We start from the raw sequence: 57280 nt of genomic DNA on the forward strand, positions 1-57280 counted from the left end.
CCGGCGGCGACTACGCCGCGACCGTGGAGAACATCGACATCGGCGGCCCGGCCATGGTGCGTGCCTCGGCCAAGAACCACGCCTATGTCGGCATCGTCACCGATCCGAGCGACTATCCGCTCGTGCTGGAGGCACTGGACGAGAACGCCGGCAGCCTGTCCTACCAGTTCCGCCAGAAGCTCGCCGCCAAGGCCTTTGCCCGCATCGCCGCCTATGACGCGGCCATCTCCGGCTGGTTCGCCGAAACGCTCGCCATCGAGCATCCCGTCTGGCGCGCCTTCGGCGGCAGGCTGGAACAGGTGATGCGCTACGGCGAAAATCCGCACCAGGACGCCGCCTTCTACGTCAACGGCGACTCGCGCCCCGGCGTCGCCACCGCCCGCCAGGTGCAGGGCAAGCAGCTGTCCTACAACAACATCAACGACACGGACGCCGCCTACGAACTCGTCTCCGAGTTCGACCCGGCCCGCACCGCGGCCGTCGCGATCATCAAGCATGCGAACCCCTGCGGCGTCGCCGAGGGCGCGACGCTGAAGGACGCCTATCTCAAGGCGCTCGCCTGCGACCCGGTCTCGGCCTTCGGCGGCATCGTCGCACTCAACCGCACGCTGGATGCGGAGGCCGCCGAAGAGATCGTCAAGATCTTCACCGAGGTGATCATCGCGCCGGACGCCACCGACGAGGCGGTTGCGATCGTCGCGGCCAAGAAGAACCTGCGCCTGCTCATTGCCGGCTCGCTGCCCGATCCGCGCGCGGCCGGCCTGACCGTGAAGTCCGTTTCAGGCGGCCTGCTCGTCCAGTCGCGCGACAATGGGGCCGTCGACGATCTCGACCTCAAGGTGGTGACGAAGCGCGCGCCGACCGAGCGCGAGCTGGCCGACCTGAAGTTCGCCTTCCGCATCGCCAAGCACGTCAAGTCCAACGCCATCGTCTATGTCCGCGACGGCGCGACGGTGGGCATTGGCGCCGGCCAGATGAGCCGGGTCGATTCCTCCCGCATCGCTGCGCGCAAGGCGGCGGACGCGGCCGAGGCGGCAGGCCTGAAGGAGCCGATGACCAAGGGCTCGGTCGTCGCCTCTGACGCCTTCTTCCCCTTCGCCGACGGCCTGCTGTCGGCGGTCGAGGCGGGTGCCACGGCGGTCATCCAGCCGGGCGGCTCGATGCGCGACGACGAGGTCATCGCCGCCGCCGACGCAGCCGGCATCGCGATGGTGTTCACCGGGATGCGGCATTTCAGGCACTGAGGGCAGGCCATTGACTATCCTTTGGCTCAGGTCTCGTATGGAGAATTGGCGGCACCAAAGAGCAATGCCTTCCGCAAAGAGGATGTATGAATTTCTACGAGAATGTGGTGATCGACTATCTGCGTGCAGATCGAACCCTGTTTATCAACACACAGTGCTGCATCCAGATCAATGATGCTTCGAACCCGGACGCGAGTGGTCCGCATTGGTATTCCGATGCGATCGGTGTCGACTTCGGAAGCAATTCAATCTTCTTATGCGAAATTTCTTATGGTGCTCAGCTAGCGGATCTAACTAAGCGGTTGCGCGCTTGGAACGAAAATTGGGATGGGGTCAAGGCAGCCCTCGTTCGAGATTGTAAGGTGCCCGTCTCCTGGCCCGTGCGTCCTTGGCTTTTCATACCTGAAGGGGCAATTCCTGTTCTCCTCAAGCGATTGGATCAAATCGACAAGCAATCCGGATTGAGGTTTGCTCCCAAGGTAACGCCCTTGGAAATGGTCCAGCCATGGAAGTATCGTTCTTGGAACCGCATCGGTGAGGCGGAGAAGCCCGATTTGCTACCACTTCATTTGCAATAACCGTCAGAGAACTCCCTCAATTCGAATGAGATGGGAAGGTTCATGCTTCTCACCCGCGACTTCAAGGAGACGCTGAAGGCCCGAGCCGATAGCGACCCGGCCCTTCGAGCGGCTCTTCTGTCCGACGCAGTCGAGCTTCTCCTGTCGGGAGAGGTGGACACGTGGAAGCTCGTTCTTCGCAACTATATCAATGCGACAGTGGGCTTCGAGGCCGTCGCGGCTGCGACCGGAAGACCCGCGAAGAGCCTGATGCAGATGTTCGGACCGAAGGGAAACCCGACGGCGAGCAGCCTGTTCGCAGTGATATCCCACCTTCAAACTGCGACCGGCGTGCACCTGAAGTGACCCCGGCGGCAGCGTGAACCGATCTCGTTACGCCGCCGCCAGCTTGTAATCCCTGCTCTTCACCCACGGCAGCAGCAGGAGCCCGATCACGAACAGCGCCACGATCGGGGTGACGCCGAGCCGCTGGGCGTCCTGGGTCGACAGGTTGAAGGCCTCCGAGGCGAACCAGGCGGTGGCGAAGGCGATGGCGAACGGGGCGAGGAACGAGGTCGCCCGGCCCGAGAGAGCATAGAGCCCGAAGGCTTCCGTTACCTTGTCGCCCTCGACCTGGTCGACCAGCAGCGTGCGCGAGGCGGCCTGGATCGAGCCGCCGGCCGCGCCGATGAAGGCGCCGGCGATATAGAAGACGATGTCCGGAAGGCTCGACTGCGTGCCCTCCGGCGCGACCGTCATGAACAGCACCTGTGTCGGAGTGGTCGAGATGACCGTCACGCAGCAGAGGATCAGGATCAGGATGGAAACGCTGATCACCGGCTTCGGGCCGAAGCGCTGGTCGGCGCGGCCGCCGATCCAGGCGCCCACCGCGCCGGTCAGGTTGGCGAGGATGCCGAAGATGCCGATCTTGATGATCGGCCAGCCGAGCACGCCCGCCGCATAGATGCCGCCGAACGAATAGAGTGCGTTGAGCGCGTCGCGGTAGAACATCGACGACAGCAGGAAGGAGAAGTAGCTGCGCTGCGAGGGCAGGGTGCGCAGCGTCTCCCACAGTTCCGCAAGGCCGCGCCGCACCGCGCCGGTCGCGGAGCCCCGCCGGCTGACGTCCGGCGTCCAGAGGAACATCGGCAGCACGAAGATCAGATACCACAGCGAGGTGAGCGGCCCCGAAGCCCGGTCGCCCTCATGCGTCGCCGGGTCGAGGCCGAACAGCGGCGACACGCCGAGCAGGGTCTTGCCCGTCTCGGGACTGGCCGACAGGAAGCCGAGCACGATCACCAGCGAGATCAGCCCGCCGACATAGCCGAGGCCCCAGGCGGAGCCGGAGAGGCGGCCGAGCTCGGAGCGCGGCACCAGCGTCGGCATCATCGCATTGTTGAACACGGCGGCATATTCCATGCCGACGAGCGCGATAACGATCGCGAGCACGGCAAAGCCGAGATTGCCCATGCCGGGCGTCGCATACCAGAGCATCCAGCAGCCGATGAAGCCGAGTATGGAGAACAGCAGGATCCACGGCTTGCGCGGGCCGCTGGCATCGGCGATCGCGCCGAGGATGGGTGATGTCAGCGCAATGATCGCGCCGCCGATGCCGGCCGCATAGCCCCAGTATTCCTGGCCCTCGGCCGGGTTCGATGCCACCTGCGCCGCGAAATAGGGCGCGAAGACGAAGGTGATGACAAGGGTATGGAAGGGTTGCTGCGCGAAGTCGAACAGCATCCAGCCCCAGATACCGCGCTTCGGGGCGCGTTGCACGACCTGTTCCGACATCGTCCCATCCTCTCCGGTCAGACGCCGGCCAGATCGTTCATCAGTCCCGCCGCCACCGATAGGCGTGACAAGGTGATGTCGCCGCCTTCGGTGAGCGCCTGCAGCCTCTCCCGGGCGCGCCGGATGCGTTCCCCGCCGGCTTCCACCCAGGCCGCCACCGGACCGTCGGCCGACGCGTGGTTGCGCAGCGCCGCCACGGCCATGCCCCGCCGGGCGATGCCGATCATGTCATGCGCCCGCGAAAGGGCAAGGCCGTCGTAATAGTCGGTGGTGACGATCGACCGGGCCGCGTCCTCGATCCTGCCGATCCGGAACTGGGCGTTGAGCGACAGGATCGCCCGGGCGGCGGCGTCGGCGGGAACGCCGGCGATGCGGCCGACCAGCGCCATCTCCGGCACCAGCTCCGCGTCCGCAAGCGCAGCGAGCCGCTCGGCGAGCTTCGGCGGCGCGCCTGACTGCGACAGCGCCTCGACGCGGGCAATGTGCCGCGCCTTCATGTCGGGCGCCAGCCATTGCGTGAGCTTCGGCTCGATCGATCGGCGGGCGGCGGCGAGCGCGGCGATGCGCTCCGCGAGCGTCGCCGCTTCCGGATTGCGCACGAACCACGAGGTCTGGCCGTGCACCAGCCGGCCGACGCTCTGGTAGAGCTGCAACTGGACCTGTCCGTCGATCTTCGTGTCGAGCGCGTCGATCTCGGCATAGAGCGCCGGCAGGCCGAACCCGTCGCGCACCAGCACATAGGCCTCGACGATCTCCTGCGGCGCTCCGCCCGTGGCATCCTGCAGCCGGCTGACGAAGGTCGGCCCGCCGCGGTTGATCGCGTCGTTGGCGAGCTGTGTGGCGATGATCTCGCGGCGCAGCCTGTGGCTCGCGATCTCGGCGGCGTATTTCTTCTCCATCCGGTCGGGGAAGTAGGCGAGCAGGTCCCGCTCCAGGTAGGGATCGTCCGGCAGTGTGCTCGCCACGAGGTCGTCCAGCAGCACCATCTTGGCATAGGCGAGCAGCACGCCGAGCTCGGCCCGCGTCAGCGGCTCGCCGCGCGCCGCGCGTTCGGTAAGCGCCGCGTCGGAGGGCAGCATCTCGACCTTGCGGTCGAGCAGCCTGCGCGCCTCCAGCCCGGCCATGAAGCGCTGCTGGTGCGGGATGTCGGCCGTGCCGCGCAACTGGGCGAGCGAGATCGCCAGCGTCTGGTGATAGTTGTTGGCGAGCACGAGGCCGGCCACCTCCTCGGTCATGGAGGCGAGCAGCTTGTTGCGCGCGGGACGCGTGAGGCTGCCCTGGCGCATCGCGGTTGCGAAGGCGATCTTGATGTTCACCTCGACGTCGGACGAATTCACGCCGCCGGAATTGTCGATCGCATCCGAGTTGCAGCGCCCGCCGGCGAGCCCGTATTCGATGCGGCCGCGCTGGGTGACGCCGAGATTGGCGCCTTCGCCGATCACCTTGGCGCGCACTTCGGATCCGGTCACGCGGATCGCGTCGTTGGCGCGGTCGCCGACCTCCTGATTGCTCTCCGCGGTTGCCTTCACATAGGTGCCGATGCCGCCGAACCAGAGCAGGTCCGCCGGCGCCTTCAGGATCGCGTTGATGATCTCGGCTGGCGACGCGGTGGTCTTGCCGAGCCCGATCGCGTCGGCCGCTGCCTGGCTCAGCGTGACCGACTTCTGCGAGCGCGGGAAGATGCCGCCACCGGCGGACAGCTTGCCCTTGTCGTAGTCCTGCCACGACGAGCGCGGCAGCGCGAACAGCCGCTCGCGCTCGGCGAAGGAAGAAGCGGCGTCCGGGTCGGGATCGATGAAGATGTCGCGATGGTCGAAGGCCGCGATCAGCCGGGTCTGTCGCGACAGAAGCATGCCGTTGCCGAACACGTCGCCCGACATGTCGCCCACGCCGACGACGGTGAAGGGCTCGTTCTGGATGTCGCGGTTCATCTCGCGGAAATGCCGCTTCACCGCCTCCCAGGCGCCGCGCGCCGTGATGCCCATCTTCTTGTGGTCGTAGCCGGCCGAGCCGCCCGAGGCGAAGGCGTCGTCCAGCCAGAAGTCGTAGGCCTGGCTGATCGCATTGGCCGTGTCGGAAAACGTCGCGGTGCCCTTGTCGGCGGCGACGACGAAATAGGGGTCGTCGCCGTCGCGCCGCACGACGTCCTTCGGCGGCACGACGCCCGTCGAATCGAGGTTGTCGGTGATCGACAGAAGCGAGGAGACGAAGTTGACATAGGCCTTCGTTCCCGCGGCGAACACCGCGTCGCGGCTGCCGCCGGCCGGCAGCTGCTTGGGAAAGAAGCCGCCTTTCGCGCCGACCGGCACGATCACGGCGTTCTTCACCTGCTGCGCCTTGACGAGGCCGAGCACCTCTGTGCGGTAGTCCTGCGCCCGGTCCGACCACCTCAAGCCGCCGCGCGCCACCGGGCCGAAGCGCAGATGCACGCCCTCGACCTCCGCGCCGTAGACGAAGATCTCGCGCCACGGCTTCGGTTCCGGCAGGCCGCCGATATTCTTCGAATCGAGCTTGATCGCGAGCGAGACGCCGGGCCTCGCGGGTGCGAAATGATTGGTCCTGAGCGAGGATTCGATCAGGTTGAGATAGCGGCGGATGATCGTGTCGTCGTCGAGGTTTGGCACCTCGGCCAGCGCGTCGCGGATCGCGGACTTCAGATGCTTGCTCTCGACCTCCCAGTCGTCGGCACGCGCCGGGTCGAAGCGGGCGACGAAAAGCGAGTGGAGCGCGCGCGCGATCTGCGGATAGCGGTTCAGCACCCCGGCGATGAATTCCTGGCTCTGCGGGATGCCGGCCTGCTGCAGGTAGCGGCCATAGGCGCGCAGGATGAGGATCGCGCGAGGATCGAGCCCGGCGGTCTGCGCCAGCGTGTTGAACCCGTCATTGTCCGCCTCGCCGTTCCACACGGACAGGAACACGCTTTCCAAAAGCGCTCCGCCGTCCTTCAGGTCGATCGGCCTGCCGAAGGCGTTCTCGATCTCCATGTCGTGCAGGAAGATCGTGTCGCCTTCGCCGTCGGCGATCTCGAACGTGCGCTCGCTGATGACGCGGAAGCCCATGTTCTCCAAGAGCGGCACGCGCCGCGACAGCGATACCGGCTCGCCGAAATGATGGATCTTCAACGCCGCCTGCTCAGGCGGCTGGTCGCCCTTACGGTAGTAGTCGATCGCGATGGGGTTATCCCTGTCGACGCTGGCAGCCTGCTTTGCGTCGTGCAGCGCCTCCGCCGGATCGAAGCTGCCGCGATAGCTTTCCGGGAAACGCGAGGCGATGACAGCGAACTCGTCCTCGATCGAGAGCGTCTCCGCCGTTTCAGCGACCGCGTCCTCCCAGGTGCGCACGATGTCGCGCACGGCGGCTTCCAGGGTACCGGTCTCGACCTTCGGCGTCTTGCCGCCGGAGCGTCCGATGATGAAATGGACGCGCGCGAGATTGTTGTCCGGGAAGGCCGGATAGTAGGCCGAGAGGCGGCCTTCGAAGACCGTCTTGAGATAGGTGCCGATCCGCTCGCGCACCTGGCTGTCGTAGCGGTCGCGCGGCACGAACACGATCACCGAGACAAAGCGGTCGAACCGGTCGACGCGCGTCAGGACGCGCACGCGCGGCCGTTCGCCGAGCGCCAGGATGGTCGATGCATGCTTGCGCAAAAGCGGCACGTCGATCTGGAAGAGCTCGTCGCGCGGATAAGATTCCAGCACGTTGATCAGCGCCTTGCCGGAATGGTCCGTCGCCTCGAACCCCGACTTGGCGATCACCTGCTGCGCCTTTGAGCGCAGATAGGGGATGGTCATCACCGAGCGCGTATAGGCCGTGGATGTGAACAGGCCGACGATGCGCAGCTCGCCGATCAGCCGGCCCCTCGCATCGAAGGTCTTCACGCCGATATAGTCGAGATAGATGCGCCGGTGCACGATCGACTTGGTGTTGGCCTTGGTCACGATCAGCGGATCGGGGCCGTTCAGGAAGGCGCGGATCTCGGGCGTCGTCGTCACCGCCTCGGTGCCGCTGCGCAGCACCAGCGTGTTCGGATCCTCGAGAATGCCCAGGCCCGGCTGGTCGCTGCGTTCCAGCTTCCCGGTCTTCTCCCCGCCGCGATAGCTGTAGTCGCGCATGCCGAGGAAGGTGAAGTTGTCGTCCCGCAGCCATTCGAGGAAGGCGACGGCTTCGGCCACGGCATCCTTTCTCAGCGGCAGGTCGGCATAGCGGAAGTTCGAGATCGCCTGTTCAAGGCGGGCAAGCATCGGCTTCCAACTGCCGACCGCCGAGCGGACGCTGTCCAGCACGCGCTTCAACGCAGCTTCGAGCGCTTCCGCCCTGGCTTCGGACATCAGCGGCAGGTGGATATGGATCAGGCTGACCTTGTCGGTGCCGGCATCGCCGCGGCCCGGCCCAGCATCGGCGATCGAGCTGACACCGGATTTGCCGTGCGAGACATGCAGCACCGGATGCATCACCAGCAGCGGCTCCGCCCAGGCTTCGCCGATCTCGGCGATGACGGAATCGAACAGGAACGGCATGTTGTCGTTGACGAGCGTGACGGCGGTCACCTTGCGCCCCTGCCGCGCGATGCCCGGATCGCGGTCGATGGCGATCACGCTGTCGCCCTTGCGGTGGCGCTTCAGGGCGGAATAGGCGAGCTGGACCGTCCTGCGGAAGGCGTCGTCGTCATAGGCTGCGACGTCTTCGCTCGGCGCGTGCGAAAGCAGATGTTCGGCCAGGCTCTCCGCATTGGCCTCCCGGGACGTCTCGCCTCTCGCGAGCGCTTTTTTCGCCGTCGGCATGCCGAATCCCCTCCCGTTTCCGCTTTTTGGACTATGCTAACAGAGAAAGATGCGTCGCGGCCGCTCAAATCGCGCGCAATCTGCGAAAAGCATGTGAATGGAGGATGACGTGACGGGCGAAAGAGTTACCGCGCTGGACCTGAAGCAGGCCGAGCTGAGCGAGCCGACCAGGGCCTATTTCGCCAAGGCGAAGGAGAAGCTGGGCCTGATCCCGAACGTGCTCCTCGCCTACGCCTTCGACGAGAAGAAGCTGCGCGCCTTCACCGACATGTACAACGACCTCATGCTCGGCGAGTCGGGCCTGAGCAAGCTGGAGCGCGAGATGATCGCGGTCGTCGTCTCGTCGGTGAACCACTGCTACTACTGCCTGACCGCGCACGGCGCGGCGGTGCGGCAGCTCTCGGGCGACCCGGCGCTCGGCGAGATGATGGTGATGAACTACCGCGCCGCCGACCTGACGCCGAAGCAGAAGGCCATGCTGGATTTCGCGGTCAAGCTGACCGAGACCCCGGCCAAGGTTGAGGAGGCGGACCGCGAAGCCCTTCGGACCGTGGGCTTCTCCGACCGCGACATCTGGGACATAGCCTCGACGATCGCCTTCTTCAACATGTCGAACCGCGTCGCGGCCGCAACGGATATGCGGCCGAACCAGGAATATCATGCGATGGCGAGGTAGTTCGGTGGCTCGACGTCGTTCGGCTATCCTTGCGTGGACCTTACTCACAACAAGCCTCGCCGGCGCCCAAGAAGCCGGCCAGACAATAGCGCTTCCATATCAACCTGCGATTGGCACCGACTATTCAGTCGTTATCGTCAGAACGAAGACCGTAACAAAGAACGAGATCTCCAATAGGATCGAGGCAAAAATAGTTGCCCGGCTCCAAATCCAGGAAGAAACAACGGACGGCTACCTTGCAGAGTGGGAAACGAAGTCGATTGAGGTTGGTTCTGTGTCGATCGTCGAGCAACCTGACCTGTTCGTTGGGGTGCCAATTCAGGTGGAGCTGGCTGCAGACGGCACGCCAATTTCGATTCCCGGTTGGTCCGGTGTTCGCCAGCGTATCGCTACGACCCTGCGACAACGACAGGCGACTGATGATGCGACGCTAAAGTTGGTGGAAGCGTTGATGCAGAATTGGTCCGAAGACATGGCAGCGAGCGCGCTACTGCCAGAACTGGCAATCGCGGCCTTGTGCCAAGGCACTGAACTCTCGCTCGGCCAGCCAATAAGTTCGACCTATGAGTTGCCGAACATGTTGGGCGGAATGCCCTTCGAGGCCAAGGGCACCTATTCGTTGGCGTCAATTGATGAGGCGGCCGACTTAGCTCATATCAGTTGGCGGCAGGACGTGGACGAAAGCCAATTCACCGACATAATCCGACAATCCATGAACTCGATCAGACAACAGAAAGGCCTTGCTGACGACAATTCCGACTTCGCGGCCAAAAGGCGCGATGCCGCCGATTGCAAGGTCCGCATGAGTTCGGGCATGGTGGAGGAGATTCACCATGTTGCTGCAGTCGAGACGACCAGCGCCGAAACAACAGAGACGCGAACTGACGAGCGACGAGTAGAGATAAGCCTTTCGAATCCGTAACCGCTCGTGACAGGTTCCATCGATAGCAGTCCGTCGAATTAGAAGTTACGTCCCCTGATAGAGAGAACTGCTCGCCAAAAGCTCGTAGTGGCTTGTCGCATAGGCAAAACGACGTCGACTGCGTGCTGGCCGGCCGGACCCTGCGATCGACTATTCGATCCTGTCGGCGAATAGCAATGCCGAAGCGGCGGAGATGGCCAAGGGCTGTCCGCATCTAGGCGACGGGGGCACGATCGAGATCGCGCCGATCATGGAAGTGTAGATTCAGCCTCGCGTCGCGATCGCCGCCGCGGCGCCCGCCATCGTGCCGGCGCTGACGCGGTTAGCGATCCTGACAGCGCGGGGGCTCTTAAGCAGCTTGCGTGCCTGGGCGGCGGCGAACGCCCAGCCGAGATCGACTGCGACCAGCACGGCGAGCATGGTCAGCGTCAGCTCCGCCCAGCCGGTGACCGTCACCGTGGCGAGGTCGACGATCGTCGGCAACAGCGCTAGGTAGAACATCATGATCTTCGGATTGCCCAGCGTCACCGCCATCCCCGCGAAGAACATCCGCATCGGCGCGTCGGCCTTGGGGAGGTTTCCCTCGCCGACCTCGGCGGGGGCGGTCCACATCTTCCAGGCGAGCCACGCCAGGTAGGCGACGCCAGCCCATTTCAGGATCACGAAGGCAAGATGGAAGGTCTGCGCCACATAGGCGAGGCCGAACACGGCGAGCGACAGCCAGATCGCCTCGCCCACCCACATGGCGATCAGGAACGGCAGCACGCCCGACATGCCGCGCGTGATCACGCGCGAGACGAGCGCGGCGATGGACGGCCCGGGCGAGCCGGACGCGACCAGAAGCGTGCCGGCGAAGATGAGCAGCGATGTGATATCCATGGCGATCCTCCGCCTGCCAGTATAGCGCAGCTCCGTGGACGCCGGAAGGCGGCGCTCTCGCGGACTACACCGTCGCCTCGATCGGCTCCGCCAGCTTCGGATTGCTCCGCGCAGCCACGAGGCAGCCGGCGATGATAAGGACGGATCCGGCCAGCGTCGTCCAGGATACGACCTCGCCGAACACCAACCAGCCGAGCCCGATCGCCCAGACGAAGGCGCGTACTCCATCGGGATCAGATACTGCGCCTCAGCCCTCCCGTAAGCCCAGTTCATCATCAGGCTGGCGCTGAGGGAAAGCGCGGCGACTCCGGCGATCGGCAGCAGCAGATCGGCGGTCGGCGCGAGGGCCATCCAGGGGGCGCCGAGCGCAAGGATGATGACGAGGATCAGGTTCTGGAAGAAGGAGATCTCCAGCGGCGGCGCAATGAGCGCCTGCCGGCGCATCAGGACGAGGTTGAGCGCGTAGAAGACAGTCGAAAACAGCACGGCTGCCGTGCCGGCCAGGGCATCCGGAGTGTAGGTGGAATGGCCAAACTGTCCGGCCATGATGATCACGACGCCGCCCATGCCGGCGAGCGATCCCCAGATCGCCTGCTTGCGGATCCGCTCGCCGAGCAGCAGCGCGGCGAAGAACAGCGCGATCAGCGGCGCGATGAAGCTGAGCGCGATCGCCTCGGCCAGAGGCAGCTTCGCCAGACCCCAGAAGAAGGAAATCAGCGTGATGCCAATGACGACGGCGCGCAGCGCGTGAAGTTTCAGCGCTGTCGCCCTTGGGGCCGTCGGCCGCAGGAGCGACCACGCGCTGCCGGCGGCCGCCGTCACGACCACGCTACGCCAGAGGATGGTGTTGTAGACGCCGATCGCGATGACGAGGCCTTTCATGGCCGCATCCATCACCGACAGAAGGAAGATCGCAAAGGCGCACGCCGCCAGGGCAATCAGCGGCGAGGCGGTGGCCGCCGTCTTCAGCTTCGTCACGGGTTCCTCCTCCGGCGTTGGGGAGGCGGTAGCCGCACGCGGCGTAAGGCGCCAGATGGCACGCGGGGCGAGACGGCAGTCCAGCCGTCTCGCCTGCCGGTATGGGCGGGCTTTACGCCGCGCCGGCGATCTTCTGCTTTTCGAAGCGCTTGCGGTCGTTCGGGTCGAGATGCATCTTGCGCAGCCGGATTGACTTCGGCGTCACCTCGACCAGCTCGTCGTCCTGGATCCAGGCGAGCGCGCGTTCCAGCGTCATGCGGATCGGCGGCGTGAGCTTCACCGCCTCGTCCTTGCCGGCTGCACGGATGTTGGTGAGCTTCTTGCCCTTGAGCACGTTCACTTCAAGGTCGTTGTCGCGGCTGTGGATGCCGATGATCATGCCCTGATAGACCTTGACGCCCGCATCGATGACCATGGGGCCGCGGTCCTCCAGGTTCCACATCGCATAGGCGACCGACTCGCCCTGCTCGTTGGAGATCAGCACGCCGTTGGTGCGGCCCGGCAGCTCGCCCTTGTAGGGTTCGTAGGCGTGGAACAGCCGGTTCATCACCGCCGTGCCGCGCGTATCCGTCAACAGTTCCGACTGATAGCCGATCAGGCCGCGCGTCGGCGCGTGGAACACGAGGCGCTGGCGGTTGCCGCCGGAGGGGCGCAGCTCGACCATCTCGGCCTTGCGCTCGCTCATCTTCTGCACGACCACGCCGGCATGCTCCTCGTCGACGTCGATGACGACCTCTTCGACCGGCTCAAGCGTCTGGCCGTTCTCGTCCGTCTGCATCACGACGCGTGGACGCGACACGGCGAGCTCGAAGCCCTCGCGGCGCATGGTCTCGATCAGCACCGCGAGCTGCAGTTCGCCGCGACCGGAGACGAAGAACGAATCCTTGTCCGCCGATTCCTCGATTTTCAGCGCCACATTGCCTTCCGCCTCGCGCATCAGCCTGTCGCGGATGACGCGGCTCGTGACCTTGTCGCCCTCGGTGCCGGCGAGCGGGCTATCGTTGACGAGGAAGGACATGGTGACGGTCGGCGGGTCGATCGGCTGCGCCTGCAGCGGCTCGGTGACGGCCGGGTCGCAGAACGTGTCGGCAACAGTGCCCTTGGTCAGGCCCGCGATCGCGACAATGTCGCCCGCCTGCGCTTCCTCGATCGGCTGGCGCTCCAGGCCGCGAAAGGCAAGGATCTTCGACACGCGGCCGGTCTCGACCAGCGAGCCGTCGCGCGCCAGCACCTTGACCGCCTGGTTGGGCTTCAGCGAGCCGGACTCGATGCGGCCTGTGATGATGCGGCCGAGGAAGTTGTTGGCTTCCAGGAGCGTGCCGATCATGCGGAACGGGCCGGGATGCACTGTCGGCGCCGGCACGTGCTTGACGATCAGGTCGAACAGGGGCGCGAGCTTCTGGTCCTTCGGGCCCTCCGGGTTCTCGGAGACCCAGCCGTCGCGGCCGGAGCCGTAGAGGATCGGGAAGTCGAGCTGCTCGTCGGTGGCATCGAGCGCAGCGAAGAGGTCGAACACCTCGTTGACGACCTCGACGTGGCGCGCGTCGGGACGGTCGATCTTGTTGATGACGACGATCGGGCGCAGGCCGACCTTGAGCGCCTTGCCGACGACGAACTTGGTCTGCGGCATTGGGCCTTCGGCCGCGTCGACCAGCACGATGGCCGAGTCGACCATCGACAGGATGCGCTCCACCTCGCCGCCGAAGTCGGCGTGGCCGGGCGTGTCGACGATGTTGATGCGGGTGTCCTTCCACTCGACCGAGGTCGCCTTGGCGAGGATGGTGATGCCGCGTTCCTTTTCCAGATCGTTCGAGTCCATCGCGCGCTCGGCGACGCGCTGGTTCTCGCGGAAAGAGCCGGCCTGTTTGAGAAGTTCGTCGACCAGCGTGGTCTTGCCATGGTCGACGTGTGCGATGATCGCGATGTTACGCAGGTTCATATGGAGTCCAGGGAATCGAGGGCGGCCCGACGCTGCGGCCGGCCGATGTTCGGCGCGCTCATACAGGTTTTTTCGCAGATGCGAAAGGGGCGCGCGCCAATCGCATGGCGGCTGTGCTGCAGGGTCAGCCCTGATCGATCTCGATGCCGTGCCGGGCAACAATCTCCGGCTGGATCATGCGGGCATGGTGCGACAGGAGCACGATGTCGGCGTCGATGCCTGAGCCGTGGGCGAGGGCTGCGTCAACCCGGCGGCCGGCATCCGCAAGCGCCTCGTCGCCGTTTGCGTGCGCGAAGGCGCCGCCGCCGAGCACGCAATAGGCAAACAACGCCGCGACGGGCGGATAGGCCTGTGGCGGCGGCTCGTTCTCGCCGTGGCGGTCCTTCAAGAGGTTCACCAGCGCGAGCTTGACGCCTTCGGGCACCAGCGAAGGATGCAGGTCGAAGGTCCTCAGCGCCGCGTCGAGGCTGCGCAGGTCTTCCGACCGGCCGAACCGGCCGAGGAACCCGAACGACGATCCGCGTCTTGCCATGCATCCTCCCGGGCGCCTGCCGCCCTTTCGTCACGGATATGGATACTCTAACCTCCGCCGCCAAATCACGGGGGAAGCATTTCTTGATCACCGTCATCGGCTCCATCAACCTCGACCTCATCGCGACGGTCGGCCGTCTGCCGTCTCCGGGCGAAACTGTGCCTGGCACAGGCTTCCGTTCCGCGCCCGGCGGTAAGGGCGCGAACCAGGCGCTGGCCGCGCGGCGGGCGGGGTCGGAAGTGCGGGTGGTCGGCGCGGTCGGAAAGGATGCGTTCGCCGGCGAGGCGCTGGCGCTGCTCAAGGAGGGAGGCGTCGATCTCTCCCTCGTCGCCGAGACGGACGCGCCAACCGGTACGGCGCTCATCCTGGTCGGCTCCGACGGCGAGAACATGATCGCGGTGGTGCCCGGCGCGAACGGCGAGGTCGCGACGGCCGCGCTCGCGGGTCTTTCGCTTGCCGCAGGCGAGCACGTCCTCTTGCAGCACGAGATACCTCTCGACACGGTTTCGGCCGCGCTTGGGGCCGCGAAGGCGGCGGGAGCGGTCTCGATTCTCAACACCGCCCCGTTCCGCGCGGAAGCAGCCGCCTTTGTCGCGGCGGCGGACTATCTCGTCGCCAACGAAACCGAATTCGACCTTTATGCCAAGGAACTGGCCCTTTCCGGCGCCTCGCGAGAGGCGAAGATGGAAGCTTATGTGGGCAAGACCGGGCGCACGGTGATCGTCACGCTCGGGGGCGACGGCGTCGTCGCGGCAGGCCCCGGCGGAACGCTGTCGGTCCCCGCCATGAAGATCACGCCGGTCGACACGGTTGGAGCCGGCGACACCTTCTGCGGCTATCTCGGCGACGGGCTCGCGCGGGGGCTCGCCCTCGAGGCCGCGATCCGCCGCGCCTCGGTCGCGGGCTCGCTCGCCTGCCTCAAGCCGGGCGCCCAGCCGTCGATCCCGCTCGAAGCGGAAGTCGCCGCGTGTCTGTGACGCCGGGCGTCCGCTTCGTCCGCCGCTTCTCCGGCCTTTTGCCGCTGGTGATCGTCGCGGCGCTGTTCGCGGCACCCGTCATCATCTGGCTGGTCAAGGACGACGGGCCGGCCATCGTCACCGAACGGCTCAAGGGCCGCATCGTCGCCCTGGGGCCGGCCGCGGAAAAGGAGCGGCGCATCGTCGTCAGCCTGGAGGACGGCATGAGCGTCGTCATCCGCACCGACAAGGTCCCACCCGACGCGAAGCCCGGCGACGACATCGACATTCTTCGCTCCAGGCAGCCGACGGGCGAGATCGATTACGACCTGGACAGCTGAGGCGGCCTCAAAGCCTCCCCAGCCGCTCCACCAGCAGCGCGAAGAAACCGTCGTGATCGATGTCGCGCATCACCAGCGCGTTCTTCGGCCGCTTGGTGACGCCCCACCAGTCGATGACGGTCATGCCCATCGTCAGTTCCGAGGCGGTCTCGACCGTCACGTTGCAGTCGCGGCCTGAGAACAGCTCCGGCTTCAGGAGGTAGGCGATCACGCAGGGGTCGTGCAGCGGGCCGCCGTCGGAGCCGTATTTCTGCTCGTCGAAGCGCTCGAAGAATTCCAGCATCTCCGCGGTTGCGATGCCGACGCGGGTTCCCAGATCCCGGAACCGCTTCACCCGCACGGCCTTGGTCAGCGCCTTGTGGGTCACGTCGAGCGGCATCATCACGATCGGCACGCCCGAGCGGAACACCACGTCGGCCGCCTGCGGGTCGACATAGATGTTGAACTCGGCCGCCGGGGTGACGTTGCCGCCCTCGAAGAAGCCGCCGCCCATCAGCACGATCTTTTTGATTCGCTTCGCGATCTTCGGTTCGCGGATCAACGCCAGCGCGATGTTGGTGAGCGGCCCGAGCGGGCACAGCGTCACCGTGCCGGGCTCCTCGGCCATCAGCGTCTCGACGATGAAGTCGACGGCATACTGCTCCTGCAGCTTCATCGTCGGCTCGGGCAGCACCGGCCCGTTGAGGCCCGTCTGGCCATGCACCTCTTCCGCGGTCACCAGCGTGCGCGCCAGCGGTCGAATGGCGCCGGCGAACACCTTCGTCTCGGGCCTTCCTGCCAGTTCGCAGATCTTGCGGGCGTTCTTCTCGGTCAGCTTCAACGGCACGTTTCCGGCGACCGCCGTGATGCCGAGCACGTCGAGCTCGGGGCTCGCCAGCGCCAGCAGGATGGCGACGGCGTCGTCCTGTCCCGGATCGGTGTCGATGATGATCTTCTGCGTGTCTGCCATGTTTCCCTTCTCGGCCTTCCGCAGCGTCTTTCTGGCGCCTTGAACTGGAGGGCGGCGCGGACCATATCAGAGGCACGCGCCGGAATGCCATCCGGGTTCGGGCGCTTTTCAGGTCGCTCTCGAAGAGGACATGACATGTCGCGTGTGACGCCCTTCTCGAACCCGCTGATGCTGGGTTTCGAGGCCATGGAAAAGACGCTGGAGCGCGTCGCCAAATCCGGCGACGGCTATCCGCCCTACAACATCGAGCGGATCAGGAGCGAAGGTGCAGCCGAAAGGCTGCGCATCACTCTTGCGGTCGCAGGCTTCTCCGAATCGGACCTCGATGTCTCGATCGAGGAGAACCAGCTCTGGGTGAGAGGCAGGCAGCAGGACGAGGAGCCGCGGGAATTCCTCCACCGAGGAATCGCGTCGCGCCAGTTCCAGCGCACCTTCCTTCTTGCGGACGGAATGCGCGTGGTCGGAGCGGAGCTCAAGAACGGGCTTCTCGCGATCGACCTCGACCGGCCGGAACCCGAGCGGCTGGTACGAAAAATAAACATCTCGGTGAAAGACTGACCGGGTCGTGCACCCTGGTGCGGAACCGGAAGCTCTGGTGCGGGTTGGTCCGATGAAGGACGCCCGCCTTTAGGAGGCTGACATGACGAACGAAAAGATCAACATCACGCAGGCCGAACTGGCCCATGTGGGCGAGGGCGCCCTTGCCTATCTCCGCGAGATCGGCAGCGACGAGCTCACCGCTCGCTTCCCCGGCATGCCCGAACTGGAATCCGGGCTGAAGCTGTGGGCGCTGTTCGCGGCCAACGGCCAGCCGATCCTGCTGAGCGATGCCCGCGATACGGCGCTGGCCGGTGCGTTCCAGAACGACCTTACGCCGGTCAGTCTCCACTGACCGGGAACGGCCTTTCACGCTGCGTGAGAGGCCGGGGTCTCCGACAGGAATGAATGGATGGCGGCCGGATCCGCGGTCGCGCGGATTTTCGCAACCGTATCGCCATCCCGCAGCACCCGCGCAATACGCGACAATGCCTTGAGATGATCCGCTCCGGCGCCTTCGGGGGCCAGGAGGAGGAAGACAAGGTCGACAGGCTGATCGTCCAGCGCCTCGAATTCCACCGGCTGCTCAAGCCGGGCGAACAGCCCGGTGATCTTCTTCACGCCGGCGAGCTTGCCGTGCGGGATCGCGATGCCGTTGCCGACGCCGGTCGAGCCGAGACGCTCCCGCTGGAGGATCGTGTCGAAGACTTCCCGCTCGGGAATGCCGGTCATTTCGGCGGCCTTCTCGGAAAGGAGCTGCAGAAGCTGCTTCTTCGAGTTTGCTCGCAGCGAGGGCATGATCGCCTTCTGGTCGATCAGGTCGCTCAGGTCCATTGTTCTTCCCCTGCTTCTGCTTCGGGCCGCCGCGCGAATCGCACGACTGCGCCCTGGAGAGCGCGTGGATTAGGTGCCGCGGGTCTGCAGCGACGGGTCGATCCAGCCGATGTTTCCGTCGGGCCGGCGGTAGACGATGTTCAACTGGTCGCTTCCCGAATTGCGGAAGACGAACACCGGGCTGTCCTTCGCGTCCAGCTCGATGACGGCTGAGGCGACAGACATGGAACGCAGGGACAGAACGCTTTCCGCCACGATGGCCGGGGCGTAGTCGGCAGGTATCTCCTCGTCATCGTCGGGGAGGGCTTCCATCACGCGATACGACATGTCGGTCGCATTGCCGTTGGAATTGCTGGAATTGTAGGATTTCAGCCTGCGATTGTAGCGCCGTAGACGCTTTTCGATTCGTTCCGCGGCGGCTTCGAAGGCCGGAACCGGATCCTGTCCCTGGCCGGTGGCCTGCAGGGTCAGTCCGGTGTCGAGATGCACGATGCAGTCGGCGGTGAAGCGCGACCCCTGTTTCTCGACCGTCACATGCCCTGAGAACCCACCGTCGAAATATTTGGCAACCGCGTCGGTGATGCGTTCCTCGATGCGTCCGCGAAACGCATCGCCGATCTCCATCTGTTTGCCCGAAATTCGCAGGTTCATTTGAGAATTGACCTCTTTAGACCGGTTTCGAACTGGACGAATCTTATACCTGTGACAGCGGTGCACAAGGTTTGTGTCGGCTCTTTCAGCCGGAGTTCGGTTCAAGGTCCTGCATTGGCCGCATCGCATCCTGCTCTGTCGGCAGTGCTGGCAACCGGCGCCCGTTCCATGCGGCGGGGCTTCTAGAGACTCCGTTTCTGGATGTCAACGAAGGCAGGGCGGACGCAGCGGCCGCCTGAGCGTCATAACGCCGCTCAGGCGTTGGCGAAGGCCATTGCGCGCTTTTCCCGGCGGCGCTGCACGGAGGACGGAATATTCATGCCCTCCCGGTATTTGGCGACCGTCCGGCGTGCGATGTCGATGCCGGTTTTCCGCAGGATATCCACAATCGCATCGTCGGAGAGCACGTCCGCCGACTGTTCCTGTTCGATCAGGCTGCGGATGCGGTGCCGGACCGCCTCGGACGAATGCGCGTCGCCCCCCCTCGGCCGACGCGATCGAGGCGGTGAAGAAGTAGCGCAGTTCGAACACGCCGCGCGGGGTCAGCATGTATTTGTTCGAGGTCACTCGAGACACGGTCGATTCGTGCATGCCGATGGCGTCGGCGACCGTGCGCAGGTTCAGCGGCCGCAGGTGGCTGACGCCATGCGCGAGGAACCCGTCCTGCTGGCGCACGATCTCGGCCGTGACCTTGAGGATGGTCTTGGCCCGCTGATCCAAGCTGCGGGTCAGCCAGTTGGCATTCTGCAGGCAATCGGCCAGAAAATCCTTCTCGCCGGCGTTGCGCGCCGTCGCGTTCACCCGTGTGTAATAGGCCTGGTCGACCAGCACGCGAGGCAGGGTTTCCGGGTTGAGCTCGATCGTCCAGCTGCCGTCGGGCGCTGCCTTCACGATCACGTCGGCGATGATGCTGGTGGTCGGCCCTGTGGAAAAGGCGAGCCCGGGTTTGGGATCGAGCGCCCGGATCTCCGCCAGCATGTCGATCAGGTCCTCCTCATCGACGCCGCAGATGCGGCGCAGCGCCTGGAAGTCGCGCCGGGCAAGGAGTTCGAGATGCGCCAGCAGCTTCGCCATGGCCGGATCGAGCCTGTCGCGCGCGCGCAGTTGCAGCGACAGGCATTCGGCGAGATCGCGGCCGAAGATGCCCACCGGATCGAAGGTCTGGCACACGCCGAGCACGCGCTCGACCACCCTGGCCGCGATGTCGAGCCGCTCGGCGGTTTCCGCAACGTCGCCGCGGAAGTAGCCCGCTTCATCGAGCGAATCGGCAAGATCTGCGGCGATCATCCGATCGACCGGATCGACGAAGGCGAAGGAAATCTGCTCCGCGATATGGTCCCTGAGTGTCACCGGGCGGGCGGCGACCGCGTCCAGGTCGAAACCCTCGCTCGGCGGCTGCTTGCCGCTGTTGTTGGACTTCCACTGTGCGGCGAGGTCGGGACCCAGGCGGTCGGTCGCGCCGGGCTCGTCGGGGAAGACGTTCTCCAGCGTGCTGTCGAGCTTGTCGGAAATGGCCTCGGCGCTCCATTCGAGCTCCGGCTCCAGCCAGTCGGGCGAAGGCTCGTCCGGACGGTGCGCGGCCTCCGGCCCATCCTCGCCGCCCGACGCCTCCTCCGTCACGCGTTCGAGCAAGGGATTGCGCTCGATCTCCTCGTCGATGAAGCGTTCCAGCTCGGTGTGGGTGTATTGCAGCAGACGGATCGACTGCATCAGCTGCGGCGTCATGACGAGCGCCTGCGACTGTCGCATCTGAAGCTTGGCTGCTAACGCCATCTACCGGACTCGATCCCACCCTCGTCCGGACCTCGACACTCCGCCCGGCCCGGATCTACCAGGCAATGAAACTGGCCCGGCTCTTGCTTGTCAAGGCTAACAGCCCGACCTTCCTAAAGGGTAAAGCTCTCGCCGAGGTAAAGTCGGCGCACATCCGGGTTGTTGATGATGTCGGAGGCACGGCCGTGGGTCAGCACTTCGCCCGCATGCAGGATGTAGGCGCGGTCGATGAGGCCCAGCGTCTCGCGGACATTGTGGTCGGTGATCAGCACGCCGATGCCCCGGCTGGTCAGGTGCCGCACGAGCTGCTGGATGTCCGCCACCGCGATCGGGTCGATGCCCGCGAAGGGCTCGTCGAGCAGCATGAAGGTCGGCCGGCTGGCGAGCGCCCGCGCGATCTCGAGCCGCCGCCTCTCGCCGCCTGACAGCGCGATGGAGGGCGACTTGCGCAGATGCGAGATGTGGAACTCCTCGAGCAGGGCGTCGAGCGACCGCTCGCGCTCCGCCTTGTTCTTCTCGACGACTTCCAGCACGGCGCGGATGTTGTTCTCGACGCTCAGGCCGCGGAAGATCGACGCTTCCTGCGGCAGGTAGCCGATGCCGAGCCTTGCACGGCGATACATCGGCATACTCGTGACGTCGAAACCGTCCAGCTCGATCGTGCCCTTGTCGACCGGCACCAGACCCGTGACCATGTAGAAGCAGGTCGTCTTGCCCGCGCCGTTGGGACCGAGAAGCCCTACCGCCTCGCCGGCACGCACGCCAATCGAGACGCCGCGCACCACGTCGCGGCCCTTGTAGCTCTTGGTCAGTCCGCGCGCGATGAGCGTGCCTTTGGCGTGCGCATTGTCGGAGGCGATCGTGGGCCGCGCCTCGGCTGCGGCCTTCACGCCCTTTTTCGGGTCCGGCATCGAATTCAAGCGCTACTGACCCTGCTTCTCGGGTGTGAGCAGCATCTTGACGCGTCCCGAGCCGCTGCCGCAGCCATCCAGCTTCGCCGCACCGGACTTCATCTCGACGGTCAGCTTGCAGCCGACGATCACGTTCTGCCCTTCGGTGAGGACGACCTCGCTGCCGGTAAGCGTCATGATCTCGGTGGCCATGTCGAACGTGCCGCGATCGCCGGTCGCGACCTGGGTCTTCGTCTTCACATAGACCTTGCCGTCGACTTCCATCCGCTCGATGTTGCTGCCGCCAGACATCGTGGTGGACGACGCCTCTGCGCCTTCCTTCTTCTTGTAATGCACGGTCATCTTGCCCGACTTCAGCAGCGTGTCGCCCTGCACGACGCTGACATTGCCGGTGAAGATGGCGATGCTCTCGGTGTCGCGCACCTCGAGCTTGTCGCTCTCGATCTGGATCGGCTTGTCGCCCTGGAGCTGGAGGCCGGAGAAGTTGCCCGTCCGCTCCTGCGCCAGCGCGCCGGTCGTCAAGAGCGCGAGGCCGGCGCAGAGGCCGGCCAGAAGCCTAGTTGTATGCATTGCTGCCCCCGCTCGCCGCCTCACCTGATTTCTTGCTGGGTTCGATGTCGACGCGCACGCGGTTCTCGAACACGATCACGCGGCCGTTGTCGGTCATGTTCATCGACAGCGCATTGATCTTCGACCCGTTCAGCAGGATCTCGACCGGATCAGCCGTCGACATCGTGCCGGCGTTCATGTCCAGATTAGCCGAATTCAGGTTGGCCGTCATGCCGTCGGTGGTCGTCACCGTCATCGGGCTGTCGATCACCAGCGTGTTGTTGCCGTTGTCGTAGACGCCGCTCTTCGCGACGACCTTGGCCGTGTTCTTCGGATCCACCGGCAGCTTCGCGTCGATGCCCTCGAGATGGATGACGCTGGTGTTGCCGAGGTCCTGCACCGCGCGCAGGGCCGTCATCGTGTAGGGCAGCTTGTCCCTGGTGAAGCCGTCGAGCTTCGGATTGGCCATCACGAGCTTGCCGTCGCTGATGGCGGCGCCCTCGATGTCGATCCCCGCCACGGTGGGAATCGACAGATAGGACCAGCCGATGAAGCCAACCACCCCGGCCACTGCGAGGCCGGGCAGCCAGACCTTCAACCACCGGACCAGGCGCGAATGACGCTGCGCGCGGGCGAACACCTCGTCCGTTCGCACGGTAGGCGTCAGCGCGCGCGTTTCGGCGCTTTCCATACCTGTTGCCTTGGCTGCCGTCATCCTGCGGTCAATACTCCGGCTTCGCTTGATTGTGCGCTGCCCCAACGCACATGGAAATAGGTCCGCTTTCCGACGGCGGAACTCTAACTGCCTCTTACATTCCAATATGGTTATTTTTGGATGAAATGACAGGGGTTATACTACCCTAACGCAGTTGCGAGAGGCAAATTGTGCGTTGCGTCAACACGATGCCTCCCCGGATCGGGGTGGCGACCCGCCGCGCGTTGTTCTAGAAACGCTCATCGACAGACGAGCGCAACCGCCCGGAGCGAGACTGACATGGCCCTGAGAGCCGACGAGATGATTGATCGCCGCCGCCTGCGGCGCAAGCTGACGTTCTGGCGCGTCGCGGCGATCCTGATCGCCGCCGCGGCCATCGCCGCTTCGACCGGCTGGGCGATGCGCGACAGCCTCGGCGGCGCCGCGGTCGCCCACATCGCCAAGGTCAAGATCGAGGGCACCATCACCGAGGACGAGGAACTGCTGAAGCGCCTGAAGGACGTTGCCGAGTCCGACAGCGTCAAGGGCGTGATCCTGTCGATCGACTCGCCCGGCGGCACGACCGCCGGCGGCGAGGCGATCTACGAGGCGGTCCGCAAGCTCGCCGCCGCCAAGCCCACCGTCGCCCAGGTGGGCACGCTGGCGGCCTCCGCCGGCTACATGATCGCCAGCGCATCCGACCACATCGTGGCCCGCCAGTCGTCCATCGTCGGTTCGATCGGCGTGCTGGTCCAGTTCCCCAACTTCACCGGCCTGATGGACAAGATCGGCATCACGCTCGACGAGGTGAAATCCTCGCCGCTCAAGGCCGAGCCCTCGCCCTTCAACGTCACGACGGACGAGGAGAGGGCGATGCTGCGCTCGATGATCATGGATTCCTACGACTGGTTCGTCGGCCTCGTGGACGAGCGCCGGCCGCTCTCGCGCGACGAGGTCCTGTCGCTTGCCGACGGCTCCATCTTCACCGGCCGCCAGGCGTTGGCGAACAAGCTGGTCGACGAGCTCGGCGGCGAGGAAAAGGCCAAGGACTGGCTGGTCACCAAGGGCGTCGATTCCGGGCTCGACATCGTCGAGTGGAAGCCGCGCAGGTCGACCACCGACTTCTTCCTGTCCAGCGCCCTCGGCCAGCGCATCGCCGCTTTGCTGGGCATTCCCAGTGTCGACGCGGATCTCCTGGAGAAGATCGGCGCCGACCGCATCTTTCTTGACGGTATGCTGTCGCTCTGGCACCCTAAATCAGCGGCCGTCTCGGACTAAGTGACGGATTTTCAAGCATCGTTCCTTTGCAGTCGTGAGTTTTCGAAGGGGGAAGCAGTCGCATGATCAAGTCCGAACTGGTCCAGCTCATCGCCAATCGCAACCCGCATCTCTTCCTCAGGGACGTCGAGAACATCGTGAATGCGATCTTCGAGGAGATCACCGATGCACTGGCGTCGGGCAGCCGGGTCGAGCTGCGCGGTTTCGGCGCGTTTTCGGTCAAGAACCGGCCCGCGCGCACCGGCCGTAACCCCCGCACCGGCGAATCCGTCGAGGTCGAGGAGAAGTGGGTGCCTTTCTTCAAGACCGGCAAGGAACTGCGCGAGCGCCTCAATATCGAGGATTGACGCCGGCATCCTCCCAGTTATGTCAGGCAGACCATGCTGAACCGCGTTATTCTCGTCGTCGTGCTCGTATCGCTTGCGGTTATCCTCATCGCGCTGGCGGTCGCCAACCGCATGTCGGTCGCCTTCACGCTCGACCCGTTCAATCCCGGCAATCCGGCTCTCACGCTCCAGCTTCCCCTGTTCGTGATGCTCTTCCTCGCGCTGGGCGTCGGCCTCGTCCTCGGCAGTTTCGCAACCTGGTGGAAGCAGGGCCGCTACCGCAAGGAGGCGCGCAACAAGACGCGCGAGGTCCAGTCGCTGATGCGGGAGATCAGCGACCGCAAGCCTGTGCCCCCGGCGCCCGTGGCTCCTTCCGCCGGCACGGTCCCGGCGACCCGGCACTGACCTTTTTCCGGAGAGTTCCCACGTGCGCATGATCTCGGCCGCAGATGTCGACCGCGCCCTCGATTTCGCCCCTCTGGTCGAGACGCTGCGCACCGCGTTTCGCGACGGCGCGGTGCAGCCCGTCCGCCACCACCATACGATCGAGCGTCCCGATGGGACAAACCCGACGCTGCTCTTGATGCCCGCCTGGAGCGACCTTGTCCGCGCGGGCACCTCGGATGGCGGCCACATCGGTGTGAAGATCGTCACCGTCTCGCCCGACAACAATGCCATCGGCAAGCCGGCCGTGATGGGGCTCTACCTGCTGCTCGACGCCAGGACTGGCGAACCGCAGGCGCTCATCGACGGCCAGCGGCTCACCCAGTGGCGCACCGCCTGCGCGTCGGCGCTGGCGGCGACCTATCTTGCCCGCGAGGATGCCTCGAAGCTGCTGATCGTCGGCGCCGGCGCCCTGTCGCGCTTCCTCGCCAGGGCACATTCGGCCGTCCGGCCGATCACCGACATCCGCATCTGGAACCGCACTGCCGCCAATGCCGAGGCGACCGCCGCCGATCTCGGAAAATCGGGGCTGAACGCCTCGGTCGCCCGCGACCTGGACGAGGCGCTCGGCTGGGCCGACATCGTCTCGGCGGCGACCATCTCCACGGAGCCCTTGATCAAAGGCGCGTTGCTGTCGCCCGGCGCGCATGTCGATCTCGTTGGCGGTTTCACGCCGACGATGCGCGAGGCGGACGACGACGCGATCCGCCGCGCGCGGGTCTATGTCGACACCCGTGCAGGCGCGACCAAGGAGGCGGGCGACATCGTCCAGCCGCTCGCATCCGGCGTTCTGGCGGAAGGTGGCATCGTCGCCGATCTGCACGAGCTCGCGCGCGGCGAGAAGGCGGGTCGCGGCGCGCCTGATGAGATCACGCTGTTCAAGTCCGTCGGCGCGGCGCTGGAAGATTTGGCGGCGGGGATCGCCGTCTACGAGAAGATCGGCCGGGCGTGACGCCGAGGCTCTGAGGCGGGCTTTCCGGGCGCGTGGTTGCAGCCTCCCCCCTTGCTGTGGCAGAAGCCGCGAACTCCACGGGACGATGGATCAGGTTTGAAACCGCCGCGCGACAAACGTCGGCCTTCGAAGGCAAGACCGGGACAGCCGGCGCAGACGCCGTTCCGGCCGCTGCCGGGCGGTGCTGCTCCGAGACCGAAATCCGGCCACGCCGAGGCCGCGCAGCCGAGGCAGGCTTCCGCCCAGGCGCCCGTCGCGCCGCGCCAGCCTGTGCCGCGTCGGCCGGGCGTGTTGCCGGCGGAAAACCTGCCGCTGATCCTCGAAGTTCTTCCCAATGCCGACTATGCGCTGCTCGATTCCGGCGACGGCGAGAAGCTGGAGCAATATGGTCCCTACCGGATCGTGCGCCCCGAGGGGCAGGCGATCTGGCGCCGCGCGCTGCCCGAGCGCGACTGGGCGAATGTCGACGCGGTCTTCACCGGTGACACCGACGAGGAGGGCATCGGTCGCTGGCGCTTCCCGAAGCAGCCGCTTGGCGAGACCTGGCCGATGACGCATGACGGCATCTCCTACCTCGGCCGTTTCACCTCCTTCCGCCATGTCGGCGTGTTCCCCGAGCAGGCTCCGCACTGGAGCCACATGGAGGGGCTGATCCGCGGCGCGAACCGGCCGGTGAAGGTGCTGAACCTGTTCGGCTATACGGGGCTCGCCTCCCTCGTCGCCGCGCGAGCCGGCGCCGAGGTCACCCATGTCGACGCGTCGAAGAAGGCGATCGGCTGGGCGCGTGAGAATCAGGAGATCGCGCGGCTGTCGGACAGGCCGATCCGCTGGATCTGCGACGACGCGATGAAGTTCGTCGAGCGCGAGGCCCGTCGCGACAGCCGCTACGACATCATCCTGTTCGATCCGCCGGCCTATGGCCGCGGCCCCAAGGGCGAGGTCTGGCAACTGTTCGAGGACCTGCCCGCGATGGCCGACCTCTGCCGACAGATCCTGACGCCAAAGCCGTTGGCCGTCGTGCTGACCGCCTATTCGATCCGCGCCTCGTTCTTCGCCATCCACGCGCTGATGCGCGATATTTTCGCAGGCATGGGCGGCACGGTCGAATCCGGCGAACTGATCATACGGGAGAAGTCCGCCGGCCGGGCGCTCTCCACCTCCCTCTTCTCGCGATGGGTAGCCAAATGACCGAAAGGCGCGCCGTCGGGCAGGTGAAGGAGGTCACCAGCCTCGCCAACCCGATCGTCAAGGACATCAAGTCGCTCGCGTTGAAGAAATTCCGCGACCAGCGCAACGTCTTCATGGCCGAGGGGCTGAAGCTCGTCATCGACGCGCTCGACCTCGGCTGGACCATCGAGACGCTGGTCTTCGCCAAGTCCGCCAAGGGCAATCCGGCCGTCGAGAAGGTCGCCGCGCGCACCGTCGCGGCCGGCGGGCTGGTGCTGGAAGTGACCGAGAAGGTGCTGGCAGCGATCACCCGCCGCGACAATCCGCAGATGGTGGTGGGCGTCTTCCGCCAGCGCTGGAAGCCGCTTTCGGAAGTTCGCCCAGCCGCCGGCGATGTCTGGGTTGCGCTCGACCGGGTACGCGATCCGGGCAATCTCGGCACGGTGATCCGCACCGCCGACGCGGTGGGCGCGAAGGGCGTCATCCTGGTCGGCGACACGACCGACCCGTTCTCGGTCGAGACGGTGCGGGCGACGATGGGGTCGGTGTTCGCAGTGCCGGTCGCCAAGGCGAGCGAGCAGGAATTCCTCGCCTGGCGGAAGGGCTTCGGCGGCCTCGTCGTCGGCACCCATCTCAAGGGTGCGATCGACTACCGGACGGTTCCCTATGCGGGCAAGCCCGTCGTCCTTTTGATGGGCAACGAGCAGCAGGGGCTGCCCGAGACGCTGGCGTCCGCCTGCGACCGGCTGGTCCTGATCCCGCAGGCGGGACGGGCGGATTCGCTCAACCTTGCGGTTGCGACCGGCGTCATGCTGTTCGAAATCCGCCGCGAAGCCTTGAAGGTCGTTACCCGCTGATGTCGAAGCGTATCCTTGCGATCTACGCACTCGTCGCCCTCGCGGCTGCCGGGCTGGACCAGTGGATCAAACGGCTGGTCGTCGCGAACATGGAGCTTTACGAGCGGATCGACGTGATGCCGATGCTGTCGCTCTACCACACGCGCAACACCGGCATCGCCTTCTCGTTCCTGTCCGGCCTCGACGACACGGTCATGGTCATACTGACCGGCGCGGTGATGCTGTTCATTGTGTGGCTGGCCGCCAAGGCCGAGCCGCACCAGCACCTGGCGCGCACCGGCTTCGCGCTGATCGTCGGCGGTGCGCTCGGCAACATCATCGACCGCTCGACCCTCGGCTATGTGGTCGACTACATCCTGTTCCATACGCAGACCTGGTCGTTTGCCGTCTTCAACCTGGCCGACGCCTTCATCTCGGTCGGTGCCGCGCTTGTGGTGCTGCAGGAACTCCTCGACTGGCGCCGCCGTCCCGCAGGCCGCAACCCGCCCGACGGCGCTTGAAACGCCGGTCCTCAACACGCAAGATCGCCACGACATCCGGAGGAATTAGACAATGACCGATCGTTTCAAGGCCATCCTCATCTCGCGCGACGAGGAGAAGCGGCAGTCCGTTGCGGTGACAGAGCTGACCGAGGCGGACCTGATGGACGGCGACGTGACCATCGCGGTCGAGGCCTCGACCGTCAACTACAAGGACGGCCTCGCGATCACCGGCAAGTCGCCGGTCGTGCGCCGCTTCCCGCTGGTGCCCGGCATCGACTTCGCCGGCACGGTGCTTTCCTCCTCGCATCCCGACTGGAAGGCCGGGGACAAGGTGATCCTCAACGGTTGGGGCACCGGCGAGACGCATCACGGGGCCTATGCCGGCCGCTCGCGCGTCAAGGGCGACTGGCTGGTGCCGCTTCCGGCCGGCATGAGCGTCTTCGACGCGATGTCGGTCGGCACCGCCGGCTACACCGCCATGCTGTCGGTGATGGCGCTAGAGCGCCACGGCATCACGCCCGACCGCGGCCCGATCGTGGTGACGGGCGCGGCCGGCGGCGTCGGCTCGGTCGCGATCGCCATCCTGTCCAAGCTCGGCTACCACGTCATCGCCTCGACCGGCCGCGTCTCCGAGGAAGCCTATCTGAAGGAACTCGGCGCGGCCGAGATCATCTCGCGCGACGAGCTGTCCGGACCGGCCAAGCCGCTCGCCAAGGAGCGCTGGGCGGGCGGCGTCGACGCCGTCGGCAGCCACACGCTCGCCAACGTCCTCTCGATGACCTCCTATGGCGGCGCCATCGCGGCCTGCGGCCTGGCGCAGGGCATGGACCTTCCGACGAGCGTCGCGCCTTTCATCCTGCGCGGCGTTTCCCTCCTCGGCATCGATTCGGTCATGGCGCCGAAGGCGCTGCGTCTGGAGGCTTGGAAGCGCATCGGCACCGATCTCGACCACGCCAAACTGTCGGCCATCTCCACCCGGATTGGCTTCGACGGCATCATTGACGCGGCGAAGGCGATCATCGACGGCCGCATCCGCGGCCGCGTGGTGATCGACATGGCGGACGCAAAGTAGCCTTCCCTCAGGCTTTCCGGGCCTGTCGCTAAAATCTTAGCGTTCGGTCCAAACCTTTCTCCATCGCTGCCGGGCTACGGTCCGGCGCATGACGATGGGGCAGGAACCGAAAGCCGACGAACCTTCCGCGGGACCTGTGTCCCCGAAGGGCGCGAGCGGCCGTCTCGCGTTCAGGCTGCTGGTCACGATCAGCGCCTGCGTGACCGTGCTCGGCTTCGTCTCGCGTCTCACCGGCGGCCCGCTGTTCCTCGCGATCGCGCTCGTCTGCGCCGGCCTGGCCGGCCTGGCCGTGGCGCGCTGGGCCCAGATCCAGTTCCAGCGCAGCCGTGCGAGGGAACGCGACGCCGCCGCGCGCACCCATGCCGAGATCGAGACTCTCGCCGACCGCATGTGGGAGATGCAGGAGAGCGAGGAGCGCTTCCACGGCCTGATCGACGCGCTCGGCGACCTCGTGGTGCATCGCGACCGCGCCGGCCGCATCGTCTACGTCAATTCCGTCTTCGCCGGCCTGGTCGGCACCAGCCCGCGCAATCTCGCCGGCCGCACCCTCGCCGAGCTCGGCATCGAGGTCGGGCTGGTGCCCGACGCGGCCTTCGCCGACGGCGAGTGCCTGAGCTCCACCGACGTCCCGATCCACACCGGCGGCGGCACCCGCTGGTTCTCCTGGATTGAGCTGTCGGTGCGCGACAAGTCGAACGGCGCGGTCTCGCACCGCGCGATCGCCCGCGACATCACCGCCCGCAAGCGGGCCGAAAAGTCGATGTCGGCGGCCAAGGCCCGCGCGGAGGATGCGAGCCGCGCCAAGTCGCAGTTCCTCGCCACGGTCAGCCACGAGATCCGCACGCCGATGAACGGCATCATGGGCATGGCAAAGCTGCTCGCCGACACCGAGCTCACGCCCGAACAGCAGACCTATGTCGGCGCCGTCTCCACCTCGGCATCGGCCCTGCTCGCCCTGATCGACGACCTGCTCGACTTCTCCAAGATCGAGGCCGGGCGTTTCGAGCTCGAACCGCTGCCGACCTCGGCGCGCGAGCTGGTGGAGAACGTCGTCGAGCTGCTCGCGGCGCGTGCCTACAGCAAGAACGTCGGGCTCGGCTGTCATGTCTCGCCCGACGTGCCGGCGCAGTTCCTCGCCGACCCCGGTCGCCTGCGCCAGGTGCTGCTCAACCTCATCGGCAATGCGATCAAGTTCACCGACGACGGCGGCGTGCTGGTTTCGGTGACCACGTCGGGAGCAGGTGCTGCGCGGCGGATCGCCTTCGCGGTCGCCGATACCGGGCCGGGTCTGCGCAAGGAGGACCTGGAGCGCATCTTCCGCGAGTTCGAGCAGGCCGACGGCACCTCGACGCGGCGGCATGGCGGCGCGGGCCTCGGGCTGGCGATCTCGCGCCGCATCGCCGAGGCGATGGGCGGCAAGATCACGGTCGAGAGCACCGAGGGCGAGGGCTCCGTCTTCACGCTCGACGTGCCCGCGCCGGCCGAGACCGAGGCGGAGGCGCAGCCGTCGCGGGCGCTTGCGGGCTTCGGCGTGGTGGTCTTCTCCCACAACATCATCGAGGCGGAGGCGATCGCCCTCACCATGCGTGCGCATGGCGGCTCGGCGGCGATCGCCCGCACGCCGGAGGAGACGATCGAGCGCCTGCGCGAAAGCGATGCCCGCGCCGTGCTCATCGACGCGGCGCTCGAAAGCAGCGATGGCAGGATGCTGGCGAAGGTTCGCGGCGGCGTCGACCGGGAGATCGCCGCGCTTACGCTCATCGCACCGACCGACCGCGGCCGCCTGGCAGAATTCCGCGCCAACGGCTACGAGACCTTCCTCGCCCGGCCGGTGCGTGGCGAGACCCTGGTGCGCCTGCTTCTCCAGCGCGAGATTACGACGTCGGGCGGAGCCGCCAGCGCGACCGGGCCGGCTGGCCGCCGCCCCTCGGCCAGCGGCCGCCTGCACGTGCTGCTCGCCGAGGACAACGAGATCAATGCGCTCCTGGCCCGGGTCGCGCTGCAGAAGGCCGGCCATTCGGTCGACGTCGTCACCAATGGCAGGGCTGCCGTCGACGCGGTGATCGAGACCGCCAGCGTGCGCCGCTACGACGCAGTGCTGATGGACCTGCACATGCCGGTGATGGACGGGCTCGACGCCATCGCCCTGATCTCGCAAGTTCGAGGACGAGAAGGGCCTGGTGCCCATTCCGATCGTGGTGCTGTCCGCCGACAGCCAGGAGGCAACCCGCCACGGCGTGCTCGCCCACGGCGCCTCCGGATTCGTCACCAAGCCGCTGGATCCGGCGAAGCTGGTCGAGGCGATCGAAGGCCAGGCGGCCGCCGCCTGAGGCCGGTCTTTCCACAGTCCATCTTGCCGACACCGTTCCGTCATGGTCCTGTTGCAGGAGAACTGTATGCCGCATGCGACGGTGGCATTCGGAGGACAGGCGATGCACACGACGCTGGAGCGCGCGCGCACCACTTTTCCGCTTTCCCCGGCAAGGCCGGCGGCAGAGGCGGTGATTCCCGCCGGGGCGCTTCTCGGCCGGATCGGCCCGCTCGAGGTGCGGCTGGCCCGCAATTCCTCGGAGATCGCGGCCGCGCAGGAGGTGCGCTTCCGGGTCTTCTACGACGAGCTGGGCGCCAAGCGTGATTATGTCCACGAGCTTGAGGCGCTGGACGCGGACCGTTTCGACGCGATCTGCGACCATCTCGTCGTCTTCGACACCGCCATCAACGGGCCGGATCACCACCAGATCGTCGGCACCTACCGGCTGCTGCGGCAGGACGTGGCTTCGGCGACCGGCGGCTTCTATTCCTCCGGCGAGTTCGAGCTGGACGTGCTGGTGGCGCGGCATCCCGGCCGCCGCTTCCTGGAGCTCGGCCGCTCCTGCGTGCTGCCCGAATATCGCACCAAGCGCACGGTCGAACTGCTCTGGCAGGGCGTGTGGGCCTATGCGCGGCGGCACAATGTCGACGTCATGACCGGCTGTGCCTCCTTCCCGGGCGTTATTCCGGCCGCGCATGCCGAGGCGCTGTCCTTCCTGGCGCATCATTGCGCGGCCGATGCGGACTGGCATACGCGGGCGGTTCCGGCGCGGTTCCACACCATGGATCTGATGCCCGTAGAGGCGGTCAATCCGAAAGCCGCGCTGCTGGCCATGCCGCCGCTGATCAAGGGCTATCTGAGGCTCGGCGCCCGCTTCGGCGAGGGCTGCGTGGTCGACCGCGATTTCGGCACGACGGACGTCTTCGTCATCTTGCCGGTGGAGCGGATCTCCGAGCGCTACATCAACTATTACGGCGCCGAGGCGACTCGCTTCGCGGCCTGAGACGAAGGCCTCTGCCGTCGGTTGATTTCGGTCAAGGCGAAGGCTTCCGGGCAGGCTATCGATCTTCCATCAACCGATGGAGGATCACATGCCCACCGATACCGCAATCGTCATCACCGGCGTTCTTGCCGCGTTCGCCTTCTTCACTGCCGTGCTGCTCTTTGGAGACGTGAGTTCGCCGGAGAAGTAGACCTCAGCCGGAGATCGCGTCGCCCCGCTTCCAGCGCTCCCGGCCCCAGTGGCGGATACGTAGGCGCGGCGCGATCAGATTGCCGGCGAAGGGCGCCAGCACGACGCTTGCCACCGCCACCCAAGGCAAGAGGCTGGGTGCGGTGTCTTTCAGCGCGGGAGTGGACAGCACGGCAACTGCACCGATGCCGAGTAGCACGGTGGTCGCAATCATCGAGCAGATGATACGGAGCCAGAGTTCTGGATCGAACATGTCCGGCCCTCCTTCGGTTTCATGACGAGAATGCGGGGGCAGCCTTCTCGTTCCCGCGCGACTGCAAATAGCCTCGGCGATGCGGCGCTACGATACCCTTCGTCCGCCGGCGTCGATCACCACCTCGCCGTCCTCCTTGACGAACGGGCCGATGTCCGGATTGGGGAGGATGTCGAGCACGGCTTCGGAAGGCCGGCACAGTCTGGTGCCGAGCGGGGTTTCGACGATCGGCCGGTTGATCAGGATCGGATGCGCCAGCATCATGTCGATCAATTCGTCGTCGCTCCATTTCGGGTCGGCCAGGCCGAGTTCCGAATAGGGCGTGCCCTTTTCGCGCAGCAGCGCGCGGGGCGTGATGCCCATCGCGCCGATCAGTTCCACCAGCCGCGCTCGCGACGGCGGCGTCTTCAGATATTCGATGACCACCGGCTCCTCGCCGGACTGGCGGATCATCGCCAGCGTGTTGCGCGAGGTGCCGCAGTCGGGATTGTGGTAGATGGTGACGGTCATTCGGCGGGTCTCGTCTCGAGGGCGTTTCGGGGGGTGGCAAGCAGCCAGCCGGCCACCAGCATGGCCAGCACCGCTCCCGCGAACTCGGCGGCAATGAAGCCCGGCAGGTCGGCCGGGCGGATGCCGGCGAAGGTGTCGGTGAAGGCGCGCGCGATGGCGACGGCCGGATTGGCGAAGGATGTAGAGGCGGTGAACCAGTAGGCCGCGGTGATGTAGAGGCCGACCAGCCACGGAATCGCATCGGAACGGAAGCGCAGGCCGGCCAGGATGGTGAACACCAGGCCGAAGGCCGCGACCGCCTCTGCGAGCCACTGGGCCGACCCGGTTCTCACCGTCGCCGACGCCTGCCAGATCGGCAGCTCGAACATGGCATGGGCGACGAGCGTGCCGACGATGCCGCCGATCACCTGGGCCGCGACGTAGGCGCCGGCCGCGTTCGCCCCGATCTCACGCCGCAGCGCGAAGACCAGCGTCACGGCCGGATTGAAATGCGCGCCGGACAGCGGCCCGAGGATGGTGATCAACACGACCAGGATCGCGCCGGTCGGCAGCGTGTTGCCGAGAAGCGCCAGGGCGACGTCGTCGGTCAGCCTGTCGGCCATAATTCCGGAGCCGACCACGGTCGCCACCAGGATGCCCGTGCCTAGCGCCTCGGCCACGAGCCGACGCGGAAGATCGATGCCCATCCTCATCCTGCCTTCGGCAGGTCGCGGCCGATCTCGCGGAGGCGCCCTTGCAGCGTCAGCCGGTCGAGCGATTTCAGCGGCAGCGAGACGAAGAGCGAGATGCGGTTGTTGAGCATGCGGTAGGCGTCGGCGAAGGCGAGGTGCTTCTCGGCCTCTGTGCCTTCGACTGCCGCCGGGTCCGGCACGCCCCAATGCGCCGTCATCGGCTGGCCCGGCCACACCGGGCAGGCCTCGTTGGCCGCGTTGTCGCAGACGGTGAAGACGAAATCCATCACCGGCGCATCCGGCACCGCGAACTCCTCCCAGTTTTTGGAGCGGGCGAAGGACGTGTCGTGGTTGAGGCTCTTCAGCAGTTGCAGCGCGTAGGGGTGGACCACGCCCTTTGGCTGCGAGCCGGCGGAGAAGGCGCGGAAGCGGCCCTGGCCGACCCGGTTCAAGATCGCCTCGGCAAGGATCGACCGGGCCGAGTTGCCGGTGCACAGGAACAATACGTTGTAGATCTGGTCGCTCATCTTGTTGTCCTCCCGGCCCGGCTGCGCGGGCCAAAACCTCTCAGCAGCGGCACGTGACGGCGTCGATGACCGGCCGGCAGAGTTCGGGCCGGCCCTCGCAGCAGTCTTCCATCAGATATGCAAGCAGGTCGCGGAATCCGGTCATGTCGGCCGTGTAGCGCACCGTCCGCCCGTCGCGCCCGGGACGGACCAGCCCGGCCTGCGCCAAGACCTTCAGATGCGCCGAGACCGTGTTTTGAACCGCGCCGAGCCGTTCCGCGATCTCGCCGGCCGGCACACCATCGGTGCCCGCGCGCACCAGCAGCCGGAAGATGTCGAGCCGGGTTTCCTGACCGAGGGCGGCAAGGGCGGCGAGGGATGATTTTGTGTCCATATATCCAAGTATCCGGATATATGAGCAGATACCATCGCTATATGACACGCATGTGACGGCAGTGGCGGTGCCGCTATCCCTCGCGCGGAACCAGCGCGCCGGCCTCGCGGTCGGATGCGCGATCGCTGGCGAGCAGGCCGGCGGCGACGCCGTCGCGGTCCGCCGCGCTGCGGTTCTGGCTCATCTTACGCTTGCCTTCGAGCCGGGTGATCGGCAGCCGCACGCCGACGATGCCCTTGAGCTGCGCCCTCACGAACGGCTCCGGCGCATCCGCGACCGCCCAGGGCGTCGCGCGGCCGGTCTCGTGCAGGTCGGTCAGGCGGCGCACCACGTCGAGCAGGCGCGCGTCATCCTCGTAGAACTCGGCGGGCCCGTAGGCGTGCACCGCGACGTAGTTCCACGTGGGCACCACCTTGCCGTGCTCGCGCTTGGCCTCGTACCAGGAGGGGGTGACATAGGCGTCCGGCCCGGAGAAAATGACCATTGCCTCGCCGATGGCCGGCAGCTTCCACTGCGGGTTGGCCTTGGCGAGATGGCCGTGCAGGACGATCTGCCCATCGCCGCCCTCCTCGAGAAACAGCGGCAGGGGCGTCGCCACGAGCCCTTCCGGCGTCGCCGTCACCAGCGTCGACAGGCGCGCGGCGCGGATGATCCGCTTCAGTTCGGCGGGATCGTCTTCGCGGAAGGCTGGAGGCACATACATGGCGAGGGCTCCTATCTGGCGAATCTGCGCGCGCCCGCGACGCAGGCGATGACGGCGACCGTAACGGCGAGCATCGCCGGTGTCACGCTCTCGCCGAGCAGCGTGGCGGCGAGCGCAAGGCCGAAGAAGGGCTGCAGCAGCTGCAGTTGCCCGACCGTGGCGATGCCGCCCTGGGCGAGGCCGCGATACCAGAAGATGAAGCCGATCAGCATCGAGAACAGCGAGACATAGGCAAGCCCGATCCAGGCCGGTGCCCCGATGCCGGCGAGGCTCGCCGGCATGGTGAGTGCGGCGAGCGCCGCCATGACCGGCAGCGACAGGACCAGCGCCCAGGAGATGACCTGCCACCCGCCCAGCGTGCGCGACAGCCGCGCGCCCTCGGCATAGCCGAGCCCGCAGACGACGACCGCCGCCAGCATCAGCGCGTCGCCGACCGGCGAGGCGGCCACGCCCTGCGACAGCGCGAAACCGGCGACCAGCGCGCTGCCGAGGAGGGAAAAGGCCCAGAAAGCGGGCTTGGGCCGCTCGCCGCCGCGCAGCACCCCGAAGATGGCGGTCGCGAGCGGCAAGAGGCCGATGAAGACGATGGAGCGCGCCGAGGTGATATGCTGCAGCGCCAGCGCCGTCAGCAGCGGGAAGCCGACGACGACGCCGAGCGCGACGACCAGCAGCGAGACGACGTCGCGCCGGGCCGGCCGGCTCTCCCGGAAGGCGACGAGCAGGCCGAGCGCGAGCACGCCGGCAATCGCCGCACGCGCGACCGTCAGGAACAGCGGGTCGAACCGCATGACCGCGACGCGCGTCGCCGGCAGCGAACCCGAGAAGATCACGACGCCGATCAGCCCGTTGATCCACGCGACGGCTGTCCTGTCCATTCCGCACCTCGTCCCAGCGCCCCCGCGCGGCGCGGACAATGCGTCAGGACTGGACCAAGATATTGGGCCACGCGGCGGAGTGTGGAGGGGCAGGGCGGAAGGCGGCCGGACGGGCTGCCGGAAAGCCCTAGCTGCGCAGCCCCCGCGACAGGAACGAGTCGACGAGCGAATCGAACACGGCGCGGACGCGCGGCACGCGGGCGAGGTTTTCGTGCGTCACGATCCAGGTCTCGATCACCGTCACCTCGATCTCCGGCAGAATGCGCACGAGGTTCGGGTCGCTCTCGCCGACGGGGACCTGGGCGATGCCGATGCCGACGCCGGCGCGGGTGGCGGCGATCTGCGCCGGGTGGCTGTCGGTGCGCAGCACGAAGCGGTCGCGCGAGAGCGTGCCGCCGAGCCGTTCGGCCAAGATCGCCGCGATGGCGAGGTCGGCACGGTTGCGGTCGGGGCCGATGATGTCGTGGTCGGCGATCTCCGACACGTCCGCGGGTGCGCCGCGCCGGGCGATATAGGCGCGCGAGGCGAACAGGCCGAGCGGGATCGCGGCGACCTTGCGCGCCACCAGCGCCTCCTGCTTCGGTGTCACGGTCCTCACCGCCACGTCCACCTCCTGCGCCAGCAGGTCGGCCGGGGCGTTGGAGAGCGACAGCTCGATGCGGATGCCGGGATGCTCGGTGCGCAGGCGGGCGAGCATCGCGGGGATGACCTCAACGCCCATGAACTCCGGCACGCTGATGCGCACGATGCCGGCAACTTCGCCGTCCGGCGCCGAGGCCTGCCGGACGAACAGGTCCGACGCCATCGCCATGGCGCGGGCGGGATCGCGCAGCGTCTCGGCGGTCTCGGTCGGCGTCAGGCCGTTCACCGAGCGGGTGAAGAGCACCGTGCCGAGCTCGCGCTCCAGCGCCTCGATGCGGCTGCGCACCGTTGGATGCGACAGGCCGAGCCGGCGCGCGGCGGCCGACAGGCTGCCTTCCTCGAGCACGGCGAGGAAGATGCGCTGGTCGTCCCAGGAGATCGGCAGGCTCATAAAAACATTACTAGCAGATGTTGGATAATTTGCAATTTTCTTTCATGTAGCGGAAGCCCACCTTCTGCCCATCGTGATGAACCGAGGAGTAGGACCGATGGACGGAAAGAGGACGGCGCTGGTGCTGGGCGCGACGGGCGGAATCGGCGGCGGCATTGACGCAGCACTCGTGAGGCATGGCTGGCGGGTGCGCGGCTTGGCGCGCAACCTGGAGGCCGCCGGCAGGGCCGGGCCGGCGAAGGTCGAGTGGGTCGCGGGCGACGCGATGCGGCGCGAGGATGTGGTGCGAGCGGCAACGGGCGCGGAGATCATCGTGCATGCGGTGAACCCGCCGAACTATGCCAACTGGGACACGCTGGTGCTGCCGATGATCGACAACACGATCGCGGCGGCAAGGGCGGCGGGGGCGCGCGTGGTGCTGCCGGGCACGATCTACAATTTCGACCCGGCTGAGACGCCGGTGCTCGGCGAGCATTCGCCGCAGCGGCCGAAGAGCCGCAAGGGCGCGATCCGCGTGGCGATGGAAAAGCGGCTGGAGGAGGCGGCACCCCAGGTGCCGTCGCTGATCCTGCGCGCGGGGGACTTCTTCGGCCCCGGCGTGCGATCGAGCTGGTTTGCGCAGGCCATGGTGGCGCCGGGCAAGCCGCTGCGCCGCATCGTCAATCCGGCGAAGGGGCCGGGGCACAGCTGGGCCTACCTTCCCGACCTCGCCGAAACCTTTGCCCGGCTGGTCGAGGCGCCGGCGCGGCTGCGCCCCTTCGAGCGGGTGCAGTTCGAGGGGCTCTACGACGACACCGGCGAGAGGATGGTGGAGGCGATCCGCCGCGCCGCCGGCCGCAGGCTCCCGGTCTACCGCTTCCCATGGTGGCTGATGCGGCTCGCGGCCCCGTTCGGCGGCCTGCCGCGCGAGGCGGCGGAAATCGCGCCGCACTGGCGCCACCCCTCGCGGCTCGACAATGGCCGCCTCGTCGAGCTGATCGGGCCCGAGCCGGCGACGCCGCTGGACGCCGCCGTGCGGGCGAGCCTCGCCGAGATGGGCTGCCTGGCAGACGCCGCGCAGCCGGCGCTGCGCGCAGCCTCGGCCTGAGCCGGCCTGTCCGGGGTTTTCGCGCAAGACGGCGCATCGTTATGGCCAGACAGCTATAACGATGCGCACGCAAAGGCTCGGGCCAAAATGCGCCCGGCGGGTCAGGATGTGTCCGGCTCCAGCGCCTCGCGGGCGAAGTAGCTCATGTCGCCGAGCATCGAGTGGATGTCGAGGCGGCGCGGGCCGGGCTTGATCTGCCCGGGCGGACGCCCGGGGCGGAACGGCCATTGGCGCACGTAGCGCAAGGCCGGCCCGGCCGCAGCACCGGCGGCCTGCCGTGCGCGCGCCTCGGCGGTGGCCTGCGCATCGGCCGCGGCGCGGGCCCGCCAGCGCGCGAAGCGCAGCGCCTGGCCCGGCACGTCGTCGAGGGCCGCGCGCAAAGCCGCGATGCGCCGGAACAGCCGGCCGGCATCGATCGGGTCTCCCGGTCGGCAGGGCGGGCGCACAGGCGCGGGCGGCGGCGCGCCGGGGCCGAGAGAGAGGATGCGCGGCACGTCGCGCGCGGGCCGCGGCCGCGGCGGGCCAGGCCGCGTCAAGGGATCGAGGAGCGGAAAGACGTAGGCGCGCGGCCGGGGCGCCTCGCCGCGAAAGGCGGCGATGCTCATGCCGCGCGGCAGCACGATGCCGGTGCCGGCGCCCGCGCGCACGAAGAGGCGGTTGCGCCGCAACGCCAGCCGCGGCCGCCCCGGCCCGACCTCCACCACCACGTCCCGCGCCGCCACGAAGATCAGCCGCCGCACGGCGGATTCGGCCGGCAGCAGGAGCCTGAGCACCGCGCGATAGGCGCGGCGGGGGAGCGTGGGCCTGCCTTCATCCGCCGCCCCGGCGCCCTGCGCCGCGCCCTGGCCGCCGGCCGCCTGAGGCGCCGCCGGGCCGTCGCCCGCGCCGGACGGGCGGCAGGGGTCCAGCCCGGCCATGGTCATCAGCACCTCCAGCACCCGCCTCAGCCTCTCCCAGTTCGTCTCGACCACTCCCTCCCACTCGATCACCGCGCCCTCCTTTCGTTGAGGCGGGGAGGAGTGTGCGGGAGGTGGCGAGGGGGGTGGATCAAAAAGCGCGACGTCCCCTTCTCCCCTTGTGGGAGAAGGTGTCGGCGAAGCCGACGGATGAGGGGTGTTGCGAGGAGCGGGACGGCGCAGAAGAGCCGGCGAAGGCGCGAAATCTGTCCACGCCACCGCCACCGCCTCACTCCGTCAGCCCTCCGCTATGGCTCCGGGCGTTCGCATCCTTTGGAAGGGTCCACTGGACCCTCCAATTCGCCTTCGGCGAACCGGGCGCTCACCCCCTCAACCGTCGCCTTTTCTCGGACTTGGCCGTCGCCAAGTCCGAGGGCGACACCTTCTCCCACAGGGGGAGAAGGGGTAAGGTCGCGTCTATGCCGCATCGGCCCACGCCACCTCGCAAGAAGGCCTTCGCCCGCGCCTTGCGGCACGAGCCGACGGAGGCCGAGGCCCGCCTGTGGGAGGAACTGCGCGACCGGCGACTCGACGGGATCAAGTTCCGACGGCAGGTGTCGTTCGATCCCTACATCGCCGATTTCTTCTGCGCGCAGGCGAAGCTGGTCATCGAGGTTGACGGATCGCAGCATGGAGGCTCGATCAGCGACCGGAGCCGGACGGCATTCTTCAACGGTCTCGGCCTCCGCGTCCTGCGGTTCTGGAACGACGAGGTGCTACAAGAGATGAGCCCCGTCTGCGACACGATCATCGCCTATGTTCGGGATCAGACATTGCAGCCGTGGCGATGACACGCGACGCCCCCTTCTCCCCTTGTGGGAGAAGGTGTCGGCGAAGCCGACGGATGAGGGGTGTTGGCAGGATCACGACTTTCAAGATTAGCTACCGCCTAGCCTCGCCGGCCCCGCGAAACCGCCACCGCCTCACTCAGTCCAGCATCCCTCATCCGTCGCGTTGTCTCGGACTTGACCGCTGGCAAGTCCAAAGACCACACCTTCCCCGTAAAGAGAGTTGCGCCCTAAAGCTGGTGAAAATAATAAACGATAGTCAATCACCCTTGAGTGAAATCATCGCGTAACTGACGCTGCTCATTCGCATGTGCGGAAACTATACTGTCCACATTTATCTCGACAATCTTCTGATACAAGACTTCAGGCGACAAGACATCTACCTGATCAGTAACAGATTTTGTTTCTGGTGCTGCACCCAAAATCTCACTCACTGCAGATAGGCGAGAGTCAGTAGTCTCGATGTGTTCTAGAATAGCCTTGTGGCTAAGGCCATCATACAGCCCACTTACAAAATGCCTCGCATTGTTGACGATCCCATCGAGGGCTTCGCCACCTTTCTTGTCGGAGCGCAACCCCAATATCTTGCCGTAGTCCACAGCATATATAGCGAAAGAGCGAACCTTCAGTCCGTCAACGTCGAAGTACTCATAGTTGTTATCAATTAAATGTATTATGCGTTGCGCCCAAAGGTCTTTAAGGGCATCGCTTGCAGCGTCAATATCCTTTGAAACAGAGAAAATCTTTGACTTATTGCTAAGGCATTTCATAAAAATGCTGTCAAATAACTTTAGAGAACTGATAGATGCGTCAGGAAAATTCGCGATCTTAGTGGTCGTGAAATAACTTATCACAGATGCTTGGACAGCTCTCAAAGTTATAGGAAGGTGGGCTGCCCCGTGAGTCGCGCAACATTCAGCAACCATCGCTAGGAAATCTCTAGGATTGCCCTCGGATGCTCGAACAAAATAGTCAAAAGCATCAGCAGATTCGAAAATGTGAGTAAATAATCTCTCAAATATCCTTGTAACGTTGCCGATCACAATTTTCTTGTCATAGTAAAAGTCATAGTCGTACTTGCTAAGGGCATACTCTTCAAGAAGGTGCTTTATTAGAATATATAAAAGAAAGTGTCGAACTGCCCGTCTGTCTAAGTCAAAAGTAAATATATGATTTAGGTCAGCTAACTCCGTAATATCTATCCCGGGCTGAAGACCTATCCTCCGACTTTTGACTGTTGCCGTAAATTGAGTAAGGAATTTAAGTGCGGCAATTTTACATGATATCCGATTAGAAGTGCCAATTGTCCGTCTTAGCAATTCAGAAAATATGGGCTGTACTGAGGTGTCAATCTGAGACCACTCGTCAATCAAAATAACTATTTGTTCTACTTGCAGGGCCTCGACTAACTCATCAAGTCCTTCTCTGATTTCAGCGAAGTCAATGAAATGGCTTGCTTTAATCACCAGTTCGACAAATTCCTCTCGGGAAGTCGAGGCTGACGCAGACCCACTAAGTTTCGCATCGGCGCCAACTGCAGAAAGTGCGATTCCAGCGTCACCTTGTTTTGCGGTTTCATTTTTTGTTCGGATGGACTTTGTATAACCATTGATGCGTTCGCGCATCCGCTGGCCATCCAGCGATTTCCGGAGGCGTTTGATAGCAGCTTTGAATTTGCTTTGAACGGCTTGGCTTTTTAGATGAGACCACGTATCGGCGTGGCGCTCATCAATATTTTCAACCTGCTTAACGAAAGTCGCGATTTGCTCAATGCAGCCATTTAGAAAGCCCGAAAAAAAGCTCTCGACGATGTCTTCTTCAGTTAGATCCGGTGAAATTCGGCTTATATCAAGCATCCGCATGTCAAAATATACAGGAAGAACCCTATATTTCGCGAAGTTGTGAAGACAAATCTCCTCAAAGCATTTTAGTATATGCGTCTTACCGGTTCCATTGCGTCCATATATTACTTGTGTATTTCGACTGGAGAGTAGATCAAGGTCAATAACAGGGACAAAGCTCGGAAAAAAGGCAGATAGGTCGCTAGATTTTTCAGCCCTATGCCGAAGCGACGAGAGAAGCCCAAGAATTTCCGTGTCAGAGAAACCTGACGATTCACCCGTCTTGGCAGTCTTATTTTGTTGAGGCGTTTTCTTTATCATAACGTCTTTTCATGCTCTGGACCGCAGTCCTACCGATGCGACTCGCTAGCATCTAAGGATGCCATATACGGATTACCCTTAATAGGGCTTCAGCTTAAAAGCGGCTCAACAGTAATTGTACGCAAACGGGAGGTGTAACCTTACTTTACTGTCCCGCATTATACGCGGCAATCGCCGCCGTATTGACGATATCACCGTCCTTAGCGCTCAGCCCACGATCTGCACCGGCTTGTTGAGCCCCACCAGCAGCGGGTTGAGGATGTTGGAGTCACTGAGTTCCTGAGGAATCTCGGGCGATGTTCTCCTTGCAGGACAATGCACTTGCGGAGCCCCGGATGAGCCGCCCCGTCCCCTCACCCGATCCTGTTCAGCGCCACCCTTTCCAAAAACTCCCCATACCCCCCGACGATGCCGTTGCCGATGGGGATGCCGCGGGCAAGCACGCGGAGGGCGGTGAGGTAGCGGCTTTCGAGGCTGATCGAGTGGAATTTGCGCTGGTCCACCCAGAGGGTGGCCAGCTCCACATGCACGCCGAAGACGCCCTGATAGTCGCGCCGCGTCTTGACGACCTCGATCACGCTCGGCCGGTAGCCGGTGGCGGACAGGGCGGCGAGCAGCTCGTCGCGGCTCGCGAGCCTGGCCTGGATCTCGTTGAAGCGCGGGAAGATCGCGGCGAGGACGGAGGCCTTGGTGGGGAAGGTGATCTTCTCGCTGGGGGCAAAGGCGCTGAACTCGTCGAAGGCCTCGATGATCGGCTTGACCTTCAGGCCCTCGCCCCTGAACTTGATGTTGTCCCGCTTGCCGTGCACGAACAGGTAGACGTCGCGGTTCTTCTCCTCGGCACGGTCCACCTTGTCCTTGAGGCGGCCGAAGCTCAGCGGGATGTCTACGGCATCGTCGGCCGGCCAGAAGGCGCGCCACTCCCATGTCGTCTTGGAACGCATATAGGCGGGGTGCGCGGCGGCGGATTTCTTCTTCGCAGGCTTCGCCGGCTTCGGGGCGTCGCCGGATGCGAGCAGATAGGTGCCGAGCCGCTGGCGCATGACGACGAGGGCGTCGGCGACGCCGCGGCCGACCAGGTCCATCCGGCGCAGCGCATCCACGCGGCCGTCGTGGCGCGGGAGCCACCTGTCCGGATAGGCGCGTTCGAACACGGCGCCGATCATGCCGCAGGCATGGAGCAGCGAAATCAGCGCGGCCTGTTCCGGGTCGGGCAGGTCGTCGGTCTCGATCAGCGCCATCAGCGGATCGCGGATGCGGGCGACCTCGGCGGCGGCATGGCCGACGATCTTCGACTGGACGAAGCCCCACAGGATCTTCTGCGCGCGGACGTGCACGGCGCCCTTGGCGGCGAGGGAGGCGAGCGTCTCGGAGCGCAATTCGCCGACGCGGCCGACCACCTCGTTGAGCATCACGGCCATCGGGACCCTGCCGCCGAGGCGGTCGAGGATGTTCAGCGCAAGCGGCGGGCCGGCGGCGTCCGGATCGGTTGGCCGGACGGCGAAGACGGTGTCGACGTCGCTGTCGATCCTGTCCTGGAACGACAGGTCCATCAGATGGGCCCCGGCCAGGGCGAAGTCCGCATCCGACCAGGCGGCAAGGGAGCCTGCGGCCTTCGGCGCGGCGAGGCTCAAAAGCGTGAAGGCTTCGGCGATCGAAAAGCCGTCCGGGGAGGTGGACGAGAGGGGACGCACGAGGGTCACCGCCATGCGGGGAGGAGATAGGACAGCGCGCCGCCGGCCGCGCCGAGGCCGAGGATGACGGCGATCGGGCTGGTCCGCGTGCGGACGATCAGGAGATAGGACAGGACCGCGAGCGCGACGGTGATCGGCCCGGTCAGCGCGGTCTTGGCCACGGCGTAGATGCCGGAGCACATCAGGCCGATCGAGATCGGTTCGAGGCCGTTCTGCACCGCGCGCCGCCAGGGCGTCTCGCCGATCCTGTTCCAGACCCGGCCGACCCAGAGGCACAGCACGCTGGACGGGACGAAGAAGGCCAGACCGGCCACGAGCGCCGCGAGCGCGCCGCCGATCTGGGCGCCGAGCAGCACGACCATCGTCATGTTGGGGCCCGGCGCAAGCTGGCCGATGCCGTAGGTCTTGATGAACACCTCCGGGCCGATGCCGAACTGCGCCGAAAGCACCTCCTGCATCTCGTGCAGCACGGCCGTCCCGCCGCCCACCGCGAAGACGGACAACAGGACAAAGGTGAGGGCGAGCTTAACCAGCATCCGGCCGCTTCGCTTTCGCCGGGCGGTTGAGGACGATCGCGACCGGCGCCACGATCATCAGCACCTGCGGCAGGGAGAGGCCGGCAATGCTCATCAGCACGAAGGTGAGGAGCGCAATGGCGAGATATTTCAGCTCGAAGATGCGGCCCTCGGCCAGCCGGACGGTGACCGAGGAGAGGAGGCCGACGGCCGCCGCTGCGACGCCGACGAGGAAGTAGCCGGCGACGGCGCTGTCGGGATTGCTGAGATAGAGCATGCCGACGGCGACGACGAAGAGGCAGCCCGGCAGCAGCAGGGCGGCCGCGGCGACGAAGGCGCCCACCGTGCCGCGCAGCCTGTCGCCCGCCAGGACCGCGATGTTGACGGCGTTGAGCCCGGGCATCGTCTGGCTGATGGCGAGCATGGCCTTGAACTCGTCGAGGCTGAACCAGCGCTTCTTCTCGGTGAGCAGGATCTTCTGATAGGCGACGACGCCGCCGCCGAAGCTCGCCGCGCCGACGATGAGGAACTCCCGGAAGATCTCGCCGAGGAGCGCGGCTTTCCTTTCAACGACCAGTTCCGTCATCGACCCCGCCCGGCTTCCTCAGCCCGACCCGTATCAAAGCCCTCCGCCGGCGGCCTTGCGGGCCGCCGGGTTCTCACGCGCCTGCGTTATACGCCGCGATCGCGGCCATGTTGACGATGTCAGAGTCCTTCGCCGACAGGCCCACGATCTGCACCGGCTTGTTCAGCCCCACCAGCATCGGGCCGATGACCGTGCAGCCGCCGAGTTCCTGCAGCATCTTGGTCGAGATCGAGGCGGAGTGGAAGGCGGGCATGACGAGCACGTTGGCCGGGCCGGAGAGGCGGCAGAACGGGTAGCGCTGCTGCTGGAGGCGGTAGTCCAGCGCGACGTCGGCTGCCATCTCGCCGTCATATTCGAAATCGACGCGGCGCTTGTCGAGGATCTTCACCGCCTCCTGAACCCGCTCGGAGCGCTCGCCGGCTGGGTGGCCGAAGGTAGAGTAGGCGAGCATCGCCACGCGCGGCTCGTAGCCCATGCGGCGGGCGAAGCCGGCGGTCTCCTCGGCGATGTCGGCGAGCTCCTCGGCGTTCGGCATGTCGTGCACGGCGGTGTCGGCGACGATGACCGTGCGGCCGCGGCAGAGCGCGAGCGAGACGCCGACGACGCGGTGGCCGGGCTTGGCGTCGATGACGCGGCGCACGTCCTCAAGTGCCGTCGAGTAGTTGCGGGTGACGCCGGTGACCATCGCGTCGGCGTCGCCCAGCGCCACCATGCAGGCGGCGAAGTGGTTGCGGTCGTTGTTGATCAGCCGCTGGCAGTCGCGCAGCAGGAAGCCTTTCCGCTGCAACTTCTCGTAGAGATGGTCGGCATAGATGGCGTTGCGGCGCGACAGGCGCGCGTTGATGACCTCGATGCCCTGCTTGTTCAAGTCGACGCCGGCATTGCGCGCGTTCTCGCGCACGACCTCCTCGCGGCCGACGAGGATGGCGGTGCCGAGCTTCTGGTTCACATAGGAGACGGCGGCGCGCATCACCTGCTCCTCCTCGCCCTCGGCGAAGACGGTGCGCTTGGGCTGGCGGCGCACGCGGTCGTAGATGCGCTGCAGGGTCGAGGCGATCGGGTCGCGGCGGGCCGACAGCTCCTGCGCGTAGCGGTCGAAGTCGAGGATCGGCCGGCCGGCGACGCCCGAATCGATCGCCGCCTTGGCGACGGCGACGGGAATGGCCGAGATCAGGCGCGGGTCGAACGGGACCGGGATGATGTAGTTCGGGCCGAACTTGGGCCGGTTGCCCTGGTAGGCGGCGGCGACATCGTCGGGTACGTCCTCGCGGGCGAGCGCGGCGAGTGCGCGCGCCGCGGCGATCTTCATCGGCTCGTTGATGGTGGTGGCGCGGACGTCGAGCGCACCGCGGAAGATGTAGGGGAAGCCGAGCACGTTGTTGACCTGGTTCGGATAGTCCGAGCGGCCGGTGGCCATGATGGCGTCGGTGCGGATCTCGGCGACTTCCTCCGGCGTGATCTCCGGATCGGGATTGGCCATGGCGAAGATGATCGGGTTCTTGGCCATCGACTTGATCATCGCCGGCGTCAGCGCGCCCTTGGCCGAGAGGCCGAAGACGATGTCGGCGCCGTCCATGGCGTCGGCGAGCGTGCGCGCGTCAGTCTTGACGGCATGGGCCGATTTCCACTGGTTCATGCCCTCGGTGCGGCCCTGATAGACCACGCCCTTGGTATCGCAGAGAATGACGTTTTCGGGCGAAAAGCCCATCGACTTGATGAGCTCGATGCAGGCGATGCCGGCGGAGCCGGCGCCGTTGCAGACGAGCTTGGCCGTCTTCATGTCGCGGCCGGTGATCTCCAGCGCGTTGATGAGGCCGGCGGTGGCGATGATGGCGGTGCCGTGCTGGTCGTCGTGGAAGACCGGGATGTTCATCAATTCGCGCAGGCGCTGCTCGATGATGAAGCACTCCGGCGCCTTGATGTCCTCGAGGTTGATGCCGCCGAAAGAGGGGCCGAGCAGCTTGACGCAGTTGATGAACTCGTCGGCGTCCTCGGTCTCGACCTCGAGGTCGATGGAATCGACGTCGGCGAAGCGCTTGAACAGCACCGCCTTGCCTTCCATGACCGGCTTCGAGGCGAGCGCGCCGAGATTGCCGAGGCCGAGGATCGCGGTGCCGTTGGAGATGACGGCGACCATGTTGCCGCGCGTGGTGTAATCATAGGCGCGCGACGGATCCTCGGCGATCGCCTTCACGGGAACCGCGACGCCGGGCGAGTAGGCAAGCGACAGGTCGCGCTGCGTCGCCATCGGCTTGGTGGGGGAAATCTCCAGCTTGCCGGGCCGGCCCATTGAGTGGAAGTCGAGCGCTTCCTGCGCGGACACCTGCGGTCCGCCCTCGTTCCTGTCCCTCGGTGCCATGCGTGTTCCTGCCCAGTCGCGTTTCTTTTGTGGAGCGTTCGGGATTAAGGCTACACTTCGCCCTCGTAAAGCGACAAGCAGGGGAACCGAGAGAATTTCGCCGAGACGATGAACCAGTCCTTCGCGCAGCCGTCAGACATCACGCCGCTTGCCGGCGAGGACGCGACCGCCCCGGCCGCGCCGATCCCCTCTGCTGCGGGCGCGACGCCGATGATGGAGCAGTTCATCGAGATCAAGGCGGCGAACCCGGACTCGATCCTGTTCTACCGCATGGGCGACTTCTACGAGATGTTCTTCGCCGATGCGGAGATCGCCAGCCGGGCGCTGGGCATCACGCTGACCAAGCGCGGCAAGCATGCGGGCGAGGACATCCCGATGTGCGGCGTGCCGGTGCATGCGGCCGACGATTACCTGCAGAAACTGATCGGCCTCGGCTACCGCGTCGCGGTGTGCGAGCAGGTGGAGGACCCGGCCGAGGCGAAGAAGCGCGGTTCGAAGTCGGTGGTGCGGCGTGACGTGGTGCGGCTGGTGACGCCCGGCACGATCACAGAGGAGAAGCTGCTCGACGCCAACGAGGCGAGCTATCTCATGGCGCTGGGTCGCGTGAGGGGCGAGGAGGCGCGGCTGGCGCTCGCCTGGATCGACATCTCGACCGGCGCGTTCCGTGTCGCGGAGACGATGCCGGACCGGCTGCTCGCCGACATCCTCCGGGTCGATCCGCGCGAGCTGATACTGGCCGATCCGGTGTTCCACGATCCGCAGCTGCGGCCCGTGCTGGACGTGATCGGCCGCAGGGCGAACCCGCAGCCGCCGATCCTGTTCGATTCGGCGACCGCCGAGACGCGCATTTCGCGCTATTTCGGCGTGGCGACGCTGGACGGGTTCGGGAAGTTCTCCCGGCCCGAACTGTCGGCCATCGCGGGCGCCATCGCCTATGTCGAGAAGACGCAGAAAGCCGAGCGCGCGCCGCTGGCGCGCCCGGAGCGCGAGGAGGCGGGTGCCGCGCTGTTCATCGACGCGGCCACGCGGTCGAACCTGGAACTGCTGCGCACCCTGTCCGGCAGCCGCGACGGCAGCCTGGTGAAGGCGGTGGACCGCACGGTGACGGGCGGCGGAGCGCGGCTGCTCGCCGAGCGGATCATGTCGCCGCTGACCGATCCCGATGCGATCAACCAGCGGCTGGATTCGGTGTCCTTCTTCCGCGCCGAGCCGCGGGTCTGCGAGGCCGTGCGCGTGGCGCTGAAGGGTGCGCCCGACATGCCGCGGGCGCTGTCGCGGCTGGCGCTGAACCGCGGCGGGCCGCGCGACATGGGAGCGCTGGCGGCCGGGCTGAAGGCGGCGCGCGAAATCGCCGGCCTGTTTGCGGACCGGCCGCAGCCGAGCGAGATCGCGACGGCGGTCGAGGCGATGAAGGCGCTGCCGGCGGCCCTGGGCGAGCATCTCGACCGGGCACTTTCCGACGAGCTGCCGCTTTTGAAGCGCGACGGCGGCTTCGTGCGGGCCGGCTATGACGACGAGCTGGACGAGATGCGGGCGCTGCGCGACCAGTCGCGGCGGGTGATCGCCGGCATGGAGCGCGACCTGATCGAGGAGACGGGCATCCGCTCGCTGAAGATCCGGCACAACAACGTGCTCGGCTACTACATCGAGGTGACGGCGAACCATCACGAGACCATGACCGGCACCGACGCCGCCAAGGCGCGCTTCATCCACCGCCAGACCATGGCGAGCGCGATGCGGTTCACCACCACCGAGCTTGCGGGGCTGGAGACCAAGATCGCCAATGCCGCCGACCGGGCGCTGACCGTCGAGCTTGCCGTGTTCGACCGGCTGCTCAGCGAGATCGTCGCGGAGGCGGATGCGATCAGAGCAGGGGCCGGGGCGCTGGCCGTGCTCGACGTATCGTCCTCCTTTGCCTACCTCGCCGAGCGCGAGGACTATGCGCGGCCGCTGGTCGACGCATCGCTCGCCTTCCGCATCGAGGGCGGGCGCCATCCGGTGGTCGAGCAGGCGCTCAGGCGTCAGGCCGCCGACCCCTTCGTCGCCAACGACGCCGACCTCTCGCCGCAGGGCAACGACCGCCATGGCGCGATCTGGCTTTTGACCGGCCCGAACATGGGCGGCAAATCGACGTTCCTGCGCCAGAACGCCCTGATCGCCATACTGGCGCAGGCGGGTTCCTTCGTGCCGGCGAGAGCCGCGCATATCGGCGTGGTGGACCGGCTGTTTTCGCGTGTCGGGGCGTCCGACGACCTGGCGCGCGGGCGCTCGACCTTCATGGTCGAGATGGTCGAGACATCGGCGATCCTGAACCAGGCGGGCGAGCGCGCGCTGGTGATCCTCGACGAGATCGGCCGCGGGACGGCGACCTATGACGGCCTGTCGATCGCCTGGGCGGCGGTGGAATATCTGCACGAGAAGAACCGCTGCCGCGCGGTCTTCGCCACGCATTTCCACGAGCTGACCGTGCTCGCCGGCAAGCTGCCGCGGCTGCACAACGTGACCATGCGGGTGAAGGAATGGGAGGGCGACGTCGTCTTCCTGCACGAGGTCGGCAAGGGCGCGGCCGACCGATCCTATGGCCTGCAGGTGGCGCGGCTCGCGGGCCTGCCCGACGCAGTGGTCGAGCGCGCCAAGGCGGTGCTGACGGAACTGGAGGCGGGCGAGACCTCGGGCAAGGCCTCGCGGCTGGCCGACGACCTACCGCTGTTCAGCGCGGCGGTGCGGCGCGAGCCGGCGCCGAAGCCGGCGCGACAGGACGACGCGGCGCGGCCGTTGGTCGAGGCGGTGACCGCACTTCATCCCGACGAAATGACGCCGCGCGAGGCGCTCGAGGCGCTCTACCGGCTGAAGGGCCTGACGCCGCAGTAGAGACGGTATTCTGGACAAGGACAGGGCGATTCTTCCGCGTCCTCCGGACGATTTCGACAGGACGGCTACAAGGCCTGCGAAATACAGGTGGGTCGTTACATTTCACCCCCTTTGCTCTAGCAATTCCTTAAACTCCGGACATCATCATCCCGCGTGGGACGGAGCGGCGCCTGTGAGGTACCGTATCGGGGAGTCGGCTGCACCGCTGCGCGGGAATATCCCCGCCGCAGCGCTCATGAGGGTCGCTAGTGGACGTCAAGCGCGATACGGACAGGGCGCGCTACACGCCGGGACGGCTGCTTGCCGTCATCTGGCCTTTTGCGATCGTCGTGCTTGCCCAGACGCTTATCGCGTCGCTGAGCATCTACACCCTGTCCGCCGTTCGCGGCTATGTCGCCGGCGAGAGCATGTGGTCGAAGGGCTACAAGCAGGCCATCCATTCGCTCGAACACTACGTCACGAGCGGTGACGTGGACGACTTCCGCCGCTTCGAGAGCGCCGCCGGCATCCCACTCGGGGACCGGAAGGCGCGGCTCGCTCTCCAGTCCTCGCCGCCAGATCTCGATCGCGCACGCCAAGGGCTGCTGACCGGCCGCAATCATCCGAGCGACATTCCCGGCATGATCTGGCTCTTCCGCTATTTCGGCGCGATGCCTTATCTCGCGGACGCGATCGAGAAATGGTCGCTGGCGGATCCCAAGATCGTCGAACTGTTCGAGATCGGGCACGGCATCAAGCGCGAGCGCGACGGGATGACGGAGATCAGCCGGGCTCAGATGGACGCCTGGATCTCACGCATCGATGCGCTCGACCAGGAGATCAACCCGCTTACGCTGCAGTATGCGGAGGCGCTTGGACGAGGCTCGCGCGCGATCACCTACTTCCTCTTCGGCGTCAACGTCGTGTCCGCGCTGCTGTTGATTCTGCTCGCCGGCATCCGCACGCGCGGCCTGCTGATCCAGCGCGCGGGGTTCGAGGTGGCACTGATCGCCGAGCGGGCGCGCGCGAACGTCACACTCGCCTCGATCGGACAAGCGGTGCTGACGACCGACCATGAGGGCCGGCTTTTGTTTCTCAACCGCGTGGCCGAGAAGCTCTTGGATGTGAAACCGGAGGAGGCCAGGCAGGCGCGGATCACCGACCTGTTCTCGTTCGACGACGACAATACGCGGCACACGGTGAGCGCAACGCTCGAAACGCTCTTCGAAGGTGGTTCGGTGACCTCGACACTGACACCGAGAATGCTGATCCGCCGCGACGGGCGCCGCGTGCCGGTGTCGATGGTGGCCGCGCCGCTGAGAATGGACGGCAAGGTGTCGGGCGCGGTGATCGTGCTGCACGACATGACGCGCGAGAACGAATATATCAGCCGACTGTCGCACCAGGCGACGCATGACGCGCTGACGGGCCTCGCCAACCGGCGCGCCTTCGAGACGCGGCTGGAGGAACTGATCGCCGGACTGGCCGAGACGCCGGCCTCGCACGCGATGATGTTCATCGACCTCGACCAGTTCAAGATCGTCAACGACACCTGCGGGCACGCGGCCGGCGACGAACTGCTGAAGCAGGTCACGGGCGCACTGGGGCAGAGCCTCGCGCCGTCGGACATGCTCGCCCGCATTGGCGGCGACGAATTCGGCGTCGTCCTGCCCGGCCGTTCGATGGAGGATGCCGCGGTCGTGGCGGAGCGGCTGCGCGTCGCGGTCCAGGACCTGGATTTTAGCTGGAAGGGGCGCGCCTTTGCGATCAGCGCCAGCATCGGCCTGATCGAGCTGTCCCATCCCTCGACCTCGCTGGAGGAGGCGCTGCAGGCGGCCGACGTCGCCTGCTATCTCGCCAAGGAAAAGGGCCGCAACCGCGTCCAAACGCATATTTCGGGCGACACGGAGCTGGAGGCGCGGATCGGCGAGATGGCCTGGGTGCAGCGCATCCGCCGCGCGACGGAGGAGGACGGGTTCCTGTTCCTGGCGCAGGAGATCGTCCCCCTGTCGGAACCGGAGACCGGCGGACGGCACATCGAGCTGCTGCTGCGCCTTGCCGACGCCAACGGTGGCTATGTGACGCCGGCGGCGTTCATGCCGGCGGCGGAGCGCTTCGGCCTGATGCCGCTCATCGACCGCTGGGTGGTGTCGCACGCCTTCCAGGCGATCGGCGCGCATCTGGCCGATCCGGACGCGCCGGAAATCTCGACCTGGGCGATCAACCTCTCCGGCCAGACCATCGGCGACACCGAGTTCAGTGCCTTCGTGCGCGGCGAGTTCCGTCGCCACGGCGTGCCGCACGACCTTGTCTGCTTCGAGATCACCGAGACGAGCGCGATCTCGAACCTGGCCACCGCGCGATCCTTCATCGAGGGGATGAAGGAGTTCGGCTGCCGCTTCTCACTGGATGATTTCGGCACCGGCATGTCCTCCTTCGGCTATCTGAAGAAGCTGCCGGTCGACTATCTCAAGATCGACGGCAGCTTCGTGAAGGATATCGTCGAGGACAATATCGACCGCGCCATGGTCGAGACGATCCACCGGATCGGCCACATCACCGGCAAGAAGACGATCGCGGAGTTCGTCGAGAACGAGGCCATCCTCGCCGCGCTGAGGGAGATTGGGGTCGACTACGCGCAGGGCTACGGCGTCGCCCCGCCTATGCCGCTGGCCGAGTTCCGGCGGCAGGTGACCGGCTGCCGGCAACGGTCCGGGCCGCTGAAGCGCGTCGTCTAGGCCGGCCGGACTGGCCCAAGCCGGGGCGGCGCCATGGCGGTTTGGCCGGGGCGGCGGCATCTGCTATCGCGCCGGCCCATGAGCAACGCATCGACAGCGGGCGCCGCACGGCACGATTCGGACAGGGCGACCCGGCTGGGCATCGCCTTCATGCTGCTCGCCATCCTGATGTTCGCGCTGAACGACACGCTGGGCAAATGGCTGCTCGGCAGCTACGGCGTCGGGCAGCTCCTGTTCATCCGCACCGTTTCGGCGCTGCTGGTGATGGTGCCGATCCTGATGCGGGTCGGCTGGCATTCGCTCTTCCCGGCGAGCCGCGGCTGGCTGCTCGCCGCGCGTGCGCTGATCGCGACACTGGAGATCGGCGCGTTCTACCTCGCCGTATCTTACCTGCCGCTGGCCGACACGATCACCTACTGGATGGCGGCGCCGATCTATGTCGCAGCACTTTCGCCGTTTCTGCTCGGCGAGCATGTCGGCTGGCGGCGGTGGACGGCGATCATCGTCGGCTTCGTCGGCGTGCTGATCGCGCTGAACCCGTCGGCGGAGACGCTGACGCTGCCGGCGCTGGTGTCGATTGCCGGCAGCCTGCTGTTCACGCTCCTGATGATCACCGGGCGGGCGCTGCGCGGCACGCCGGATGCGGCGATGGTGTTCTGGCCGCTGGTGACGTCGGGCATCGCCGGCGCGCTGACGATCCCCTTTGCCTGGGTGACGCCGGCGCTCGACGATCTCGCGCTGCTTGCCTTGCTCGGCGTCGTGGCGCTCGGCGCGCACTACTTCACCAACCGCTCGCTGGCGCTGGCCCACGCGTCGACCGTAACGCCCTATCAGTACGCTGCTGGTGTGGGCGATGCTGTTCGGCTGGCTGTTCTTCGGCGAGGTGCCGAAGGCGAACGTGCTGGTGGGCGGCGCGGTGATCGTGGCGGCGGGGCTCTACATCTTCTTCCGCGAGCGGCGGCTGGGGCGGACGAACACGGCAGACCCGTCGGCCGGTTCGGTGGCGTGAGGACCTGCCCGGGGTGCGGGCGCTCCTGACATCGACCTGTCAGGAGGTGGCGCGATGGTGGCGGCAGCGTCTGGCACCGGGTGGTGCTTGCCGCTAAAAGGCGCCTCCGTTCGGACCAGTACCATGCAGCAGCCCGCCACAGCCTCCCGATCCGCGATCGGCTTCATCCTCGTCGTCGCGATCCTCGACATCGTGGCGATGGGCATCGTCATTCCCGTCCTGCCGCCGCTGATCGAGGAATTCGCCGGCTCGACGGCCGATGCCGGCTGGATCAACGGCGTGTTCGTGGCGCTGTGGGCGCTGATGCAGTTCGTTGCCTCGCCGGTGATCGGCTCGCTGTCGGACCGCTACGGCCGTCGGCCGGTCATCCTGCTCTCGGCAGCAGGGCTCGCCGCCGACTATGTGCTGATGGCACTGGCGCCGGATCTGTGGTGGCTGGCGGTCGGGCGCATCGTCGCCGGCATCACCTCGTCGTCCTTCACCACGGTCTATGCCTACATGGCCGATGTGACCCCGCCCGAGGGCAGGGCGAAGGCCTACGGGCTGATCGGCGCGGCCTTCGGCGGCGGCTTCGTCCTCGGGCCGCTGATCGGCGGGGTGCTGGGCGAGATTTCGCCGCGCGCGCCGTTCTGGTTTGCGGCGGCGCTGAGCGCGCTGGTCTTCGTCTACGGCCTGTTCGTGATGCCGGAATCGCTGGCGCCGGAGAAGCGCATGGCGTTCTCCTGGCGGCGCGCCAACCCGTTCGGGGCGCTGATGTTGCTCAAGTCGCACCGCGAGCTATCCGGGCTCGCGACGGTGAATTTCCTGCTGCACTTCTCGCATCACGTCTTCTCGGCGGTCTGGGTGCTCTATGCCGGCCATCAGTTCGCGCTGACATCGGCGCAGGTGGGCATACTGCTGGCAGGGGCCGGCGCGCTGGACATGGTCACGCAGGGCCTGCTGGTCGGCCCGGTGACCAAGCGGCTGGGCGATCGCAAGACGATGATCGTCGGCCTCCTCGGCGGTGCGACGGGGCTGGCCGCCATGGGACTTGCGCCCGACGTCGTCTGGTTCGCGCTCGCGCTGCTGCCCAACGCGCTGTGGGGCCTCGCCATGCCGACGCTGCAGTCGCTGATGACCCGGCTCGTCTCGGAAAGCGAGCAGGGGCAGCTGCAGGGCGCCAATATGAGCGTGGCCTCGATCGCGGGCGTCGCCTCGCCGGTCTTCTTCGGCTGGGTCTATTCGCTGACGGTCGCCGAGGGCACGACGCTGCCGTTTCCGGGCGCGTCCTTCCTCATCGCCAGTGCGATTCTGGCCCTAGGGGCTTGCCTTGGCTGGGCTGTTGCCCGCCGCGCGATGCGGGCGGTATAGAGCCGGCACTTTCGGGAGAGTCGCCTTGACCGACATTGCCGCACCCGCGCCACGCATCAACGCCAGCACGACCGTCTTCGGCGTGCTGTTCGCCGTGAGCGGCTGCCATCTGCTCAACGACATGATGCAGTCGCTGCTGGCGGCACTCTATCCGATGCTGAAGGCGGATTACGGCCTGGCGTTCTGGCAGGTGGGTCTCCTGACCTTCGCCTTCCAGGTGACGGCCTCGCTGCTGCAGCCGGTGGTCGGGCTCTACACGGACAAGCGGCCGATGCCCTATTCGCTGCCCTTCGGCAGCGCCTCGACGCTGCTGGGCCTGCTGCTGCTGGCGACATCCTCGACCTATCCGCTTCTGGTGCTGGGTGCCGCCTTCATCGGCATCGGCTCGGCGATCTTCCATCCCGAATCCTCGCGCATCGCCCGCCTCGCCTCAGGCGGTCGCTACGGGCTGGCGCAGTCGCTGTTCCAGGTGGGCGGCAATTTCGGCACCGCGATCGGCCCGTTGCTGGCCGCCTTCATCGTCGTGCCGCGCGGGCAGGGCAGCGTCGCCTGGTTCACGGTCGCTGCACTGCTGTCGATGGTGATCCTCTACCAGGTCGGCGCCTGGCTAACCGCTATCGCGCGAACGCAGCCAAGCGGCCGGCCGTGGCCGACCCTGCGCGCCTGCCGCGCAAGACAGTCGTCACCGCGCTGGTGGTGCTGGCGCTGCTGACCTTCACCAAGAACATCTACCTGGTGAGCCTGTCGAGCTATTACACCTTCTACGTGATCGACAAGTTCGGCGTGACCGTGCAGGGCGCGCAGGTGATGCTGTTCATCTTCCTCGGCGCGGTGGCGCTGGGCACCATCCTCGGCGGGCCGATCGGCGACCGGTTCGGCGCCCGCACGGTGATCTGGTTCTCGATCCTCGGTGCGCTGCCGTTCACGCTCGCCATGCCCTATGTCGACCTGTTCTGGACGCAGGTCCTGTCAGCGATCATCGGACTGATCATGGCGTCGGCCTTCCCGGCGATCGTGGTCTTCGCGCAGGAACTGGTGCCGGGCCGCGTCGGCCTAATCGCGGGCGTGTTCTTCGGCTTCGCCTTCGGCATGGCCGGCATCGCGGCAGCCGTGCTCGGCGTGGTGGCGGACGCCTGGGGAATCCGCTTCGTCTACGACATCTGCTCCTACCTGCCGCTGCTCGGCCTGCTGACGATCTTCCTGCCGGACCTGCGCAGCCTGCGCGGCACGGCGCACTGAGCGGCCCTACTCCCCAGCGGCGCGAAATCAGTCTATAGACGCCGCCGATGGCGAAGATTCCCCTGAAGCTGGAACGTATTGTCGATGGCGAGGCGCTGCGCCGCGAGTTGACGGCGCTGACCGCCGGCACGGGCGGCGACGGCTCCAACCCGGCGGTGCGGCAGAAGGCCGTGGACCTGTTCAAGCGCACCATCCTCGAAGGCCGCAAGGCGGCGGAGGAGATGCTGTTGCAGGACGGCAGCGGCCTGGCCTGCGCCGAGCGCCTGTCGCATCTGATGGACGAGGTGATCCGGGCGCTCTACGACTTCGCCACCATCCACGTCTACCGCTCCAAGAACCGCTCGGCGGCCGAGCGCATGGCGGTGATCGCTGTCGGCGGCTATGGCCGCGGCACGCTGGCGCCGGGCTCCGACATCGACCTGCTGTT

50 protein-coding genes and 5 pseudogenes (2 of these 55 running past the window's edge) are annotated in these 57280 nt (G+C 66.2%); 27 read left to right on the forward strand and 28 right to left on the reverse strand.

Annotated features, from left to right (window positions below):
• From purH to LRS09_RS14425, 3 genes are all read left to right on the forward strand, one after another.
• On the forward strand, positions 1 to 1244 hold the 3' portion of the coding sequence (purH, locus tag LRS09_RS14415) for a bifunctional phosphoribosylaminoimidazolecarboxamide formyltransferase/IMP cyclohydrolase (RefSeq protein WP_257807471.1). Its footprint begins 373 nt before the window's first position; the window shows 1244 of its 1617 coding nt (coding positions 374–1617); its start codon lies beyond the left edge, outside the window; its stop codon occupies positions 1242 to 1244.
• Positions 1245 to 1330: 86 nt separating this feature from the next.
• Positions 1331 to 1822, forward strand: a complete 492-nt coding sequence (locus LRS09_RS14420) for a hypothetical protein (protein ID WP_257807472.1) — start codon at positions 1331 to 1333, stop codon at positions 1820 to 1822.
• 42 nt (positions 1823 to 1864) lie between these two features.
• Positions 1865 to 2167, forward strand: coding sequence for a DNA-binding protein (locus LRS09_RS14425; protein WP_257807473.1), 303 nt, complete (start codon positions 1865 to 1867; stop codon positions 2165 to 2167).
• A 27-nt stretch (positions 2168 to 2194) separates the two neighbouring features.
• Here the strand turns inward: LRS09_RS14425 and LRS09_RS14430 are convergent, their stop codons facing one another.
• Complete coding sequence (locus LRS09_RS14430) at positions 2195 to 3592, reverse strand: MFS transporter (RefSeq protein ID WP_257807474.1); 1398 nt, start codon at positions 3590 to 3592, stop codon at positions 2195 to 2197.
• Between the two features lie 17 nt (positions 3593 to 3609).
• Positions 3610 to 8373 carry an NAD-glutamate dehydrogenase gene (locus tag LRS09_RS14435; protein ID WP_257807475.1) on the reverse strand — a complete coding sequence of 1588 codons (4764 nt, stop codon included), beginning with the start codon at positions 8371 to 8373 and terminating at the stop codon, positions 3610 to 3612.
• A 109-nt stretch (positions 8374 to 8482) separates the two neighbouring features.
• Between LRS09_RS14435 and LRS09_RS14440 the strand changes: the two genes are divergently transcribed.
• Positions 8483 to 9049 carry a peroxidase-related enzyme gene (locus LRS09_RS14440; protein WP_257807476.1) on the forward strand — a complete coding sequence of 189 codons (567 nt, stop codon included), beginning with the start codon at positions 8483 to 8485 and terminating at the stop codon, positions 9047 to 9049.
• 4 nt (positions 9050 to 9053) lie between these two features.
• Positions 9054 to 9971 (forward strand): hypothetical protein, encoded by a 918-nt coding sequence (locus tag LRS09_RS14445; protein WP_257807478.1) that lies wholly within the window; start codon positions 9054 to 9056, stop codon positions 9969 to 9971.
• Positions 9972 to 10235: 264 nt separating this feature from the next.
• Here the strand turns inward: LRS09_RS14445 and LRS09_RS14450 are convergent, their stop codons facing one another.
• From LRS09_RS14450 to LRS09_RS14465, 4 genes and pseudogenes are all read right to left on the reverse strand, one after another.
• Positions 10236 to 10850: a LysE family translocator gene (locus tag LRS09_RS14450; RefSeq protein WP_257807479.1), complete on the reverse strand. Its 615-nt coding sequence runs from the start codon at positions 10848 to 10850 to the stop codon at positions 10236 to 10238.
• Between the two features lie 603 nt (positions 10851 to 11453).
• Positions 11454 to 11744: pseudogene (locus LRS09_RS30045) on the reverse strand (EamA family transporter); the annotation flags it as partial.
• Between the two features lie 196 nt (positions 11745 to 11940).
• Positions 11941 to 13767, reverse strand: coding sequence for a translational GTPase TypA (typA, locus tag LRS09_RS14460; RefSeq protein WP_257807480.1), 1827 nt, complete (start codon positions 13765 to 13767; stop codon positions 11941 to 11943).
• Between the two features lie 124 nt (positions 13768 to 13891).
• Positions 13892 to 14299, reverse strand: coding sequence for a hypothetical protein (locus LRS09_RS14465; protein ID WP_257807481.1), 408 nt, complete (start codon positions 14297 to 14299; stop codon positions 13892 to 13894).
• A gap of 83 nt (positions 14300 to 14382) precedes the next feature.
• Here LRS09_RS14465 and LRS09_RS14470 point away from each other — a divergent pair, with 83 nt between their 5' ends.
• Entirely contained in the window at positions 14383 to 15276 is an 894-nt protein-coding gene (locus LRS09_RS14470; RefSeq protein ID WP_257807482.1) for a ribokinase, read from the forward strand.
• Entirely contained in the window at positions 15267 to 15596 is a 330-nt protein-coding gene (locus LRS09_RS14475) for a hypothetical protein (protein ID WP_257807484.1), read from the forward strand. The genes LRS09_RS14470 and LRS09_RS14475 overlap by 10 nt, the downstream gene beginning before the upstream one ends.
• 7 nt (positions 15597 to 15603) lie before the next feature.
• Here the strand turns inward: LRS09_RS14475 and LRS09_RS14480 are convergent, their stop codons facing one another.
• Positions 15604 to 16545, reverse strand: a complete 942-nt coding sequence (locus tag LRS09_RS14480; protein ID WP_257807485.1) for a nucleoside hydrolase — start codon at positions 16543 to 16545, stop codon at positions 15604 to 15606.
• A 135-nt stretch (positions 16546 to 16680) separates the two neighbouring features.
• On the opposite strand from LRS09_RS14480, the gene LRS09_RS14485 reads away from it, so the two are divergent.
• Positions 16681 to 17103: an Hsp20 family protein gene (locus tag LRS09_RS14485; protein ID WP_257807487.1), complete on the forward strand. Its 423-nt coding sequence runs from the start codon at positions 16681 to 16683 to the stop codon at positions 17101 to 17103.
• An 82-nt stretch (positions 17104 to 17185) separates the two neighbouring features.
• Entirely contained in the window at positions 17186 to 17437 is a 252-nt protein-coding gene (locus LRS09_RS14490; protein WP_085463703.1) for a DUF1150 family protein, read from the forward strand.
• Positions 17438 to 17451: 14 nt separating this feature from the next.
• Here LRS09_RS14490 and ptsN read toward each other — a convergent pair whose 3' ends face one another.
• The 6 genes and pseudogenes from ptsN to lptC form a co-directional block, all read right to left on the reverse strand.
• Complete coding sequence (ptsN, locus tag LRS09_RS14495; protein ID WP_085463704.1) at positions 17452 to 17916, reverse strand: PTS IIA-like nitrogen regulatory protein PtsN; 465 nt, start codon at positions 17914 to 17916, stop codon at positions 17452 to 17454.
• 69 nt (positions 17917 to 17985) lie between these two features.
• Positions 17986 to 18567 (reverse strand): ribosome hibernation-promoting factor, HPF/YfiA family, encoded by a 582-nt coding sequence (gene hpf / locus LRS09_RS14500; RefSeq protein ID WP_085463705.1) that lies wholly within the window; start codon positions 18565 to 18567, stop codon positions 17986 to 17988.
• A gap of 254 nt (positions 18568 to 18821) precedes the next feature.
• A pseudogene (rpoN, locus tag LRS09_RS14505) lies at positions 18822 to 20340 on the reverse strand (RNA polymerase factor sigma-54).
• 113 nt (positions 20341 to 20453) lie between these two features.
• Positions 20454 to 21251 (reverse strand): LPS export ABC transporter ATP-binding protein, encoded by a 798-nt coding sequence (gene lptB, locus LRS09_RS14510; RefSeq protein ID WP_374684842.1) that lies wholly within the window; start codon positions 21249 to 21251, stop codon positions 20454 to 20456.
• 12 nt (positions 21252 to 21263) lie between these two features.
• Complete coding sequence (locus tag LRS09_RS14515) at positions 21264 to 21821, reverse strand: LptA/OstA family protein (RefSeq protein WP_257807491.1); 558 nt, start codon at positions 21819 to 21821, stop codon at positions 21264 to 21266.
• Positions 21808 to 22491, reverse strand: coding sequence for an LPS export ABC transporter periplasmic protein LptC (gene lptC, locus LRS09_RS14520; protein WP_257807492.1), 684 nt, complete (start codon positions 22489 to 22491; stop codon positions 21808 to 21810). Before lptC ends, LRS09_RS14515 begins: the two co-directional genes overlap by 14 nt.
• 303 nt (positions 22492 to 22794) lie before the next feature.
• Between lptC and sppA the strand changes: the two genes are divergently transcribed.
• The 10 genes and pseudogenes from sppA (at position 22795) to LRS09_RS14570 (ending at position 32386) form a co-directional block, all read left to right on the forward strand.
• Entirely contained in the window at positions 22795 to 23772 is a 978-nt protein-coding gene (sppA, locus tag LRS09_RS14525) for a signal peptide peptidase SppA (RefSeq protein WP_257807493.1), read from the forward strand.
• Positions 23773 to 23834: 62 nt separating this feature from the next.
• The gene (locus LRS09_RS14530) at positions 23835 to 24119 is read left to right on the forward strand and encodes an integration host factor subunit beta (RefSeq protein WP_085463711.1); all 285 of its coding nucleotides are present in this window, start codon (positions 23835 to 23837) and stop codon (positions 24117 to 24119) included.
• Between the two features lie 33 nt (positions 24120 to 24152).
• Positions 24153 to 24503 carry a LapA family protein gene (locus tag LRS09_RS14535; protein ID WP_257807494.1) on the forward strand — a complete coding sequence of 117 codons (351 nt, stop codon included), beginning with the start codon at positions 24153 to 24155 and terminating at the stop codon, positions 24501 to 24503.
• Positions 24504 to 24531: 28 nt separating this feature from the next.
• Positions 24532 to 25494 (forward strand): ornithine cyclodeaminase family protein, encoded by a 963-nt coding sequence (locus tag LRS09_RS14540; RefSeq protein ID WP_374684843.1) that lies wholly within the window; start codon positions 24532 to 24534, stop codon positions 25492 to 25494.
• Positions 25495 to 25764: 270 nt separating this feature from the next.
• Positions 25765 to 26682, forward strand: a complete 918-nt coding sequence (locus LRS09_RS14545; RefSeq protein WP_374684914.1) for an RsmD family RNA methyltransferase — start codon at positions 25765 to 25767, stop codon at positions 26680 to 26682.
• On the forward strand, positions 26679 to 27518 hold the full coding sequence (locus LRS09_RS14550; protein WP_257807497.1) for an RNA methyltransferase: 840 nt from the start codon (positions 26679 to 26681) through the stop codon (positions 27516 to 27518). The genes LRS09_RS14545 and LRS09_RS14550 overlap by 4 nt, the downstream gene beginning before the upstream one ends.
• The gene (gene lspA / locus LRS09_RS14555) at positions 27518 to 28018 is read left to right on the forward strand and encodes a signal peptidase II (RefSeq protein ID WP_257807499.1); all 501 of its coding nucleotides are present in this window, start codon (positions 27518 to 27520) and stop codon (positions 28016 to 28018) included. The genes LRS09_RS14550 and lspA overlap by 1 nt, the downstream gene beginning before the upstream one ends.
• 52 nt (positions 28019 to 28070) lie before the next feature.
• Entirely contained in the window at positions 28071 to 29072 is a 1002-nt protein-coding gene (locus LRS09_RS14560; protein WP_257807500.1) for an MDR family oxidoreductase, read from the forward strand.
• Between the two features lie 88 nt (positions 29073 to 29160).
• Positions 29161 to 31402, forward strand: a pseudogene (locus tag LRS09_RS14565) (ATP-binding protein).
• 102 nt (positions 31403 to 31504) lie between these two features.
• Positions 31505 to 32386, forward strand: a complete 882-nt coding sequence (locus LRS09_RS14570; RefSeq protein WP_257810198.1) for a GNAT family N-acetyltransferase — start codon at positions 31505 to 31507, stop codon at positions 32384 to 32386.
• Between the two features lie 193 nt (positions 32387 to 32579).
• Here the strand turns inward: LRS09_RS14570 and LRS09_RS14575 are convergent, their stop codons facing one another.
• From LRS09_RS14575 to LRS09_RS14610, 8 genes are all read right to left on the reverse strand, one after another.
• Positions 32580 to 32828, reverse strand: a complete 249-nt coding sequence (locus LRS09_RS14575) for a hypothetical protein (protein WP_257807501.1) — start codon at positions 32826 to 32828, stop codon at positions 32580 to 32582.
• A gap of 87 nt (positions 32829 to 32915) precedes the next feature.
• On the reverse strand, positions 32916 to 33338 hold the full coding sequence (gene arsC / locus LRS09_RS14580) for an arsenate reductase (glutaredoxin) (protein ID WP_257807503.1): 423 nt from the start codon (positions 33336 to 33338) through the stop codon (positions 32916 to 32918).
• On the reverse strand, positions 33335 to 34024 hold the full coding sequence (locus tag LRS09_RS14585) for an MIP/aquaporin family protein (RefSeq protein WP_257807504.1): 690 nt from the start codon (positions 34022 to 34024) through the stop codon (positions 33335 to 33337). The genes arsC and LRS09_RS14585 overlap by 4 nt, the downstream gene beginning before the upstream one ends.
• A 2-nt stretch (positions 34025 to 34026) precedes the next feature.
• Positions 34027 to 34536, reverse strand: a complete 510-nt coding sequence (locus tag LRS09_RS14590; protein WP_257807506.1) for an arsenate reductase ArsC — start codon at positions 34534 to 34536, stop codon at positions 34027 to 34029.
• A gap of 40 nt (positions 34537 to 34576) precedes the next feature.
• Positions 34577 to 34909: a helix-turn-helix transcriptional regulator gene (locus LRS09_RS14595; RefSeq protein WP_257807507.1), complete on the reverse strand. Its 333-nt coding sequence runs from the start codon at positions 34907 to 34909 to the stop codon at positions 34577 to 34579.
• Between the two features lie 73 nt (positions 34910 to 34982).
• Positions 34983 to 35612, reverse strand: a complete 630-nt coding sequence (locus tag LRS09_RS14600; protein WP_257807509.1) for an FMN-binding negative transcriptional regulator — start codon at positions 35610 to 35612, stop codon at positions 34983 to 34985.
• Between the two features lie 11 nt (positions 35613 to 35623).
• The gene (locus LRS09_RS14605) at positions 35624 to 36487 is read right to left on the reverse strand and encodes a DMT family transporter (RefSeq protein ID WP_257807510.1); all 864 of its coding nucleotides are present in this window, start codon (positions 36485 to 36487) and stop codon (positions 35624 to 35626) included.
• A gap of 127 nt (positions 36488 to 36614) precedes the next feature.
• A complete protein-coding gene (locus tag LRS09_RS14610; RefSeq protein WP_257807512.1) occupies positions 36615 to 37520 on the reverse strand; it encodes a LysR family transcriptional regulator in 906 nt (301 codons plus the stop codon).
• Positions 37521 to 37617: 97 nt separating this feature from the next.
• On the opposite strand from LRS09_RS14610, the gene LRS09_RS14615 reads away from it, so the two are divergent.
• Entirely contained in the window at positions 37618 to 38607 is a 990-nt protein-coding gene (locus LRS09_RS14615) for an NAD(P)H-binding protein (protein WP_257807513.1), read from the forward strand.
• Between the two features lie 101 nt (positions 38608 to 38708).
• Here LRS09_RS14615 and LRS09_RS14620 read toward each other — a convergent pair whose 3' ends face one another.
• Positions 38709 to 39596: a hypothetical protein gene (locus LRS09_RS14620; RefSeq protein WP_257807514.1), complete on the reverse strand. Its 888-nt coding sequence runs from the start codon at positions 39594 to 39596 to the stop codon at positions 38709 to 38711.
• Between the two features lie 386 nt (positions 39597 to 39982).
• Here LRS09_RS14620 and LRS09_RS14625 point away from each other — a divergent pair, with 386 nt between their 5' ends.
• Positions 39983 to 40354 (forward strand): endonuclease domain-containing protein, encoded by a 372-nt coding sequence (locus tag LRS09_RS14625; RefSeq protein ID WP_257807515.1) that lies wholly within the window; start codon positions 39983 to 39985, stop codon positions 40352 to 40354.
• Between the two features lie 260 nt (positions 40355 to 40614).
• On the opposite strand, the gene LRS09_RS14630 is transcribed toward LRS09_RS14625, so the two are convergent.
• From LRS09_RS14630 to LRS09_RS14650, 6 genes and pseudogenes are all read right to left on the reverse strand, one after another.
• Positions 40615 to 42513, reverse strand: a complete 1899-nt coding sequence (locus LRS09_RS14630) for a hypothetical protein (protein ID WP_257807516.1) — start codon at positions 42511 to 42513, stop codon at positions 40615 to 40617.
• 145 nt (positions 42514 to 42658) lie between these two features.
• Positions 42659 to 42768, reverse strand: a pseudogene (locus LRS09_RS30300) (phosphate acyltransferase); the annotation flags it as partial.
• A 98-nt stretch (positions 42769 to 42866) separates the two neighbouring features.
• Positions 42867 to 44207, reverse strand: a complete 1341-nt coding sequence (locus LRS09_RS14635; RefSeq protein WP_257807517.1) for a GPP34 family phosphoprotein — start codon at positions 44205 to 44207, stop codon at positions 42867 to 42869.
• 5 nt (positions 44208 to 44212) lie between these two features.
• On the reverse strand, positions 44213 to 44743 hold the full coding sequence (locus tag LRS09_RS14640) for a chromate transporter (protein WP_257807518.1): 531 nt from the start codon (positions 44741 to 44743) through the stop codon (positions 44213 to 44215).
• Positions 44733 to 45308 carry a chromate transporter gene (locus LRS09_RS14645; RefSeq protein ID WP_257807520.1) on the reverse strand — a complete coding sequence of 192 codons (576 nt, stop codon included), beginning with the start codon at positions 45306 to 45308 and terminating at the stop codon, positions 44733 to 44735. Before LRS09_RS14645 ends, LRS09_RS14640 begins: the two co-directional genes overlap by 11 nt.
• Positions 45309 to 45381: 73 nt before the next feature.
• A complete protein-coding gene (locus LRS09_RS14650; protein ID WP_257807521.1) occupies positions 45382 to 47667 on the reverse strand; it encodes an NADP-dependent malic enzyme in 2286 nt (761 codons plus the stop codon).
• A gap of 108 nt (positions 47668 to 47775) precedes the next feature.
• Between LRS09_RS14650 and mutS the strand changes: the two genes are divergently transcribed.
• From mutS to LRS09_RS14680, 6 genes and pseudogenes are all read left to right on the forward strand, one after another.
• A complete protein-coding gene (gene mutS, locus LRS09_RS14655) occupies positions 47776 to 50538 on the forward strand; it encodes a DNA mismatch repair protein MutS (RefSeq protein WP_257807522.1) in 2763 nt (920 codons plus the stop codon).
• A 248-nt stretch (positions 50539 to 50786) separates the two neighbouring features.
• Complete coding sequence (locus LRS09_RS14660; protein ID WP_257807523.1) at positions 50787 to 53255, forward strand: EAL domain-containing protein; 2469 nt, start codon at positions 50787 to 50789, stop codon at positions 53253 to 53255.
• A 78-nt stretch (positions 53256 to 53333) separates the two neighbouring features.
• The gene (locus LRS09_RS14665) at positions 53334 to 54293 is read left to right on the forward strand and encodes a DMT family transporter (protein WP_308240301.1); all 960 of its coding nucleotides are present in this window, start codon (positions 53334 to 53336) and stop codon (positions 54291 to 54293) included.
• Positions 54294 to 54387: 94 nt separating this feature from the next.
• A complete protein-coding gene (locus LRS09_RS14670; protein ID WP_257807524.1) occupies positions 54388 to 55614 on the forward strand; it encodes a TCR/Tet family MFS transporter in 1227 nt (408 codons plus the stop codon).
• A gap of 25 nt (positions 55615 to 55639) precedes the next feature.
• Positions 55640 to 56853 (forward strand): annotated as a pseudogene (locus tag LRS09_RS14675) (MFS transporter).
• Between the two features lie 47 nt (positions 56854 to 56900).
• A protein-coding gene (locus tag LRS09_RS14680; RefSeq protein WP_257807525.1) for a [protein-PII] uridylyltransferase crosses the window boundary here: on the forward strand, positions 56901 to 57280 show its 5' portion. It continues 2419 nt past the right edge of the window; only the first 380 of its 2799 coding nucleotides appear in the window; the start codon lies at positions 56901 to 56903; the stop codon falls past the right edge of the window.

This window comes from Mesorhizobium sp. J428, from assembly GCF_024699925.1.
In the GTDB taxonomy this organism is placed as follows: domain Bacteria; phylum Pseudomonadota; class Alphaproteobacteria; order Rhizobiales; family Rhizobiaceae; genus Mesorhizobium_A.

Bases quoted from the DNA above. Each gene is read 5' to 3' on its own strand.
- LRS09_RS14560 (WP_257807500.1), top strand. From the start codon at position 28,071: ATGACCGATCGTTTCAAGGCCATCCTCATCTCGCGCGACGAGGAGAAG.
- lptB (WP_374684842.1), bottom strand. From the start codon at position 21,251: ATGCCGGACCCGAAAAAGGGCGTGAAGGCCGCAGCCGAGGCGCGGCCC.
- LRS09_RS14550 (WP_257807497.1), top strand. From the start codon at position 26,679: ATGACCGAAAGGCGCGCCGTCGGGCAGGTGAAGGAGGTCACCAGCCTC.
- LRS09_RS14450 (WP_257807479.1), bottom strand. From the start codon at position 10,850: ATGGATATCACATCGCTGCTCATCTTCGCCGGCACGCTTCTGGTCGCG.
- LRS09_RS14670 (WP_257807524.1), top strand. From the start codon at position 54,388: ATGCAGCAGCCCGCCACAGCCTCCCGATCCGCGATCGGCTTCATCCTC.
- LRS09_RS14465 (WP_257807481.1), bottom strand. From the start codon at position 14,299: ATGGCAAGACGCGGATCGTCGTTCGGGTTCCTCGGCCGGTTCGGCCGG.
- LRS09_RS14420 (WP_257807472.1), top strand. From the start codon at position 1,331: ATGAATTTCTACGAGAATGTGGTGATCGACTATCTGCGTGCAGATCGA.
- hpf (WP_085463705.1), bottom strand. From the start codon at position 18,567: ATGAACCTGCGAATTTCGGGCAAACAGATGGAGATCGGCGATGCGTTT.
- LRS09_RS14650 (WP_257807521.1), bottom strand. From the start codon at position 47,667: ATGGCACCGAGGGACAGGAACGAGGGCGGACCGCAGGTGTCCGCGCAG.
- LRS09_RS14540 (WP_374684843.1), top strand. From the start codon at position 24,532: ATGATCTCGGCCGCAGATGTCGACCGCGCCCTCGATTTCGCCCCTCTG.
- LRS09_RS14515 (WP_257807491.1), bottom strand. From the start codon at position 21,821: ATGCATACAACTAGGCTTCTGGCCGGCCTCTGCGCCGGCCTCGCGCTC.
- LRS09_RS14625 (WP_257807515.1), top strand. From the start codon at position 39,983: ATGCCGCATCGGCCCACGCCACCTCGCAAGAAGGCCTTCGCCCGCGCC.
- sppA (WP_257807493.1), top strand. From the start codon at position 22,795: ATGGCCCTGAGAGCCGACGAGATGATTGATCGCCGCCGCCTGCGGCGC.
- LRS09_RS14535 (WP_257807494.1), top strand. From the start codon at position 24,153: ATGCTGAACCGCGTTATTCTCGTCGTCGTGCTCGTATCGCTTGCGGTT.
- LRS09_RS14590 (WP_257807506.1), bottom strand. From the start codon at position 34,536: ATGAGCGACCAGATCTACAACGTATTGTTCCTGTGCACCGGCAACTCG.
- LRS09_RS14640 (WP_257807518.1), bottom strand. From the start codon at position 44,743: ATGCTGGTTAAGCTCGCCCTCACCTTTGTCCTGTTGTCCGTCTTCGCG.
- LRS09_RS14665 (WP_308240301.1), top strand. From the start codon at position 53,334: ATGAGCAACGCATCGACAGCGGGCGCCGCACGGCACGATTCGGACAGG.
- LRS09_RS14610 (WP_257807512.1), bottom strand. From the start codon at position 37,520: ATGAGCCTGCCGATCTCCTGGGACGACCAGCGCATCTTCCTCGCCGTG.
- LRS09_RS14530 (WP_085463711.1), top strand. From the start codon at position 23,835: ATGATCAAGTCCGAACTGGTCCAGCTCATCGCCAATCGCAACCCGCAT.
- LRS09_RS14645 (WP_257807520.1), bottom strand. From the start codon at position 45,308: ATGACGGAACTGGTCGTTGAAAGGAAAGCCGCGCTCCTCGGCGAGATC.
- LRS09_RS14600 (WP_257807509.1), bottom strand. From the start codon at position 35,612: ATGTATGTGCCTCCAGCCTTCCGCGAAGACGATCCCGCCGAACTGAAG.
- LRS09_RS14490 (WP_085463703.1), top strand. From the start codon at position 17,186: ATGACGAACGAAAAGATCAACATCACGCAGGCCGAACTGGCCCATGTG.
- lspA (WP_257807499.1), top strand. From the start codon at position 27,518: ATGTCGAAGCGTATCCTTGCGATCTACGCACTCGTCGCCCTCGCGGCT.
- LRS09_RS14435 (WP_257807475.1), bottom strand. From the start codon at position 8,373: ATGCCGACGGCGAAAAAAGCGCTCGCGAGAGGCGAGACGTCCCGGGAG.
- ptsN (WP_085463704.1), bottom strand. From the start codon at position 17,916: ATGGACCTGAGCGACCTGATCGACCAGAAGGCGATCATGCCCTCGCTG.
- LRS09_RS14430 (WP_257807474.1), bottom strand. From the start codon at position 3,592: ATGTCGGAACAGGTCGTGCAACGCGCCCCGAAGCGCGGTATCTGGGGC.
- LRS09_RS14575 (WP_257807501.1), bottom strand. From the start codon at position 32,828: ATGTTCGATCCAGAACTCTGGCTCCGTATCATCTGCTCGATGATTGCG.
- LRS09_RS14485 (WP_257807487.1), top strand. From the start codon at position 16,681: ATGTCGCGTGTGACGCCCTTCTCGAACCCGCTGATGCTGGGTTTCGAG.
- LRS09_RS14615 (WP_257807513.1), top strand. From the start codon at position 37,618: ATGGACGGAAAGAGGACGGCGCTGGTGCTGGGCGCGACGGGCGGAATC.
- LRS09_RS14425 (WP_257807473.1), top strand. From the start codon at position 1,865: ATGCTTCTCACCCGCGACTTCAAGGAGACGCTGAAGGCCCGAGCCGAT.
- LRS09_RS14605 (WP_257807510.1), bottom strand. From the start codon at position 36,487: ATGGACAGGACAGCCGTCGCGTGGATCAACGGGCTGATCGGCGTCGTG.
- lptC (WP_257807492.1), bottom strand. From the start codon at position 22,491: ATGGAAAGCGCCGAAACGCGCGCGCTGACGCCTACCGTGCGAACGGAC.
- mutS (WP_257807522.1), top strand. From the start codon at position 47,776: ATGAACCAGTCCTTCGCGCAGCCGTCAGACATCACGCCGCTTGCCGGC.
- LRS09_RS14585 (WP_257807504.1), bottom strand. From the start codon at position 34,024: ATGGGCATCGATCTTCCGCGTCGGCTCGTGGCCGAGGCGCTAGGCACG.
- LRS09_RS14570 (WP_257810198.1), top strand. From the start codon at position 31,505: ATGCACACGACGCTGGAGCGCGCGCGCACCACTTTTCCGCTTTCCCCG.
- arsC (WP_257807503.1), bottom strand. From the start codon at position 33,338: ATGACCGTCACCATCTACCACAATCCCGACTGCGGCACCTCGCGCAAC.
- LRS09_RS14480 (WP_257807485.1), bottom strand. From the start codon at position 16,545: ATGGCAGACACGCAGAAGATCATCATCGACACCGATCCGGGACAGGAC.
- typA (WP_257807480.1), bottom strand. From the start codon at position 13,767: ATGAACCTGCGTAACATCGCGATCATCGCACACGTCGACCATGGCAAG.
- LRS09_RS14595 (WP_257807507.1), bottom strand. From the start codon at position 34,909: ATGGACACAAAATCATCCCTCGCCGCCCTTGCCGCCCTCGGTCAGGAA.
- LRS09_RS14630 (WP_257807516.1), bottom strand. From the start codon at position 42,513: ATGATAAAGAAAACGCCTCAACAAAATAAGACTGCCAAGACGGGTGAA.